The following is a 57,671-nucleotide window of genomic DNA, read 5'->3' as shown; positions in this document are numbered from 1 at the left end:
ACGCTCAACATAAGCGCTTTCTTTTAGCTCTACTTCCACCAGTTTTACACCACGTAACGCAGTATAGATACGCTCTAGTGATGAGCGCGCTTGCTCAAGGTTTTCTTGTGAGTAGTTTAACTGGCTACGGTAATGACCATTAATTAAGAAATAACGTACCGTTTCTCTGTCAAAAGCTTTTAGTACTTCACGTACAGTAAAGAAGTTACCAAGAGACTTTGACATCTTCTCTTTATTAACTTGCACCATACCGGTGTGGATCCACGTATTCACGTAGCGGCCATTATTTGCGCAGCACGATTGCGCAATTTCATTTTCATGGTGAGGGAATTGTAAATCTGAACCACCACCATGAATATCAAAAAATTCACCTAAGTGCTTTGAACTCATTGCGCTACACTCGATGTGCCAACCTGGACGACCTTCTCCCCAAGGTGACTGCCATGCTGGCTCTCCTGCTTTAGCCTTTTTCCATAATACAAAATCAAGCGGGTCGTCTTTACCTTCAGCCACTTCAACACGCGCCCCAGCCTGAAGCATGTCTAAGTCTTGTTGCGAAAGTTGACCATATTGCTCAAATGTTGATACGTCAAATAATACGTCACCATTTTGCGCGACATAAGCATGACCTTTTTCTATTAAACGAGCGATCATATCGATGATTTCATCCATGTGACCCGTCACTGTCGGTTCTATGTCTGCCGGTAACATATTCAATGCGTCAAAATCTTCGTGCATTGCTTTGGTCATGCGGACAGTTAACTCATTAATCGACTCGTTATTTTCAGCGGCACGTTTAATAATTTTATCATCGACATCGGTAATATTGCGTACGTATGTGACGTCATACCCAAGGTAGCGTAGATAGCGATTCATCACATCAAATGAAACGTATGTTCGCGCGTGTCCTACATGACAGAAATCATAGATGGTGATACCACACACGTACATATCAACCTTGCCTTCTTTGAGCGGTTTAAAAGGGGCTTTTTGACGCGTGAGTGTGTTGAAAATCTGCAACATGTAGTTTTCTTCCTAAATACGTTCATTTTTTAACAAAAGAGTTACCAATCATATCACCTACGTTGCAACGCCTCTAGATTTTAATAGTGTTTTAAGGCTGTTTTTTTTATTTTTTATACTGATTATTAAGGAATGCTTTTTCACACCAGCTTAGTTGTTATAAAATAGAGTTTTAACATTCAACACAATGGACACTAACATGGTTGTTTTAGAAACAAATCACGGCGAAATCCGCATTAATCTTTTCGCTGACAAAGCACCAGAAACGGTTGCAAACTTCTTAAACTACGTCAACAACGACTTTTATAACGGCACTATTTTCCACCGCGTTATTGATGGTTTTATGGTTCAAGGTGGTGGATTTGCACCAGGCATGGAACAAAAGCCTGTTGAAGCACCAATTAAAAATGAAGCAAACAATGGTGTTGCGAACAAAGTTGGTACACTTGCGATGGCACGTACCCCAGATCCACACTCAGCTACTGCACAATTCTTTATCAATGTGAATGACAATGACTTCCTCAACTTCTCGAGCGAAACGTCGCAAGGTTGGGGCTACTGTGTATTTGGCGAAGTCGTTGAAGGCATGGACGTAGTGAATAAAATTAAAGGGGTTGCGACTGGCTCTGCTGGCTTCCACCAAGACGTACCGCTGGAAGATGTAATCATCGAAAAAGCATACGTTGCTGAGTAATATCTGTTCGCTTAAACAAATACTCTACTTTGAAGCGAGAAAATCTTGTCGATAATACCGCAACTTCGCCCTGCTGTCGGCAAGATCCTTACATCTATGTAGAGAAAGAAAGAATTTTTAACGCAGTTAGCGTCAGATTTACTTCTTCAAATTGAACATGTATTAAGACTAATCGATATAACATCACCACTTTTTGTTCAAGGCCAGTGTGTATGCTGGCCTGCTTAGTTTTGAGGTCACATGGGTAAAACCTACTTTATCGCCGACTTACATTTAACTGAACACCGCACAGATATCACCGAAGCGTTTTATGCGTTTCTTGACCACCATATGACGGTGGGCGTCGACGCACTGTACATTCTGGGGGATTTTTTTGAAGTGTGGATTGGAGACGATGAAAAGGATCCATACGCCCTAAGGATTGCACAAAAACTAAGTGCACTAAGCGACTTAGGTATTAAAGTATTTTTTATTCATGGCAATCGTGACTTTTTAATCAAGCAAGATTTTGCCAAAGCCTGCAATATGACTTTATTGCCTGAGCAAGCAGTCATTAACCTATATGGTACGCCAACGGTTATTTTACATGGAGATGAGATGTGTACGCAGGATGAAGTGTACCAGCAATTTCGCAAAAAAAGCCGTGGCTGGTGGTGGCCTAGGCTAATGCTTGCGATGCCGCTTTGGTATCGCCGCCGCGTTGCTGCCAATGCAAGACGAAAAAGCATCGAAAACCAAAAAGGAAAGCCGCCTGAAATCCTCGATGTTACCGAAGAAGCGGTAGCGCAAATGTTTGTTCGGTATGGTGTAAAAAACATGATCCATGGCCATACCCACAGGCCAAAAGTACATGAATATAATGATGGAAATGTTCGTACAGTGCTAGGAGATTGGTACTCGCAAAGCTCCTACATTGTTGCTGATGAACATGGTCAACGGCTTATGTGTCACCCATTCAATGGGTCTTAAAAGGCCTACTGCCGGCGTAGTAGACCATTTAATTAAGAAAATGGGTATAACAACGGTCTTACGCTGGTCGTAAATCTTTTACACAAGAGTAACAAGCAGAGTTATGTGAGTATGGGCAATCCCCCTGCGGGTTTGTAGGTGGTAAGCCAGCTCCGCCGATTTGAGGTGTTTGCTCTTTAGGAATAGATTTACCTTCTAAGCTAAGTAGTTTGATTTTCTTTTTCTTAAGTTTCATTTCAATTCCTTAAATTATTATTCTTAATAACAGCTGTTTTGTTACCAGCTGTTACAAAACACTATCAACAACAAAATCAACTGTCAACATATCAGGAACTCAAAATTAACAAAAAAGATAAAGTTATATTTAACTAGAAAAGGTTGATGTACTTTTACTCACAAATTTCTCATGTGATTACTCATGCTGCCAACTGAGATGGATTCAGGCTAAATCACTATGCTGATCAGAAACGACATGCTAGGTCGCGCCATATTCAAACCTTAGTGTGAATAATAGGCATAGAGGACAAGTCAAGCTAGCAGAATTTCTAGAATGCAATCAAACAAAACTAGGAAGTAAGTAAGCCGTAATAAAGCACACTTACTTCATTTTGTTATTGTGCGGCTGGAGCGCCAGAATGAAATTTAAAATCAGGATCGACTGAGCTTATCAGCTCATTTTCTACTTGACGGAATAACTGGATCCGCCCGCTCACGTCACAGCGCTTAGGATCAGTAGCATTGGCTACTTGATGTGCAAGATCGATGTAATCTTGATAGTGTCTGGCTTCGGAACGTAATAAAGATATATAAAACTTAGCTATTTCTTCATCTAAACACGGAGCCAACTTTGCGAAACGTTCACATGAGCGCGCTTCGATATAAGCACCTATAATCAATTTATCTACCAAGGCCGCAGGTTCAAAAGTACGTATGTGTTTAATCATACCGGAAGCATAACGTGATGCTTGAACATACTCAATTGGTATATTCCGAGCTCGTATGATGTCTAATACTTGTTCAAAATGATGAAGCTCCTCTTTTATAAGCCTGACCATTTTGCTGAGAATATCTTGATTGTAAGCATATTCGGGTCTTGCAGTAAGCTCCCCTATCAGTTCATTTTTACTGCCTGAGAAGTCTCCTTCACCAATACCACGATAAATAAAGTCCTCGTAGGGCTGCAACCAGCTCAATAGCGTCTTTGCAGAAGCATCGTCTATTGCATATTTACGGATCAAAAAAGCTGCGCTTTGTGCCGCTTTTAGCTCACAATGCATGTGATCGATAAGCAACAAAGGTAAATGTTCGCTTTGGCTCGCTTTTTGTATCCAAGTGTGTGGTGTTTCACAACCCAAAAACTGGTTTATTGGTGTCAGTAAATCTGTGTACTTTTCTAGCATAACAACAAAGGACTAATGTGTTTGCGCTATTTTATCATAACTTCTCGCGACAAGGTGCACCATAGAGGGACTCGCTGATAAGTTTTAGATAATTCTGAAAATAGTAATATTGCTATTCCGCTACATTTTCTTGACAAAAATTATCTCATCTCCCATAACTAGATTGAGTTGTACAAAAATAGTACAAACCGATTCATTGAGGGGCTAACTATGATCTTTAATCATCTATGGGGCTTATACGCTCACCCACAAGAAGAATGGCAAACAATCGACAATCGTCACGAAAGCATCTTTTACAGTTTGTCACATATCGCGCTCGTCGCGCTAATTCCCAGTATTATGGGGTACTATTCATCTGTTTATCTTGGTTGGAGCGTAGGCACCGGTGAGCCTGTTTACTTAACCCATGGCTCCGCACTACTGATTGGTGTAGCGATGTATTGCGCACTCATTGTCGGGGTGTTTATTTTGGCCTATCTTGCCCACTGGATGGCTATTACTTTCGGTGCCAACCCTACTTATACACAAACGTTGGAATTGTCAGCATATACTGCAACGCCCATGTTTATGTCAGCATTTGCAGCATTTTATCCAGAGCTTTGGTTTGTGGTCTCTGTTGGTATGGTAGCACTGGCCTACTCAGTATATTTGCTCTATACAGGCGTTCCGATTCTGATGCACATCCCTGAAGAGCGTGGGTTTATCTATGCAAGCTCTGTGGTAACTTGCGGGTTAGTGTTATTAGTAATTATTCTAGCCGCAACGGCTATTCTATGGACAAATGGTATTATTAGCCCTACCTTTACGTAGCGTCTTCTTATTTTAAAGTTGATGCGAAAGCAGTCTATAAGACCGCTTTGCTTTTATCCTAAATTATGAGTAAAACGGCGCTAATTTGCGCCGTTTTTTTATGCTGCCGCTATTATGTAGCTGTTGCATATAAATGAAAAAGGAGAACTTAGTGTCTCCTTTTTTGCAAATTTTTGTATATGCAACTACATGGAAGAGCTATCAACAAGCCTCTGTGTTACATATACGATTTCTTAAGAACATAAGACTAGTTGAGTAGAAGTAATGAACTATCCAGTCTTAGGCTTCTGACCAGAATGTTACGATGCTTCTCTTGCTAAACGTTGCATGTTAAGCGAGTTTGTAGTTAATCCAGCCCGATTAAAGCGGTAGCGCATGTAAGCAGAAATGTCCTCTTCATGAGAAGATAAAATAAGCTGACAATGTTTGAGTTCACAACGAAGTAAGTCTGTCAGTGAAGCAATGTTCACCTCGTCTAGTGATTGAGAAGGGTCGTCAATTAAAATAATTGGAATATTTGCATAGACTTTGTTGAGCGATAGAAAGAAGGCTAGGCCAAGTGCCGATACTTGCCCTGTACTCATTGACATCACTGCATCATGCTCAGATTTTTCTGCTGTCAAAAACCTTAATTGCTTACCATCACGACTCTCGATGAACAGGCCTAATCCACGTTGATAGTTCTGAATGAGTCTGCCGCTGTATATGTGGAAAATGAGTTCAATTTCTGAGATGGTTTGATCTGCATACTTTCGCTCGGCTTTTTTTAAAGTAGTTTGTAGCCTGTTAATTTTTTCTTTGGCTTTCACAGCGGCGTTGTTTTCGCGCTGGATTTTTTGGAGATCTCCGAGACATTTCTGGAGCTTAGTACTCTGCGCTTCATTAGCTTTGTACTTAATATAACTTTCCTTATTTTTTAAATCTTGAGGGTTGAGGATATAGAAGTCTTCTAAGTCTTTGAACACTAGTTCAATAGTTTCACGCCAGTCTTCAGGAAGCTCTGCACTCTCGCCTTTTTTCTTAGCACGCATTAAATTACTTAGCTCTTCTAAGCGGACGGCTTTTACTAAAGGATCATCGTTGAATTTAAAGTTAATCGGAATGCCTTCAGTCATTAATCGTTCAAATAATTGAATAATCGAAGGTAAACGAGTTTTAACTTCCATCAATGTATTATGCAAAGTTTCATCGTATCGAGGTTTTAGAACCGCATTACGCTCTTGGATATAGGCTTCAATGGTGGTTAGTTCAGTATTCATAGTGGTGATTAGGACAATAAGATTATTTCCCTCTTGATCCAAAATATTGTTGATCTTCTGAGCTCTTAGCTCGATCGCTTCAATCATCGACTCGTGAGCTTCCCATTCGTTACCACATAGTGGACAAACTTTATCTTCAGGGTAAAGCTTGGCGTGCTCGGCGAGTAAATGTTGCTTCAAGTTAGCAAGTTCGGCTGCCACGCTAGTATTTGATGAACTCTTTATCTGGAGGTCAATACGTTTAGTAATCTGCGATTCAAACCATTTCAACCTTTCACTTTTCCATCCAGGTAGTGAACGAGCTTGCTCCAGTGTAATATCAGAAGCCCCCTTGTTGATGATAGCTGTGGCTTTGGTAAGCTGATCAATTTCGTTCTTGGTTTTGTCCAGTTCAGCCAACTTGTTTACATCCGTTCCCAGTGTAGCCAAGATGCTTAGCGATTCTTGGTGGCGATTGATATCTGCCTCGATTTTTTCATTTTCAGCTCTGATACGAATGGATGGTTTCAGGAAAGTGAGATTATTCAGTTTACCGATGGATTCTAGAAACTGATCGTGAACGCTCTTGTCATAAGCAAGGAATGGATTCTTCTTATCCCAACTTGGGCCAGATTCTGCGGTTGAAAGCTTTTTGTACTCAATACTAGCTATGTCAGCCTGCACCATTTCACGTAAAGTGTTACACTCGGATTCGAGAGAAGCTTCCTTAGCTTTACGCTCCCCATCGCCAATGAACTTTGTAATTTTGGCTGCAACTGACTTACAGTTTTCAATTTCAGCAGCAATATCACTAATATTGAATAGATTTCCAAGTGCTTCTTTTCTTGCATCTACTCGAGTGTGTAGTAGTCTATTCTGTCCCTGTTCCAGGTAGTTTAGAAAAGAAAAGTTTTCCCTAAAGTTTTCTCCAAAGACTTTATCAAGGAACTCGTTTTCTCGTTTATTGGCTTTTGTATAAGCATTAGAATTGATGTCCGGTAGCTCATAAAGGGTAAAATGTTCGTATTTATCCGCTCGGTTATTTGCTTTAACTTTAAAAGCTTTAACAGGCGCGTGCCTAGCCAAAACCATACGACGATCACCGTTTACAAATTCGATTTTGATTGCTAGATCTTGCTCGCCTGAACGAGTATTCCAAAATAAATTGTCATCATAATTTTGTTGTTGCTTTATCATCAATGTTGAGAACAAATTATGAATTCTCTTGATCTGACCAGTAAGCACTAGCTCGATTGCGTCAAAGATACTAGTCTTTCCATAGCCATTTGGTCCGTCTAGAGTTAAAAGCGATGAAGTGTCTAAATCCAGATTTATTAGTTTGAAAGCTTTGAAGCTAGAAGCTTCAATTCTAGCTATTTTCCAGTTCATTATCTATCAGCTCCTTGAAGAGTTCATCTATATTATTCGCCGTTAACTTTTGAATGGTTGCGTAAGTATCATCTAGTCCCTCTTCTGAAACCGCTTCACTTGCTTGCAAACGCAATGAAACAAGCTTTTCTCTGGTGAAAGGGAGTTCGAGGAATGGGAGTTTAATAAATATCTTGGCCACCACACTATACTGTGTGGCTGCTAGAGGGTCGTTCTTATAGTTATTGAACTGGTTTTTGTCCTCGATTATTTCCAAAAGGTCTCTGTAGGAGCAGCCCTCAATCGCGGTTTCTTCTGTATCGCTATAGTACAAAATATACTTTTTGAAGAAATGAGGGTCTTCCTCAATAGCAAATATCTGTTCTTCATGATCTTTGAATTCAGCTAATTTGTTTAAATGATGAATACAGACCAAATCACAGTTTTTCCTGAAAGTTGGATGGCTAAGAAATGAATCAGGTGCAGACTGGTTAATTGCCGCGTTAACTTCAGTTGGGCTGGAAAGTTTGTCAAGCTTATGCAAAGCCACAAATCTGATCGCAGAACCTTTTTCGCGTCTGTAGAATTTAGTGAAAGCAGTCTCATGCTCTCGTACGAACTCATGAGCAATGAGTGCTTCATCAATAATTTGGTTTATCATTTAAGTCGAGCCTCCGCATCTTCCTTGGTCATTATGCTTAAGCAAAATGCTTTAGTGATATTACTGTTAATATGATCTTTAACTTCCTGATTGTTTAAGTCGTCGGGATGAGTATATTTGGTGTTAATAACAAATGATTCCACAGACCGACTAGCAATTAGATGACTGTATTCGAATAGCAGCTTGAGAAGGTCTTCGTTACTTTCCATTTCTCCATGCAGGTCTGAGGTACAGCCTTCGCGGTCTTCAAGTAAAGGTAAATCTAGCGCTGTAGGCAGATAAAATCTTTTTTCGTTATCCAAGTAATGAGGGAATTGTTGGAGAATCGGTTCAATATTCATAGTCTCAATAAGTTCGGAATAGCGTCTGATATCAGCCCTTTGAACACTTGAAAACCGCTCCGACGGTTTCATTAATTGACAAAGCACTTTCAATTCGCTGGCATCGGTAATGCGGATATGTTCGAAAAGTTTTCGAGCTCTCGTATAAACCTCATCACTCATTCCTGGAAGAGCCTGATCGAGTCTGCCTTCAAGGTGGCTACACAACCTTGCCTTCAAATCTACAGCAAAATACTCTTTATTGTTATATGGGTTTTTGTTCAATAGATCATCTAATAACGATTGTGCAGAAATACGGTTCTCGTAAGCGGCTCTATTTGCCTTTTCACGGTCATCCTGTACCAAGCGATGTATTTCTATGGCCTTAGAGCTTATTTTTTCGGAAAGAAGGCAGTAGTTATAATTTATTAAGTCTTCGCTAAACTGAATTGATTTGTCGTTACAAATCTGTTTAATAACTTCCTTAGTCAATCGCTCTATTTCGCCCAAACCGCAATATCTATTGCTGCCGTAGACGTAGAATTGAACAACTTCTCCGCTTGTACCTGTAAAATCGTCAGTGTTGTCTAGTTCGACGGATATATGAAAGTAACGTGAAACACCTTTAATTCTATCAAATTCAATAGCAGCAGCTTTTTCTAAAGCTTCGACGTAGCCACTGCGATAAGTGCCTATTTTAGCTTTCACTTGATGAGCACTTGTCAATGCGCCATTTTCATATATAGCAAAATCATCGCTACTGTCTAATTGGAGTTCAAACTCCATCTTGCCTTGATTTATCAACTTCAGACAGTGGTAGAGCGCAATTTTTCCCTGATAGACATACCCACTCCATGTCGAAACAGCGGTGGCTGGATAATTATTATTTGTATCTTTATTCGCCATATTAACCTTACCAAAAGCATTTCTTATTTAAATTCTTTCCGCCATTGACCTCACTAAATAAATCGAACTAAAGGTGCAAGCACAAAATGAGTGGTTGCTTCAAGTAATTGCTTCAATGTGGATTAAGCTCCCATGAACGCTATGAATTTGCGACTTTTATACTTTTTTCAGATTTAAAAAGTGCGGTTGAAGTTGCAACACACTAACAAATATACAGTGGTTAACGAAGTATCTGTAGTGTTAATGTTATGTTTTTTTGAGTGAGGGGCCAACACAAGCTTATGATAGCCCCACTAAGTTTTATGCCATCAACATTTCATCTTTTCTTCGATAGCCTTGCCAATAACCCCGCCACCACCTTGATAACCCAACATGAAATGATGACTCCAATAGTGCGAATAGCTTCTCTCTAGCTGATTTTTTACGCCAATCTTATTTCCAAGCCATTTCATTTGCATAGTCAATCATATATGTCGCTTGCATTCTGTGTGTTGTTCCATATTCACAACGCCTTAAACGACTAAAAAAAGACTCGGCTTGATTGTTATTCACCCCATCTATAGTTGAGTATTCTCTCGAGTGTTCGACTGTTTCATGGGTGAATATGCTTTTATAAGAGTCATAAGCTTTATTTTCATCAGTCCTTACTAAACTTCCGTGGACTATACAGTGTTTTGCAATGTACTTTGCAACAGCTTCATTTTCACCTGAACTCAAAAAGACTCTTGTTCTATTAGCGCCTTCGCCAGGCACTACTTGACGTACAACCATAACAATCCTTCGATTTCTTTTCTTACGTTCAAAATTAGCTTTACTAATACCTCTGCGCTTAACTCCTTGGGTTTTACCTGCTAACTTCTCTGCCGCAGCAGCATACCTCGCTTTTTGACTCGGTCTAAATTGTCCGCTTCGAGGCTTTCCACCAAAGTGCCCACCATCAACATGTATTTCACCAGAGAAAGGGGTCTGATCAACCGTTCGGATCAATACCTCTCTAAACTTATGCATAATGACCCATGCTGTTTTATGAGTAACGCCAGCTTCCTCACTCACTTTTATGGCTGAAATACCATTTGCACTCGTACAAAATTGATGTGCAATTAGAATGAATTTTGATAAAGGTAGTTTCATATCAGCCCATACTGTTCCAGAAGTCAGACTAAAGCTACGGTCGCAGTGTTTGCACTGCCAGATTTTTCGACTTTTTAAAAATGAATGTTTGTCTATTGCACCACATCTAGTGCAAGGTAACGCAGTGCTGTTACCAAACCTAATTTTTCTAATCAGATCAAACAGTTCTTCATCTGCCATACGCATAAGGCTATGCAGGCTTATATTTCTATATTCTTTAGACAATAAAAAATGCTGTGACATGTTGGTCACCCTCTCATCATATGGATAAGCAACCTTACCCAGAAAAAAGTAAGAGGTAGTCGCGACTGACTTTTACAAGTAGCCAATTTGACTTTTTTACAAGAAGAGCACACAATGAAGGTATCAAAGGCGTCCAAACTTTTGATACTACATAGGCCAGAGTTGTTGCGAGCAACTTTGGCTTTTGTGTTTCTAAACCTCGCGAATAAATTAAGCTCTCTAAACTACTCTATATTTACCTCCTCAGTTTGCTGGTGCTGTAATCGTTGTTGCGCGATCCATAATGCCACGTCTTTAGTAAGCGCATATTTGCCTCTTCGGTTTTCAATAGGAAATACAGGTACAGGAACAGACTTCCTACTAACGGCTTGTCTGAAAGCATCCCCACTACCATAACCAAGACAAACATATAGAGCTTTGCCGTATATCATTGGGCCATAGAGTTCCATCAAGTCTTCTTTCAACTCATGTGCTAATACTTTAACGGGATCAAGATTATTGCTTTGTTCCATATTAATTCTGCCTATTTACGCCCATACACAATACCTTAGCTGAAAATTAAACAAATATGATGTAAATTAAAAAGATATTTATTGGGAGTTTCGATCCGCACATTATCCTGAATGTACAATGTTTATACGTAACTGAGCGTGACTAGAACTTGATTTTGTAGATTGACACACTTTTGCAGACAACTTGCTAAATTTAATTTATGGCTAGACCATCACGCGATCCTATAGAAAAGCTCAAGACACAAATGTTTATGTACTATTTATGTGCTGAGCTAAAGCTACCTTTATTTGGTCCCGATCTTGCTGAGTTTTTTGACGGTTCACGTCGAGCTAGTAGTAAATGGAAAAGGTACATTGATGGTGAGAAAACACCTTCAGCTGGAACTATCAAAGGGCTTTTAAACAAAATTACTTATAAGTTTAATGATAAAGAAGTTGCAGAGTTGCTCACAGGTTTTTGGTTTAGCCCTTTGTGGGGGGCACTCAAAGCGGAAGCTGTTGATCGCAGTTACTGGAAAGGCTTTTATAAAAATATGCCAGTAAGATTCCACAAGTATGTTTTTGATAAAAACGCTAACTTTGGAGACTCATACAAACGCCGCTATCCGCGAGCTTCAGAAGTTACATCAATCGAGAAATATTGTGACTTCGATAGCTACGCCTTTTTGATCGCCTTGGCAAGGGATTCTTCTAAGAACTGTCTGGGACTTTATTTTTATACTCTTGATGTAGCTCTGTATAGACTTTTCTTCGCTATTTGTCAGCATRATCCCTTCAGAAGCTTTTGTCTAGAACTTTGGCAGTACATTCAAGGCTACATCCTGATTAAGGACAGAGAACTAGATGCTATTTTTAATATAACCCGTTGGCAAGAACCTGAAGAAAAAGTTTTAGGTATATTAAGACTTGATGAATATTACCTTGGCACTGCCAAACAGCTAGGATTAGTATCAACACAATTACAGGAACGCCAATTCCTTCATTATTTTCATGTGAAAGGCAGAGAAAAAGTCGCAATTGAAATGGAGGCCTTTATTGAGAATCGTAATCAAGAACACCCTCATTTGTCTGAACTCGTAAAAAAATTAAATGCTCTAAGAAAGTTACGCGATCGGATTAGGTTTGAATAGAATATTCCTTGCTTTAATCTTTATGGTGATATATTTAGTTTTCATAGAGTACTAGCTATTGAAAGCCAATAGATTAAGTTACGATTGCTGCTATTGGGAATTCAGTGAAGAGCGGTCAGTAATCATAATAAGGAATATAAGATGAAAGATATTGTTGCTAGAGAAGATGTCAACCTTCCAGCGTTACCAAATACAGTTTTACCTGCGATTACTGAGTTAACAGAAGCTCTCGGAATACCTAGAAATGTTTTAGCTAGCCAAGAAGAGATTGAGTATGCATGGAGAGATCTCCCTCGTGAGTTACGAGAAATACCGGAATACTTGAGGGGAGAACTTGTCGCTCGTATGTGCGTCGCTGTTAGCACTGGGCTTTTTGATGGTGCAATAAACTATATTTGGAATGCATCTATTTTACAGTTGCGCCAAAAAATCAGAAATTTTGGACTAGCAGTGGTTGCCCAAATCCAGCAAAGTGATTTTGAAGAAAAAAACCTCCTCGAGCTACAGGATAGTCGGTTACTAGATCTTTGCTTGAAACTTAATATTGTTGATGAAGATGGCTTTTTCTTTTTAGATCAATGCAGAGATGTTAGAAATAACTTCTCTGCTGCACACCCAACTATGGGAACAGTAAATGATCGTGAATTCACTATATTTCTTAATCGATGCGTTCGTTATGCATTAGCTGATTCAGCATCACCAAAAGGTGTAGACATAGGGGCATTTATATCTGCTGTAAAAGGCTCTAAATTCAATGACTCTCAACGTCAAATTTGGATTCAAAGGTTAACAGAAACTCACGATGCACAACGACAAATGCTTATAAATATGGCCCACGGTATCTATTGTGATCCCGTAACTGCTGAGCCTGCAAGGCTAAACTCATTAGATATTTGCGGCGGTCTTAGTGATCGTTTCACTGCGTCGATAAAGTCAGATTTAATAAATAGTCACTCTGAATATGTTGCAAAAGGCCTAGAAGATAAACATACAGCATCATTGCAATTTTTCGAAAAGCTTGGATTGCTAGGGTTGTTGAATGAATCGGAGCAGCATGTTGTTTTCTCACGTGCTATTGATCGTCTTTGGAATGCTCACAATGGTATGAATAACTTTTATAATGAACCTCCTTTTGCTGAACGACTACTAGAAGTTTCTCATCAAGGCGCCATTCCTGAAACAATACAAGATCACTTTGTTCAAACTGTTGTTGCATGCCGTATTGGCAATGGTTATGGAGTATCCAATGCTGCTGTTTCATATTATAACGAAATCATCCAAAGCTTTTCTCCTCGTGAAGTCGCAACTCTGGTAAGGTCATCTACTAACCGAAACTCTATAATAGGTCGTCGGATTGCAAATTACGGAAGTTGCCGAAAAAATTTGAAAGTCGTCCTTCAGCTTATTGACCTAGCTTCAATCCCCAGTGGAGTAAAAGCAGATTATGAACGTTTAGTTCGATAATCAGACAACTTATGGGTTATGAGCCTCTTTAATTAATGCGAAGAACCTTAACGACCTATCGCCAATAGTCCTACTTCACAGTCTGCCGTGATTGCACGCATTAGTCAGGCGGTGAAGAAAATAATTGTAACTCCCCCCCTAAGAAAAGTCCCATTGTAATTGGTCACCTTCAGCTATTAGGCGATATCTAGAAGTGAATTTTCTATTGCCTTTGATCGTTCGTACAACCTTTCTTTTGTTACACATGTTTCTTAGTTGGTGAGAAACAGAGTTACGTAACCTTAAATACTCAGCCTCTGATGTAAATTCGACTTCAAGAGATTGAATTACARCATAGAAAATTTCGGAAATTGATGCATCAGAATCTCTAGGAATGTTTCTAAGGTGGTTCAATATGGCTGAAGACAAAGAGCCATACTTTAACTTTTTTTGAGTTAAATTTTTTCTGGTTAGTTGTAATTCAGATGCATGAATAGGCACTTCATGGATATCGATTACACGCTCTAATGAAGCTACATCGGCTCTAAGCGCATCCCTTTTAACTAATAGTTTTACTATATCATTTTCAAGCTCAACAAGCTCAGACTTAGCAGAGACGTACTTTTTAGCGAGCCAAGCAATTGATGGTGGGGTTCTTGTAGTCATGTGAAGAAGCTTAACTTCTTCACACGGTCATTTCATATGCAACAGCTACATAATAGCGTATGCTGCTCACTTTGGCAAAAAGGCATGGTCGTTGTAACCACACCTTCTGCACTGTCCTTCAGAACTTAAAGCGACGCAAAAACCTCATCAGTTTTTGCTGCACAGATAAAGTCATTTTTGTGAAGACCTTTAATAGAATGACTCCACCACGTCACTGTGACTTTACCCCATTCGGTCAGCAGACCTGGGTGGTGACCTTCTTCCTCAGCCATATCACCGACTTTATTTGTAAACGCGAGTGCTTGCTTGAAGTTCTTAAACTTGTATACGCGCTCAAGCTGCATAATGCCATCGCGTACCTCAGGTACCCAATCAGGGATCTGTTTCACGAGAACGGCGAGCTCTTCATCTGATACTTTAGGCGCATCTGCACGACACGCTTCACATTTTTGTGCACTTAAATCAGACATTGATAATTCCTCAACTTGCTAGTTTTTCTTTTGGGGGAAACTTAGGTTCAAATAACCCTAGCTCTTTTGCTTTTTCAACCAACGACATAATATCCATTTTTGATATTTCAAATAAGTCGTTGATCGAGGTAATTGTGTAGTAAACCGGTTGCATAATATCGATGCGATAAGGCGTACGTAATACATCTTGTACTTGCAACGGGTTAATCTCTGGTTTGTCAGAGTATACGTATTGCGTTTCTCCAGGGCTGGATAAAATACCACCGCCGTAGATACGAAGACCTTGCTCGGTTTGCATTAGACCAAATTCAACGGTAAACCAGTACAAGCGTGCAAGATATACCCGGTCTTTTTTCTGTGCCGCGTAGCCTAACTGACCATACTTATGTGTAAACTCTGCAAACGCTGGGTTCGTTAGCATGGCACAGTGGCCAAAAATTTCATGGAAAATATCAGGTTCTTGAAGGTAATCGAACTCTTCTCGTGAGCGGATAAACGTTGCTACTGGAAATTGCTTATTCGCGAGCAATCTGAAAAATTCATCAAAATCAATCAATGCCGGCACTGGTGCTACTTGCCACCCTGTTTCTTTCTCAAGTACTGCGTTTAATTCGCTTAACTGCGGGATCCGATCGTGTGGTAGGTTAATTTTTTCAAGCCCAGCTAGGTACTCGTCACAGGCTTTCCCCTTTATACACTCTAGCTGACGCGCAACTAACTCAGACCAGATTTGATTCTCTTCATTCGTCCAAGCGATAACGCCATTTTCATCCGGCTGCTTAGAGACATATTTACTTGCTTTAGCCATTTTTCATTCTCACCTAATTCACTCCAATTAATACTTTCGCAATCTGAGTTGCAGTCCTGTTGAGTAGTTTGGAGTGCGTCAACTTGTGACTTTGATACTAAGTAAAAGTGACATAAAGTTTAATAGGCAAGGCGTTTATCAACTTTTGCACAACCCCCAAAAACGTAAATAAAAATGAACACCTGCGTAACGAATAGATTACATACATACAAAAAAGGGGCTATAACAGCCCCAAAGTAAACTTATTTATACATCTATATTTTATCAAATGCTTGCTTCAAGTCATCAATAATATCTTCGACGTCCTCAAGCCCAACAGAAATACGAATTAACCCGTCAGAGATCCCTGCTGCCAGCCTTTCCTCTTGGCTATACGGAGAGTGCGTCATAGAAGCAGGATGCTGGATCAGTGTTTCAGGGTCGCCAAGACTCACCGCTAGCGTGCATAATTCAGTTGCATTTATAAACTGCTCTCCTTGCTCAATGGAGCCATTTATTTCAAATGCAATCACCCCTCCGGCACCTTTCATTTGCTCTCCAAGATACTGATAACCCGGATGCGAGGGTAACCCTGGGTAATAAACGGTATTTACTTTTGGATGAGCGTCTAAAAACTCTGCAACGGCCTGTGCACTTTGGCAATGACGCTGCATTCGTATTGCGAGGGTTTTTAATCCACGGTTAATCAACCATGCGTCATGTGGGCTGATAGTCGCGCCAATATCTTTCAATACGGTAAGCTTGATTAATTCGATATGCTCTTTAGAGCCACAAACTAGCCCTGCTACTACGTCACCGTGTCCGTTTAGGTATTTGGTCGCACTATGGACAATAATATCCGCACCAAAATTAACAGGTTTTTGCAGTAGTGGGGTCATAAATGTATTATCAACAACAAACAACATCCCATGCTGTTTGGTGACCTCCCCCAACATTTTTAAGTCTATAACTGTCATGTTAGGGTTGATTGGAGTTTCAGCAAATAGCAGCTTTGTATTTTCCTTGACGGCATCACGCAACGCATCCTCGTCGGTCAAGTCAACAAAAGAAACCTCAATACCAAACCTTGGTAGCATATGCGCGAATAATGCAAAACTACAGCCATACAGTGCGCTTGATGCGATCATATGGTCGCCTTGCTGCAAAAAGCTCAGTACAGATGCCGAAACAGCCCCCATACCTGTAGCTGTTGCCGCAGCGTCTTCCATTCCCTCAAGTCGAGCAACTTTTTCTTCCAACTCTCTTGTTGTTGGGTTGCCTAAGCGAGTATAGATATAACCGGGCTCTTCACCGGCAAACCTTGCAGCTCCCTGCGCCGCATCTTTAAAATGGAATGTTGAAGTTTGGTACAAAGGTGCGGTTAATGCCCCATGCGGATCATCAAAATGATTAGGTCCGTGAATACACTGACTGTCATCTCTTAATTTTTTCATATTGTCCTGCTGATTTTATTATTGCTAACCAAATAAGCACGTTAGTGAATTAATTAGCGTAGTTTTTTTGTCATGGTCAATATTTAGGGTAGTTTGGAGCAATAAACAAGCATGCCAGATGGGGAGATGGCTAGTTCACTGGTTGTGACTAGCCAGTTTTACTTAAAGAGGTGTATAAAATTGTTGCCGTTTAATCTTTTTTACTACGTCTTAGTAGCACATCAACAACTGAGCTAATCGCACTTTTCAACAGGCTTTGTTTGTGCTCCAAACGTGGTAACGGACGACAAAGCTCCATTGCCTTATACCCTAGTCGAGCAGTAAATATCCCTGCGCTTAGCCCTTGTGCTGAACGAGTAGAGAGCTTACCAAGTAATTCTGCGCCTACACTGGTTGCAGCAAGGTCGCTTACCAGTTCACTCGCGCCAACAAACACCATTTGCTTGAGCAGCATTTTGTATAATGTAATGCGACTACGATAAGCCAATCGAATACCATAGTGCTTGCTGACCTTTTCTACCAGCACGACTCCACGCCAAAGCACCGCCAACATGTCCACAAGCGCAAGTGGACTTAGAGCAACTAAGAGTGCTGATGTTGTTGCATGCTCTTGAATTAGTCTTTTAGCTTCAGCATCTTGCTCCCGCAGCAAGGTTTTTTCATATAAAGTGATGATTTCTTTGTCTGTATGATGGGATTGTAATGCCTCTTCAAAAGCCGTAACCTTTTGCTCTGGATGCACTTTTAACAAGGGTGTGAGCCACGCTCTTGCTTCACCGATCTGGTCACTTTGTAACAAACGCTGCGCATCATGCTTAATTTGCTGATGTTGTTTGAGTTTGCTAAGTGCGACGACTTCCGAAAATAAGAACTTGAATAGTGCGAGTAAACCAAGAGACAACACGGTGGTGTAAAGCGCAAATAGTAGAATATTTTGCTCATAGCTCTCAATCAAAGTCAGTGCCGCTTCCACAATAATAAGTACTAATAACGCCAGAAAAAAACACTGCCTAAACCCAAACCTCCAAGGCGACTCGTAGATGCGTTCAATTTTGGGCAGTTCCGGCTCAGGCACTGTCTCAAAGCTACTAGTTACCAGCAGTTCATTGTCAAGGACTTTGCCTTCACCACCCAAATGCTGAGATTCATCTTGGCTTTGCGTGTCGATATTTAAGCGCCTACCCGAACCTTGATAGGGTTTTGTTTGATCGGTCATCTTAACTTATCTCCAATTAAGAACTGTAAAGCATGATCAAGCCTAATATGCGATAAATTTCCGTGCTTAGCAGGCAGGGGTTCAAACGCTATGAACTCAAAGCCCCCTTGAGGCCAAGCATTTGCTTTTGGGATATGGTCTGGCGGTGTCGGTGGCACATAATTGATAAACTGCTGCTCGCCGACCGGCTTACCATAAATACATTGCACATGTTGTCCCCCCTCCTTCACCGCTCTAGACTCAACACTTCTCACCGAAGAAAGCGACATGGTATCAACCGTTACCCCATTGAAGCGAAGCTCATTGGCACTGTCCACCAGCATTTCATTTAACAACCTTGTTAAATTAGATTGCTGCTCGTTCAAAACGCCATCACACTTATTGGCAGCAAATAGGACTTTGTCTATTTTTGGATTAAATAAGCGAGATAACAAACCGCTTTTACCATGAGAAAACATGGCTAAGATCTGCTTTAACGCAACTTCTTGCTCTTTCAGTGTGTCATAACCATCACTTAGACTCCCCAGTAAGTCAACTAATACAACTTGGCGGTCAAACTGGCAAAAATAATCTTTGTAAAATGGCGCGACCACTTGCTTTTTGTAGGCTTCAAAACGCTCAACAAGCTGTTGATATTGTGAATGCTCGGTAATCTCATTTGGGTGGCTTTGTACTGGGAAAAACAGCAGTATGGGTGCCCCCTCAAGATCACCTGGGATCAACGCCCTACCCGGTTGCAAATTAGATAAACGGGTGTCTCGCTGCAACTGTGCTAAAAGCGCATGGTAACTTTGTGCAAGCGTTTTTAGCTTATTCTCATCCACCGCTTGCGTACTATCAAACTGCTCAACTTGCTGTAAAAATGCTTGTGCAAATGGCTGGTATTTTGGTTTTTTTAGTAGCGCAAACTGCTGCTCACACCATTCGGAAAAAGTCATTTTTAACAGCGGTAAGTCCATTAGCCACTCACCTGGGTAGTCATATAACTCAAGATACAGGGTATGAGTTTGCGCTAAATGCTGTTTCAGACCACGCTCACTATGATACCTAAACGCCAGTGTTAAAGTATTGATGCGCTTAGTTGATGCAGGCCACGTTGGCAATTCTTCCAGTAAACAGCTTATGGCTTGCTGATAATCAAAAGTAGGTACTGCTAGCGCTTTTTGTGGCTCAGGACGACATGCCACAAGACGACCCTCACTCACCACATCTAAGAAAGGTAAATTATCTGTGCTGGTTTGGGTTGTGAGATGTTTAATAAGTGCCGTAATAAATGCGGTTTTACCACTGCCGCTGAATCCAGTCACTGCAAGTTTGATATGCTTATCAAAAGAACGGTGAAGCGTTTTTTTGGCTTGTTGTTTTAGCTTATCTAGGGAAGATGGGGTACGAAAGCGTGACGTAGTCATAAATAGAAAATTGCCCCTTTAGAAAATGCCAAGGCGGCTAAAACCGCCTTAAAGCTTGTCGATTTCTCTGCTAACCGTAAATTCAGGGGAAGTTACATAGCGTTCCATATTCTGAATGCGGCCATCAAGTCGTGATAGTCTGTCTTTCAGGTCATAAAGTGCCTGTCTTGGCGGTTCACCTTTTTGCCATACCTTAAACTTCACTGATACTTTATCTTCATCTTTCGCATCAGGTGAACGATTTGGCATCATTTCACGCTTATCTAAAATAAACCAGCAAGCCACATACACGACGATAAATAATGGACCACCAGAGAGTAGCACAGCTGTGATGAATAAAATCCGAACAAGCCACAACTCCATATTAAAGTAGTCACTAAGCCCTGCGCATACTCCGGCTACCTTTCCGCGACTCGGATCACGATATAGTTCTCGCTTTGATCTACTCATAGCTTGCGTCTCCATTGTGGCGACTCTTGATCAAGTAGAGCTTCCAGCGTTTCAACACGCTCTGCCATTTTCTCCGCCTTGTTAGCCAGCTCTATCAATTGACGATGTTCATGCTCACTCAACCCTTGACTGACCTGCTTTTTACTACGGTAATGTAAAATCAACCAAAGCGGTGCCACAATGATCATAAAAATAATCAGCGGAGCCATTAAAACTTCTGCATCAAACATAATTCTCTCCTGCCTTCAACTTGGCTGTTATTATTGTAGTTGGTTGGCACCTACCTAATAGTAGGTGCAGCTATTTTCACTTTTCAGCCATTTTCTTTTTCAGCTGCTCAAGCTCATCATCGATTTTTTCGTTCTTTTGTAAATCGGCTATCTCATCTGCAAGAGATTTTTTACCAAGATCATAAGACTCAATTTGTGACTCTAGACCATCGATTTTGCTCTCATAACGCTCAAAGCGATTCAAGGCATCATCTACTTTACTGCTGTCTAGTGCTTTTTTCACCTCTAAACGAGATTCAGCTGAACGTTGGCGCAGTACAATCGCCTTTTGACGCGCTTTAGCATCCGCTAACTTATCTTGAAGTGTACTCACTTCCTGTTGCAGCTTTTCAATGTGCGTATCGACATGTGCTAACTCTTTTTCAAGGGCAGCCACATCCTCTGCAGACTTTTGCTTCTCAAGTAAAGCGGCACGCGCTAAATCTTCACGCTCTTTGCTCAGTGCAAGTTCGGCTTTAGTTTGCCAATCATCTACTTGTGCTTTGAGCTGATCAAGACGGCGTGTTAACTCCTTTTTCTCAGCTAAAGTTTTTGCTGAGGTCGATCTTACTTCAACTAGTGTATCTTCCATTTCTTGGATGATCAGGCGAACCATTTTTTCCGGATCTTCTGCTTTATCCAAAATCGCATTAATATTAGAATTCACTATGTCTGCAAAACGAGAAAAAATTCCCATAGTGGTTACCTCTTTGGTTAATAGCTAAATTGCTTACTAACTATGTATCAAATAGCTTGCCAACTTTATCAGATTTAAAAATACAATAAAATCATGTGGTTATTTTATTTTTAAAAGTCCTTTAGTTATCCTGTTTTTTGAAATACACTAGTTATTAGCAAAAATAACTAAGAGTTAGGCAATATGAGCCGTTTCCGTCAACAGGATAATCTATTAGGCCAATCCGACAGCTTTTTAGCGGTGTTAGATAAGGTATCTCAGTTAGCCCCGTTAGAGAAACCAGTATTAATTATCGGTGAGCGCGGTACAGGTAAAGAGTTAATTGCGGCTCGCCTGCACTATCTTTCTGAGCGTTGGGACCAAGAATACGTCAAACTTAACTGTGCAGCGCTAAACGAAAACCTCTTAGAAAGTGAATTATTTGGCCATGAAAGTGGTGCTTTTACCGGTGCAAGCAAACGCCATGAAGGCCGCTTCGAACGAGCTAATGGTGGTACCTTATTTTTAGATGAGCTTGCTAATACCTCCGCTATGGTGCAAGAAAAGCTGCTTCGCGTTATCGAATATGGTGAATTTGAGCGCGTAGGTGGTAAACAAACGGTAAAAGTCGATACTAGATTAGTATGTGCAACCAATGAAGATTTGCCAACACTTGCAGATGCGGGAGAGTTTAGACACGACTTACTTGACCGCCTAGCCTTTGATGTAATAACACTACCTCCATTAAGAGCCAGAAAAGAAGATATCCTGTTACTTGCTGAACATTTTGCAATTAATATGGCGCGGGATTTGGGCTGGGAATTATTCAGTGGCTTTACTAGAAAAGCAATTGAAAAACTGTTGGACTATCCATGGCCTGGTAATATTCGCGAACTTAAAAATGTAATCGAGCGCAGCCTGTACCGCCATGGTAACGACCAGATACCGGTGCATGACATTATATTCGACCCATTTGCAAGCCCCTTTAGACCGAGTCAACGCATTAAGGCACCTTCTACTCAGTCTACCATCCCTCAAAGTCAACCTTTAGAATCGACTGTGGTAGCAGAGCCGCTTGTTAAGCAGACTGTGGAGCACGAGCTGAATTTCACTTTTCCTTGTGATTTAAAATCACTCTCTAATGAGTATGAAATCACAATGTTGCAAAAAGCACTTGAATTTAGTCAATTTAATCAAAAGAAAACTGCACAAAACCTCGGTTTGACGTATCATCAACTTAGAGGGTATTTGAAAAAATACAACCTGTTGGATCAAAACCAAAAACAAGAGGCCTAGTGGTGCGTATATGGTTTTTTGGTGTGTTGTGTACTGCGCTATTTGGCTGTACAGACCAGACACCAAATAAAGTGAATGATAAGTCGCAAGGCTTGGTATATTGTGCAGAAGCAAACCCTGTGTCATTTAATCCGCAAGTGACCACAACAGGGTCGACGATAGATATTATTGCCAATCAGCTTTTTGATACTCTGATCAGTATCGACCCAAACACAGGGGAGTTTTTACCAGAGCTTGCTAAGTCTTGGCAGGTGAGCGCAGACGGAAAGTCATTTACGTTTACGCTAAGAGATGATGTTCACTTTCACGACACTTTGTATTTTACTCCCACGCGAACAATGAACGCAGATGATGTCGTGTTTTCATTTAATCGCCTATTTGACGTATACAATCCTTACCATTTTATTGGTGATGCAAACTACCCCTATTTTCAGAGTATTGGACTAGATCAACTTATTCGCCAAGTAAAAAAAGTGGATGACTACACAGTACGCTTTGACTTGTTTAATGCCGAAAGTAGCTTCTTATCGAATATTGCTACTGATTTTGCCGTTATTTTGTCTAAAGAATACGCAGATCAACTGATCTCTTTGGAACGCAAACAAGATTTCGATCAAAAACCTATCGGCACAGGCCCATATAAATACCGTGAGTTTATGCGCGATAACTTAATTCGCTACTACCGGAATGAACAATACTGGAAACATCCTGTGTACATGAAGCAGTTGGTTTATGATATTACAACCAACGGTACGAGTAGAATTGCAAAAATGCTTACCAAAGAGTGTGATATCACCGCTCATCCGAGCGCAACACAACTCACGGTACTTGAACAACGCAAAGACATCGATGTTGAAAAAGCCGCCAATCTCAATATTGGGTACTGGGCTTTCAATACAGAAAAACCGCCATTTAACGACCCACTAGTACGAAAAGCATTAGCTCATAGCATTGATTTTGAGAAAATCATGCAAGCTGTGTTTTACAATAATGGAATTATCGCTCGTTCAATCCTCCCCCCTTCGTCATGGGCGTTTCAAGCACAAGCAAACATGCCTTCATACGACCCACAAATTGCAAAAGCATATTTAAAGCAAGCTGGGTTCGAAGATGGCTTCACGATGACTCTATGGGCAATGCCTGTGTCGAGAATTTATAATCCTAATGCTCGCAAAATGGCTGAGCTGATCCAACGAGACTTGAGAGACATTGGAGTGACGGCGAGAATTGTTGAATATGAATGGAATACGTTTATTGAACGTGTTGGTCGTCACGAGCACGACAGCGTGCTGTTAGGTTGGGCGGCAGATACTCCCGACCCTGATAACTTTTTCAGTCCGCTGTTAAGCTGCACAGCTACATTCAGCGGCAAAAATCCTGCAAATTGGTGCAATCCAGAGTTCGACTTATTATTGACACAAGCCCTCGATACCAATGACATGGAAGCACGTAAGCATTACTACCGACAAGCACAAAAGATGGTGGTTGAGCAGCTGCCTTTGGTTCCCATTGCCCATGGTTTGCGTTTTCAAGCGACTAGCTCTGATATTGAGGGGGTTTCTTTGCGGCCTTTTGGTGGTATTTCTCTAGCAAAGGCAAGGAGAGACTAAGATGTTTGCAAAATATGCTTACAGGCGTATTAGTCTCCTGTGCTTTATGCTCTTTACCCTAACAGTGTTCACCTTTTCACTCAATTACTTGTTTCCAGGGGAGCTAATTACTAACTTCAGTGGTGAGGTGAACTCAAGCTATGCCCAAACACAGGCCCTGGTCGAAAAGTACCGAATCGAAGATAATATTATTGTTCAATATGGTGCCTTTATGGTACGGATGTTTGAAGGTGACTGGGGGTTGTCACTCTCTTCAGGCCAGCCTGTACTTGGCCATGTTAAGTTATTGTTCCCTGCAACTTTAGAGTTATGCTTGTACGCATTAACTGTCGCTGTAATAATTGGTGTGCCTAGTGGTGTTATTGCCAGTGCATACCATAAAAAATGGCCTGACAAGATGATTAATTCCCTAAGCTTAATGGGCTTCTCTATCCCCGTATTCTGGCTTGCGTTGCTCTTAATTATGGTATTTTGCCTTGGCTTAGGTTTATTTCCCATGTCTGGGCGCATTGGCCTGTTATATGAAATACAGCCAGTCACACACTTTATTCTTATCGATATTTATTTAGAGGACTTTCCATACGGTGGAGCCGCGTTTTGGGATGCAATTCATCATTTAGCACTTCCAACCACCGTACTGGCTATGTACCCAACGACCGTACTTATTCGTTTTACCCGCGATTCAATGTTAGATGTACTTGATCAAAATTATATCAAGACTGCCCGAGCTAAGGGTCTAAATCGCAGTCAGCTTATCCTTCACCATGCACTTAGAAATGCCCTACTGCCTGTGATCAAGCAAATTGGCCTGCAATTTAGTACACTGATTACATTAGCCATGATAACAGAAGTCATATTTTCTTGGCCTGGTCTTGGTCGCTGGCTCATCGAGAGCATCTATCAACGTGATTATCCAGCGATACAAGGGGGCTTATTGGCTGTATCCTTTTTTGTCATTATTGCCAACATGATGTCAGACCTTGTTCACTCTTTACTCGACCCTATCGCAAGGAATCAAGCGCATGGCAAAATTTAGTTTGTTTACTGAGGAGTCTAATCGCTCTCCATTATTCAGGCTTTGGCGAAAATTTCGCTCAAACCATGTTGCGTTAGTAGGCCTTTGGTTATTTTTGGCTCTGACAGTTTTGGCACTAACTGCACCTTTAATCGCGCCATACGGCGTCAATCAACAACATGCAGATGCCTTGCTCCTTCCTCCGTCTTGGCATGATGACGGTGATGTACGATTTATTCTCGGAACTGATGACCTTGGTAGAGATATTCTATCGCGACTGATGAATGGCGCGACCTATACATTCGGTCTGTCAATTATCGCAGCACTCGTGACAACAGCGCTTGGCGTAGTGCTCGGTACACTCGCAGGAGCCAGTCGAGGACTAAAATCTAGTCTATTAAACCATTTGCTTGACATCACTCTCGCGATCCCATCCCTATTATTGGCGATTATCATTATCGCTATTCTGGGTCCGGGCCTTATGAATACCGTATGGGCAATTATCTTTGCATTGCTTCCGCAATATATTCATTCGATTCGAAATCTTGTGGTGGCTGAGCTTGGTAAAGACTACATTATCGCCTTTAAACTGGATGGTGCAAACCGTTGGAGGTTGCTGGTTCGTGGCATATTACCTAATATCTATGAGCATATTGTGGTAATATTTACCATGGCGCTGTCGACTGCGATACTGGATATTGCAGCTTTGGGCTTTTTAAAATTAGGCGCTCAGCCTCCCTCCACTGAGTGGGGAGCTATCCTTCAAGAGAATTTGAGTTTGATATATCTCGCACCGTGGACCGTAGGACTGCCAGGCGTTCTTTTATTCATCGCAGTATTATCCACCAACCTTGTTGGCGATGGTTTACGTGAAGCTTTAAAAAATCGGAAGGCCGATTAATGCAATTGTTAGACATTAAGAACCTCACTATTGAACTTCGTACCGAAGATGGCGTTATTAGAGCGGTTGATAAGGTCAATCTGAGCCTAAAAGAAGGCGAAGTACATGCGCTAGTCGGAGAGTCCGGCTCGGGTAAAAGCTTAATTGCTAAGGCCATTGTGGGTGTGCTTAATCAACGTTGGACAGTAACTGCTGACAGAATGCACTGGCGAGGTGTCGACTTAATGCGACTTTCACCGGAAAAGCGCCGTAAACTTGTGAGCCAAGATATCGCGATGATTTATCAGGAACCAAGTCGAAGCCTAGACCCTCTGGTGAGCATTTTTGATCAAATCGCTGAATCTATTCCTGACAGCGCACTTAAAGGCGGCTTTTTCGGTCGTCGCAAAGCTCGCAAAGAAAAGGTACGCGCTTTGTTACATAAAGCAGGTATTAGAGACGATAAAAAGATTTGTAGTAGTTACCCGCATGAACTGTCTGAGGGAATGTGTCAGAAAATAATGATAGCCATGGCAATTGCGAGGAGTCCAAAATTACTGATTGCTGACGAGCCTACAACAGCACTTGAAAGCACAGCCCGAGCGCAAGTATTTAGGCTATTAAAAGCTTTAAATCAGCTCAAAAACATGTCAATTTTAATGATTTCTCACGAGCTAGAGGAGATATCTGACTGGTCACATGCTATGCACGTGCTGTATTGTGGCCAGATGGTAGAGGCAGGCCCTACCCGTGCTATCTTTAAGCAACCACTGCATCCATATACGCAAGCACTGGTAAAAAGCTTGCCTGATTTTGGTCAAGGGCTCGGTCATAAAGAACCATTTTATGCGCTGAAAGGCACTATTCCACCTTTACAACACCTACCAATTGGATGTCGATTGGGACCTAGATGCCCACAAGCACAAAAAGAGTGTGTGGTAACACCAAGACAAAGTCGCTCTCACGGCCACAGTTATGCCTGCCACTTTCCACTCATTAAGGTGAAGCAAAAATGCAGCCCGTCTTAAAAGTACAATCTCTCAATAAATCTTATGTTTCGCGCCAAGGTCTGTTTAAGCGCCACTCTATGAAAGTGCTCAGGGACGTTTCATTTGCATTGGCACCCGGACAAACATTGGCAATTATCGGAGAAACAGGCTCAGGTAAAAGTACCCTAGCAAAAGTGCTTGCGGGTGCCGATATTGCAGACTCAGGGCAAATACTACTCAATGGGCAAATAGTCGAAGACAGTGGCGTACGAGAACATGATTGCCGCACTATTCGCCTTATCTTCCAAGACCCTACCCGTTCGTTGAATCCAGGACTTACAATCGGCGACATGCTTGATGACTGCTTGCAATATAATACTGAACTTACCGAGGATCAAAGGTATAAGAAAATTAGGGTAACGTTAAGTCGAGTCGGCTTGCTTGGTGAACACATTGACTACTACCCTCACATGTTTAGTGGCGGGCAATTACAGCGCGTAGCATTAGCAAGAGCGTTAATACTAGACCCAAAAGTATTGGTATTAGATGAAGCGTTATCATCTCTTGATCCATCGGTCCGAGCGCAAACCGTTAACCTTCTACTTGAACTGCAAGCCGCAACAGGTTTAGCTTATGTCCTTATTACCCATCATTTGAGCTTAGTGCGTCATATGAGCGATGAGATACTAGTATTAAATCGCGGTAAAGTAGTTGAATATGGTGAAACCGAGAGTGTATTTAGTACACCTAAGTCTAAAACGATGCAAAAACTCCTCTCAGCCTAGTGAATTAATATATTAGGCTGGATCCACTATCAATACCAATGTGTAATGGTGGATCCTGGCCTTAGATAAAACCCTAAGCTAAACCAATTGCTATATAACACCGCATAGTCTTAATATTTACTCAATTTGAAAGAGTAAATCCGATCTAATTACATTAAATTTTTTGCCTTGCCTTGCCTTGCCTATACGAAGGCAGGCACCTTGACGATAGCAGGATGCGGCAGCAGAGCTATCGACAAGGTTTTCTCGCCTCAAATGAGCAAGCTTCATTAAGATAATATGGTATCAGAGCCAATGAAGGCGAAAAATTAATTGGATGACGCTTTAAAGTTCATACATTCACTGGTGTGACAAAACTTTAACCCTTTTTCACTAGCGTATGCGAGTATAGATTCTAGATTTTCAGCTGTGATATACCATATATCACCTTGAACACCAATAGCATGTGAAGCCAAGTACAATGTTTCCCCACCACGAAGTTTATCAATAGCAGCCTTAACCTTGTCAATATCATACATATGAGAGTCTACGGATAGGCCATAGGTATATATACCATCACTGCGCTCTCCTTTATATTCCAACCCTTCCCATGCAGCAAACTTTCGAATATGCTTAAAATGTTTTTTTAGCTCGATGTCAGTCGCTAAGGAATGAGCACCATATGGATAGGCAAATGACTTAACATCAAACCCATCTTGCTCCATCAATCGTAGCTGCGAAAGCACATCATCTTCGAGCCACTGCTCAACACCATACTTAGCCGAATATAACTCTGCATTCACATGCCTTGTTCCGTGATGGCCGATTTCATGTCCTCGCGCTACTAATTTATGCATCTGATTTTTATTAAGGTCATGGTAAAAGCTCGCATAAAAAGTGAAGGTTGCATCGTATTTATCAAATAACCAAAGGTGATTATATAGAGTCGGCAAAGCCCCACCATCATCAAACGATATATTTATCTGCTTTGGCCAAACATACTTTTGATTATAATGAAACTCGTCAACCAACTGCTGAACCTTGCTAAAAGATACTGGAGCATCTGGTAGGTTTGCGATAACTTCATCAAAAGCCCATCTATTAATAGCTTTATCTTCAGTATTCAATCCAGTTATTCCAACCTGAACTAATTGTTCGATTGTTAAACGAGACTTATCTGTAACCTCGAATAACTCTGTGACGTTACATATTTTTATTTTTAAATCTGGCGCTGTAAATGCACTTTTTGATGTTTTTAAGTACTCTTGCACAGCATTGAGATTTGTTTCATTTACACAAGAAAAACCAGCACTGGCAAAAGTGCTTTTGGGTAGGGACAATGCTTTTTCAGAGCCCTGTGACGCAATAATGGTTTCTATTAACTCATCTGTCGTTACAGACTTTTCCGTGTTTTTAAAGTTTAGGCACTCTGAAGTCTTACAAAACTGAAGATTTTTAGACTTCGCATACGCTAGTACTTTCTCTAAGTTTTCTGCTGTAATGAACCAAACGTCACCTTGTACACCAATCGCATGAGAAGCTAAATAAAGCGTTTCTCCCCCTTTTAGGTTATCAATAGCATTTTTTACTTTCTCAAAGTCAAACATATGAGAGTCAATTGACAAGCCATACGTAAATACACCATCACTTCGCTCCCCTTTGTAATGTAGATTTTCCCAGGCAGCAAACTTTCTAATATGAGAAAAATGGTTATTTAACAGGTTATCTGTTGCTAGTGAATGTGCTCCGTAAGGATAAGCAAATGAAGTTATATTGAACCCGTCAGCTTTCATCTTCACAAGTTGCGAGTATACATCTTCTTGGAACCACTTATCGATACCGTGTTCAGCTGAATACAACTCGGCGTTGAGGTGCTTCGTACCGTGGTGCCCAATTTCATGTCCGCTTTTCACTAACTCGACAATTTTAGCTTTGTCTAGATCATCATAAAAACTTGCATAAAAGGTGAACTTGGCATCGTATTTTGAAAACAACCATAAGTGGTTATATAAGGTTGGTAATGCCCCACCATCATCGAATGACAAATTGATTTGTTTTGGCCAGACATATTCTTGATTATAATGAAATTGATCAACTAGTTTCTGCAGTTTTGTATATTTGAACTCTTCATCGATAATAGCTAATTTCACTTCATCTACGGCCCAATGGTTTACTTCTCCATCATCTTTGAGCAAACCTGTGATACCCGCTTTTTGCATGAGTTCAGCAGTCAACTCATTTTTGCTTTTGAGTCCATATAAATCAGCTACACTGCATAACCTCTCATCTAATTGTTCTTTAGATAGTTTTTCTTTTGTAGATGACAGGTAATCTTTAATTGCATCTAAGTTTGTAGAATTTACACAAGTGAAACCAGCACTTTCAAAGTCTTGTTGACTGGTTTCTTTAGATTCTGGGCTTCCCTGAGCGTTTAAAATCTTTTTAGTAGACGTTAGCTTTAATTTCTCGGCACCATTGTTATCGACATTGCTATTTCCATTGGAATTTTCCGCTTTGTCGCTACCACCACCACAGCCGGACAATAATAAGGCTAAGACGAGAGTACTAATTCGGATTTTCATTTTAAGTCCCTAATAAAATACAAAAGTTAGGAATTATATTGGGAACTGAAAAAAAGTCAATACAGGGACAAGAGATAATATAACTTGTACTAATTATCTTAATTAAGTGGTCTATTTTGAAGCGAGAAAATCTTGTCGATAACTCCGCTACCGCGTCCTGCTATCGCTAAGGTACCTACATCCATATAGGCAAGGCAAAAATTTTGCTATTTAGTTGTTCTAAATGAGAAATTTTTAACGCTGCTAGCGTCAGATTTACTCCTTCAAATTGAGCAAGTATTAATATTAATTAATATAAATGTACTTTGTATCAGCTTTGCTTTCTAGAATTAATAAGACGCTCCGTTAGATCACATTTATATACGCATAAAAAAAGCGCCAACGCGGCGCTTTTTTCATTATTGAGTTGCTATTGCTGCTCAGCTAATTGTAGCTGAGGCCTAATTACTTCGGCTTTAGCTTCAAGTGCTGCCAGYAGTTCTAAATAATTTTTATTAGCAAATGAGGAAGTGATTGATTGTTTCTGCTGCGGATCTATCTGTCCATCCACGTCTGGAGTGGTTACTGATTTAAGCACCACAAATGCAGCGTCACCATTTCCTAATTCAACCAACGCAGGGTAAGATTGCGCAACACCAGGTTGAGGTAGTTTAAATGCTTCAGTTGCTATCGCAGGAGGAACATCATAGCTTCTACGCTGCAGCTCATTGACACTTTTAACCTCAATGTTTTGTGCTTTGGCAATGTCTGCCAGTGTCGTGCCATTTTGCAATTGCTCAAACAGTGATTGAGCTTTCTCAGTAATCAAGCTTGATGCTTTCTCAGCAACTAGCTGTGCTTGAATTTGCTCACTGACTTCTTCTAGCGGTTTAGTGGCCGCAGCTTTATGATCCGAAACACGTACTACGACAATATGTTCTGGCGCAACCTCTAAAACTTCTGAATTCACTCTGTCTTCGATTAATTCAGGAGTAAAAATAGTATTATTTATAGCTGGCATGTTTAATGGCTCAGGAAGCGCATTACGGCTTACTAACTCGGTAGACTTAACTTCTACGCCAGCAACTTCTGCTGCATCTTGAAGGGAGTCCGCCATTTCAAAGGCCAATTCAGCAACCTGAGTTTGTTTTTGGTAGAAAGCATCTATTTTAGCTGCTTTTTCAAGCTCAGCACGCAACTCATCTTTAACATCATCAAAAGATTGGGCCTGTTGACGTAGAATATCAGTCAGCTTAATGATGTGATAACCAAACTCAGACTCAACCACCTCTGATACATCACCTACTGCTGCAAGCGAAAACGCTGCGTCTTCAAATGCAGGATCCATCATCTCTCGTTCAATCCAGTCTAAATCACCACCTAGTTCTGCACTGACAATATCATCTGATTTTTCTTCTGCAAGAGTTGCAAAATCAGCACCGCTATTTAGCTCCGCTAGCAGCATGTCTGCTTTTTCTTTTGCAGCTGCAGCATCTTCACCCAAGTCTACTAAAATGTGTGAAACGCGACGCCTTTCAGGCTCTAGATACTGGTTCTTTTGTTCTTCATAATATGTTTTAACGGCCTCTTCAGTAACCGGCTCAGCAGGCTCTAAATCTTCTGCTTTCAACTCAATATAGTTCACAGCCACCAACTCTGGTGCTTGGAACTGATTCTGATTTAGATCATAGTAGCTCTGAACCTCTTCTGGTGAAACTGAGACTTCATCTTTTACTAAATCTTTACTTAAGACGGCATAATCGATTGCACGGGTTTGCTGCTGTAACGCAAGAGAATGTTGTAATTCATTTTCTAATACAAAGTCACTGCCAGCTACCGCAGAGATAAGTTGTGCTCGTGTCATTTCATCGCGTAAATACTCACGGAAGCTGTCAGGTTGAAAATTCATCTGGCGAATAACTTGGAGGTAACGGTCATTGCTAAACTCACCACCGATTTGGAAGTAAGGCATCTCAACAATCGCTTTTTTTACCTGCTCATCACTCACTCGAAGACCAAGTTCCTTTGCCAGTTGTGACTGTAGTTCTTGCTGTACTAATTGATCTACAACACCTTGGCGGATTTGTGCCATGTAATTTGGATCTGCTGCTATTTGCGCAAAATACTCACCAAACTGCTGCTCTAAACGTGCACGCTCATTCGAGTAAGCACGTGAGAACTTTGTCTGCGAGATCTTTATTCCATTGACTTCTGCGACAGGTTGCTCAGTGGTTTGACCTAGGTAACCACCGATCCCTGCTAACGCAAAAGATAAGATGACTAAACCTAATATGATTTTAGCCGCAGGGCCCTGTGAGCCTTCTCTGATCTTTTCAAGCATTTATTGTTTCTCTTATCTAAGTCAAAGCACATAAGCACTTTGTATTGCTAGATTTGGGTTAGCATCACACCACCGCCACGAGGTTTGAGGTGGTATAAAAAAAGCGTATCTTAGCAGATACGCCTTTTATCTTGAAGCAGTTCGCGACGACTCTGCATCGCCTAATCCAAAATGAATTAGTTTACTGCGTCTTTAAGCGCTTTACCCGCTTTGAAAGATGGGATGTTAGCTGCTGCGATTTGAATAGTCTCACCAGTTTGTGGGTTACGACCAGAACGTGCAGCGCGCTCACGTACTGAGAAAGTACCAAAACCTACAAGTGCAACAGAGTCACCTTCTTTAAGTGCACCGGTTACCGACTCAATGAATGAATCTAGCGCACGACCAGCAGCCGCTTTAGAAATGTCAGCATCAGCTGCGATTTGATCGATTAATTGAGATTTATTCACAATATCATCCTCTTCCATAGTTATTATCAAAAGTTACTTCTATCTGATAACTTTTGCTATTCATTTAGAGACATCACAGCGACTCTCTAATTCTCGAAATCTTTCTCAAGCCTAGTGATTACGGGGCTTGCGAACCACCAAGCTTGAATACAGTGCCTAACTTAACACACCTTTTAGATTTGAAAAGCCTTTTCACTTAATTTTTTGGCTTTTTTCTTAGTTTTTTTGTGATTCTACACTAAAACTGTCTATTGGCTGCGCTAATGCTAATGATAGAACTTCGTCAATCCAAGACACAGCATGAATATCAAGTCCTTCAAGGACATTTTCAGGAATTTCTTTTAAGTCACGCTCGTTCTTTTTCGGTATTAAAACTCGTTTAATTCCACCACGATGCGCTGCAAGTAACTTTTCCTTTAAACCACCAATTGGCAGCACTTCACCACGTAATGTGATTTCACCGGTCATCGCGACATCTGCACGCACTGGGTTGCCAGTTAAACTTGACACTAAGCCTGTTACCATGGCGATACCCGCACTTGGTCCATCTTTAGGAGTCGCGCCTTCAGGAACATGCACATGAATATCACGCTTCTCATAAAAGTCGTCGTTAATACGAAGCTTTTCAGCACGATTGCGTACCACCGTCATCGCAGCCTGAATAGATTCCTGCATCACATCACCCAAAGAGCCAGTGTACGTCAGTTTGCCTTTGCCTGGCACAGCAGCACATTCAATGGTTAATAGATCACCACCAACTTCTGTCCACGCTAGACCCGTAACTTGACCAACACGATCACCATCTTCAGCTTTACCGTAATCATGGCGCTGAACACCTAAAAATTCTTCTAGGTTTGTTTGGTTAATCACAACTTGCTTTACATCTTTGTCTAGCAAAATGTTTTTCACCGCTTTGCGACAGAGTTTAGAAACTTCGCGCTCTAGGTTCCGTACCCCAGCCTCTCGAGTGTAATACCGGATAATACCAATAATCGCACTGTCTTCGATGTTAATTTCAGATTCTTTCAGACCATTACGCTTGATCTGTTTAGGAATTAAGTGCTGTTTCGCAATATTAAGCTTTTCATCTTCGGTATAACCCGACAAACGGATCACTTCCATACGATCAAGCAGTGGGCCTGGTATATTGAAGCTATTTGATGTCGCAACAAACATCACGTCCGATAAATCGTAGTCTACTTCTAAATAGTGATCTGCAAAGTTGCTATTTTGCTCAGGATCTAACACCTCTAATAGAGCAGATGCAGGGTCGCCACGCATGTCCGATGACATCTTGTCGATTTCATCTAATAAGAAAAGCGGGTTCTTCACGCCAACTTTCGACATACTTTGAATAAGCTTACCCGGCATTGAGCCAATATAGGTTCTTCTGTGACCACGAATTTCAGCCTCGTCGCGCACGCCACCGAGCGCCATACGCACATACTTACGACCTGTAGAACGCGCGATAGATTGGCCTAAACTGGTTTTACCAACTCCAGGAGGGCCAACTAGGCACAGGATAGGGCCTTTGAGCTTATTGGTGCGTTGTTGTACGGCAAGGTACTCGATAATGCGATCTTTTACTTTTTCTAAGCCATAATGGTCTGAGTCTAGAATCTTTTGCGCACCTGCTAAGTCCTTTTTCACCTTAGAGCGTTTTTTCCATGGGACATTTATCATCGTCTCTATGTAAGAACGCACCACAGTCGCTTCTGCAGACATCGGTGACATCATCTTCAGTTTGTTCAGCTCCGCCAGTGCTTTTTCTTCCGCTTCTTGCGGCATTTTTGCTTCGCTAATGCGTTTTTTCAGCGCTTCAAATTCATCTGGTACGTCGTCTAACTCACCAAGTTCTTTCTGAATTGCTTTCATTTGCTCATTCAGATAATACTCACGTTGTGACTTCTCCATTTGCTTTTTCACGCGAGAACGGATTTTCTTTTCTACTTGAAGTAAATCGATCTCACCTTCCATCAGCGCCATCAAGTACTCAAGACGTTCTGTTACATCATGAATTTCCAGTACCTTTTGCTTTTCAGGCACTTTAATTGGCATATGCGCAGCCATTGTATCAGCAAGGCGTGCGGCCTCATCAATACCTGAAACTGACGTCAGTACTTCAGGTGGAATTTTCTTATTAAGCTTTACATAGCCTTCAAACTGGCTAATTGCACTACGCACTAATATATCTTGCTCTTGCTCATCAGCATCCTGTGAAAGGATGTACTGTGCTTGCGCTAAGAAATATTCGTCTGTAACTAAAAATTCGTCTATTTTGGCGCGCTGCGTGCCTTCAACAAGTACTTTTACCGTACCATCAGGCAGTTTTAATAGTTGTAACACCGTCGCAATAGTGCCTGTTTGGTAGACATCATCAGTGCTAGGGTCATCAACTGAAGCGTCTTTTTGCGCAACCAAAAAGATTTGCTTGTCGTTGTCCATCGCTGCTTCTAGGCATTTTATTGATTTTTCTCGACCTACAAACAGCGGGATCACCATGTGCGGATACACGACTACGTCGCGCAGCGCTAACACAGGAATTTCTACTCGATCCGTTCTTTCAAGCGTCATTATGTTCTCTTCGCACTTAAATTAATTTTGGGAATACTGAGCTATATGGGGATAACGCAGATAAAGTTCAATAGTTTATAGTAATCCACATCAACTAGGGATCAATTTAAGGCATAAAGCAATCAAATATCAGTAAACTAATGCTCCAGCTTATTTGCAACGATAAGGGACTATATCGACTTCTTTCATAGCGTCGTATGTCTAGAAGCGACTTTTCCACTTAAAAAAATAAACGGTTTGTTAGCCCTGAGGGTTGAACAAGTATTTAGCTAACTCATTGCTTCTCAATAACATTGAATTACTCTCTTATCTAGCCAAAACGTTTCAGGGATAGCGTTGCCCTTGCCGGTTTCCAGAAAAGTATGAGTTATCCAAAGCTCAGGGTTTTTAGTTCAACTGGTATCATATTGGGGCAATACCTATTCGCATAATTAAGCTTACTATTTTGAGGCGAGAAAACTCTGTCTATTACTAAGCGAAAACTCTCCATTTATTTGTTCTACATAGAAGATGTTTAGCGCAGTTAGCGTCAGATTTACGCCTTCAAATTGAGCAAGTATTAAGCATAATTGGTATAAGCTCTGGTGAGGGAAAATACTGATTTAGCTTACCAACCATGAGCTAGCCTCGCAGTTTACCTTATACTTTTTGTTAGCTCCTAACTTAGATGTAAAAAGGAGCACTAGGCTCCTTTATACTTTAATCCTGAGCTACTCAGATGCCGCTTTTTCTTTACCATTGTTTTCGTAAATCATAATCGGATCTGACTCTCCTTTGATAACGGTTTCGTCAATAACTACTTTACTGACTTCTTCCAATGAAGGTAACTCATACATAGTGTCGAGCAATACGCCTTCAACAATCGAGCGCAATCCTCGTGCACCAGTCTTTCGCTCCATCGCTTTATGCGCAATCGCTCGCAAAGCGTCTTCACGGAACTCAAGATCCACGCCTTCCATCTTAAACAACGCTGCATATTGCTTTGTTAAGGCATTTTTTGGTTCGTTTAAGATCTCAATAAGCGCATCTTCATCAAGTTCGGTCAAAGTTGCAACAACCGGTAAACGACCAATAAATTCAGGAATTAAACCGTATTTGACCAAATCTTCAGGCTCAACATCTTTAAATGTTTCGCTCAGTGAACGCTCTGAGTCTTTTGACTTAACTTCAGCACCGAAACCGATACCTGTATTTTTAGAACTACGTTGTTCAATCACCTTATCAAGGCCAGCAAATGCACCACCGCAGATGAATAAGATTTTCGATGTATCAACTTGCAAAAACTCTTGTTGCGGATGTTTTCGACCACCTTGAGGCGGAACAGATGCAACTGTACCTTCAATCAGTTTAAGTAATGCTTGTTGTACACCCTCACCCGATACATCACGGGTAATAGATGGATTGTCTGATTTTCTTGAAATCTTATCGATTTCGTCGATATAGACAATGCCACGTTGTGCCTTTTCTACGTCGTAGTCACATTTTTGTAGCAGCTTTTGAATGATGTTCTCAACATCTTCACCAACATAACCAGCTTCAGTTAACGTTGTTGCATCTGCCATCGTAAATGGTACATCAAGAAGTCTTGCAAGCGTCTCGGCCAATAGTGTTTTACCACTACCTGTTGGACCAATTAGCAAGATATTACTTTTACCTAATTCTACATCACCCTTACCACCTTGGTTGCGTAAGCGCTTGTAGTGATTGTATACAGCAACGGACAGCACTTTTTTCGCATGTTCCTGACCGATAACATAATCATCAAGGTGATTTCTGATCTCTTTTGGCACAGGTAATTTATCAGACGCGTCATGCTTAGGCGCAATATCTTTGATTTCTTCCCTGATAATATCGTTACAAAGTTCAACGCACTCGTCACATATATAGACAGATGGACCGGCAATTAACTTACGAACTTCATGCTGGCTCTTGCCGCAAAATGAGCAATACAGCAGCTTGCTATTCTTATCGCCGTCTGTTGGAGTGTCTGACATTCAGCTACCTCATTCTTTTGTTGTTATCTGTCGATAACATCGTATTTCTTTTAACTATACCAAAGAATAAAAGCTTTGGCATAGCAGTAACCAATGATTTGTGCTCATTGATTACCGACTAATCACTTCAGTTCGCGACGTGAATGAACCGCGTCAATTAAGCCATATTCTAGGGCTTGGTCGGCAGTCATAAAATTATCTCTATCGGTGTCACGTGCAACTACATCGTATGGTTGTCCAGTATGATCAGCCATCAGACGATTTAACTTTTCTTTAATAGACAAGATTTCTCTTGCATGAATTTCAAAATCTGATGCCTGACCTTGGAAGCCACCTAAAGGCTGGTGGATCATCACTCGAGAGTTTGGCAAGCAATAACGTTTACCTTTAGCGCCGCCTGAAAGCAAAAATGCTCCCATACTCGCTGCCTGACCAACACAAACCGTACTAACATCAGGCTTAATAAAGTTCATTGTATCGTAGATAGACATTCCAGCAGTCACGGAACCACCAGGTGAATTGATATACAAGAAAATATCTTTGTCTGGGCTTTCCGACTCCAAGAACAACATCTGTGCCACGATCAAGTTGGCCATATGGTCCTCTACTTGACCTGTCAAAAAAATGATGCGGTCTTTAAGTAGTCTAGAGTAAATGTCATAAGAACGCTCGCCTTTAGCCGTTTGCTCCACGACCATAGGTACTAACGCATTGATTGGATCGATCATACCATCATTCATGTTTTTTATTCCTTACTAGCACAGAATTTGTTGCCTTATTGTAATAGGTAACTTAAATCGCTTGCGACTCAAGAGACATTCTGTCATTCGGTTTTAGGCTAATACTTTTTTGAGCGAAATAGAACGAGCATTTCTAACAGCTCGTTGTGATAAGCACATTTTGTCTTATACCATCAAGTATAGCTAATAAAATAAGCCATGCCTCAAGATATAAGTACTTTATGCTTCAATATCAAGGTGTAAAAACAAAAATGGCCCGAATTCTCTCACCGAGTAACTCGAGCCATTTAAACTTCAGCTTAGCTGGAAGTCAATGATTTCTTCAAAGACTTATTGAGCAGCCTGTGGGTTCATGATGTCATCGAATGATTTTTCAACATCAGAAACAGTTGCAGCTGCAAGTACAGCTTCAACAGCAAGCTCTTCCATTGCTACGTTACGCATCTGCTGCATAAGTTGATCGTTTGTYTTGTAGTATGAAACTACTTCACTTGGATCTTCGTATGCAGAAGCAACAGTCTCGATTAATTCTTCAACCTTTGCATCGTCAGCTTTGATGTCATTCGCTTTGATTACTTCACCTAAAAGCAAGCCAGTTTTTACGCGAGTAACAGCTTGCTCATGGAAAAGCTCAGCTGGTAGCTCAGGCATGTTTTGCGCGTTGCCGCCAAAACGCTGTGCAGCCTGTTGACGAAGTGCGTCGATTTCTTGATCAACTAGTGCTTTAGGCACTTCAACTTCGTTAGTGTCAAGAAGGCCTTTGATCGCTTGATCTTTTACGTTTGCTTTAACCGCTTGGCTAAGCTCACGTTCCATGTTCTTCTTCACTTCTTCTTTAAGTGCGTCAACACCACCTTCAGCAACACCAAACTTAGTTGCGAACTCGTCAGTTAGTTCAGGAAGCTCTTGAACTTCAACTTTCTTCACAGTAATTGTAAATTGAGCTGCTTTACCTTTTAAGTTTTCAGCGTGGTAGTCTTCAGGGAAAGTCACATCAGAAACGACTTCGTCACCTGCTTTCTTACCAACGATACCATCTTCGAAACCTGGGATCATACGACCTTGACCAAGCTCTAGAGGGAAGTCTTCAGCTTTTCCGCCTTCAAACTCTTCACCGTCAATTGTACCAACGAAGTCAACCGTTACACGGTCTTTTTCGCCAGCAGCTGCGTCGCTTTCAGTCCAAGTAGCGTGTTGCTTACGAAGTGTTTCAAGCATGTTAGCAAGATCTTCGTCAGTTACTGAAACAGCAGGCTTCTCAACTGCAATTTTATCTAAGTCTTTAAGCTCAACTTCAGGGTATACTTCAAAAGTTGCATCGAACTCTAAATCTTTACCAGCTTCTAGTGACTTAGGAGCAAATGTAGGTGCGCCCGCTGGGTTGATTTTCTCAGCAATGATTGCTTCGATGTAATTACGCTGCATAATATCGCCAGCAACTTCTTGACGAACAGCTGCGCCGTAACGCTTAGTGATGATTGACACTGGTACTTTACCAGGGCGGAAGCCATCGATACGCTGTGTTTTTGACAGTTGTTGTAGGCGTTTTTTAACTTCAGTCTCAACGTTCTCTGCAGGAACGGTGATGGTCAGACGGCGCTCAAGGCCTTGAGTCGTCTCAACAGAAACTTGCATGATTTACCTCAATCTTCATTTTTGGGCGACAAAGCGCCTTCCTTACTAACAAGACAACCATCATGCTTTTGTGGGCCTTCGGCTAAACTGCCAAACTCTCCGTTGCATGTGACGCTTGTTGCCTGCCCTACGGGCACTACGTTAATTAATAGACGCGGCATTATAACCTATTCAACGACGGAGTCGAGCAATCAGGTTAAATAATTAGGCATATTGGTGCTAATTGATTAAAAGTTAGTAAATTTGAAATAAATGACTGAGATACTGATAGAGAGAAAGTGGTCGGCGATGCAGGATTTGAACCTGCGACCCCTTGGACCCAAACCAAGTGCGCTACCAAGCTGCGCTAATCGCCGAACATAAGTATTTTGTAGAAGTGGTCGGCGATGCAGGATTTGAACCTGCGACCCCTTGGACCCAAACCAAGTGCGCTACCAAGCTGCGCTAATCGCCGACTAATTTTGGCATGTAGATGGGGCGACTGATGGGACTTGAACCCACGACAACCGGAATCACAATCCAGGGCTCTACCAACTGAGCTACAGCCGCCGCTACATGTGGATTAAAATAAGATGGCGCACCCTGAAGGATTCGAACCTTCGACCGACGCCTTAGAAGGGCGTTGCTCTATCCAGCTGAGCTAAGGGCGCAAACTCGAGTAAACATCTTCATGCTACTATCTTATTTTAAAAGTGGTCGGCGATGCAGGATTTGAACCTGCGACCCCTTGGACCCAAACCAAGTGCGCTACCAAGCTGCGCTAATCGCCGACTGTGACCTTGGAGAACTAAGAACCTTTTTATCGGTGAGTCCTCGTTGGCAACGGGGYGCATAATAGTGATTTGCCCCCAGCAGGTCAAATATTTTTTTTAGTTTTTGTTTCAACTGCCTAATTTTACCACAAATTGTTGATAAAACAGCTGACTTAATCAAATTTTATACGCTCTTACCTAGGCAAGTTGTGAAAACCTCCGGTTTTACGCAATGCTAACTTGGCGGGCTGGCTGTTTTTTGCGAAAATAGCGGGCAAATGTCCTCTATCAAACTAATTAGCAGGACATATAAATAGAGCAACCCCATTATTTTTCTTTACAAGCAGAGTCATCACTCAATAAAAGTACTTGTATAGGAGAATTTAAAGGCTCTATCATCGTTCAAGTTTTTTAACCCTTAATATAGGTCAATCATGACGGCAAACATCATTGATGGCAAAGCTATCGCGAAACAAGTTCGTTCTACTGTTGCACAACGAGTTCAAGAGAGACTGGCACAAGGTCTGAGAGCACCAGGCTTGGCAGTTGTGTTAGTAGGTCAGGATCCTGCGAGTCAAGTTTATGTTGGTTCAAAGCGTAAAGCCTGTGAAGAAGTTGGATTTGTTTCTAAATCTTTCGACTTACCAGGTGACACGAGCGAAGCGCAACTGCTCACGCTAGTTGACGAGCTTAATGCAGACCCTGAAGTTGATGGGATCTTAGTACAATTGCCGCTACCTGAAGGCCTAGACGCGGAAAAAGTGTTAGAGCGTATCGATCCTCACAAAGACGTCGACGGCTTCCATCCTTATAATGTGGGTCGTCTTGCTCAACGAATGCCAGCACTAAGACCTTGTACGCCAAAAGGGATCATTACCCTACTCGACTCTACCGGTGTGCGTTATAAAGGGATGCACGCTGTTGTGGTTGGTGCTTCAAACATTGTAGGTCGTCCAATGTCACTTGAACTGCTACTGGCAGGATGTACCACAACCGTTTGCCATAAATTTACTCAAGACTTGGAAGCCCACGTTCGTCGTGCAGATCTACTCGTCGTCGCAGTCGGTAAACCTGAGTTTATTCCGGGCGACTGGGTTAAAGAAGGTGCCATTGTCATTGATGTAGGTATTAACCGATTGGAATCAGGTAAGTTAGTCGGTGACGTGCAATATGACATCGCGGAACAAAACGCGAGCTTTATCACTCCAGTGCCTGGTGGCGTAGGCCCGATGACAGTAGCTAGCTTGATTGAAAACACCCTTGAAGCGTGTGAAAACTATCACAGCTAAATAGTATTGAGTTATAACACTGATAAGGCCTCTGATGAGGCCTTTATCATTTTGAGCCTCACTAACTCAGTAGCGTGTCCTTGTTCGCTTTGTTTTCTTCTTGAGTTACCGCATCTCTCATTGCTTCTTCTAATGCAGCCATACGCTCTTCTAATTCTTCGGGTGAAATTTTTCCCTCGGCTGCGAGCTTTTCAAGCTCTGCCATTTTCTCTTTTAATTCATCAATTTTCTCTTTATTTGCCCCTAAGCGGCTAAACATTACCGCTTCTCTCATTTTTTCGAGAAATGTTTCATTACGCTCCACTACTTCATATTTAAATGGCTCGTCTACTTTATGGTCGAGTGCACGAGAAGATTGTGCAGCTATATCCGCAGCCGCGACATACGCTTGCTCTTGAGCACTTGATTTAGCTCGATTAGTTTGGGTAGGGCTGTGCTGCTGCGAAGCAGACTCTACCGTACGAGTTGCAAAGTGAGATTGATAAGTGATCATGATTGCTCTCCTTGATTTGTTCAAGAAGAGCAAACACTGTGCCAGAACAACCTGAAGTCAAATAACCTCAGGACGCCGAATAAAATCAGAGATGGCCTGAAATGGGCTTGTGCGGCAAATTGACGTCTTGGTTTTGACCGCGGTGACGTAATAGATGATCCATAAGTGTTATGGCTAACATCGCTTCCGCTATAGGGATGGCACGAATGCCCACACACGGGTCATGGCGGCCTTTGGTAACCACCTCTTGCGGTTGATTTTGGGTATCAATGCTCTGCCCTGGGACTGAGATACTTGAGGTAGGTTTTAGCGCAATTGACGCGATAATGTCCTGCCCTGTTGAAATACCTGCTAATACGCCACCTGCATGGTTTGAGGTGAAGCCCTGCGGCGTCAGCTCATCTCTATGCTCAGAACCTTTTTGTTCAACCACATCAAAGCCGTCACCAATTTCTACACCTTTTACCGCATTAATGCTCATTAGGGAGTGCGCAATTTCGGCATCCAGACGGTCAAAAACAGGCTCACCTAGACCTACCGGCACGTTTTTCGCCACAACTTTAACTTTCGCGCCAACTGAATCACCTTCTTTTTTTAGCGTACGCATATATTCATCTAACGCTTCAAGCTTAGACTCATCAGGAAAGAAAAAGGGGTTGTTTTCCACAACTGACCAATCATACGTTTGAGCTTTAATAGGGCCTAATTGGGAAAGGCAAGCATTGATCTCAATGCCATGAGCTTGTTTTAGATATTTTTTCGCTATCGCACCAGCCGCAACTCGGATCGCTGTTTCACGGGCAGACGAACGTCCACCACCACGGTAATCTCTGTGGCCATATTTGTGCCAATAGGTGTAGTCGCCATGACCCGGACGAAATAAATCTTTGATGTTAGAATAATCTTTGGAACGTTGATCGGTATTTTCAATTAACAGTCCAATACTAGTTCCGGTCGTCTTACCTTCGAATACACCCGAAAGGATTTTTATCTCATCACCTTCGCGTCGCTGTGTTGTGTATCGGCTTTGACCCGGTTTACGTCTATCCAAATCAATTTGTAAGTCAGCTTCAGTTATCTCAAGCCCAGGTGGTACACCATCCACCACGCCACCAAGCGCAGCGCCATGGCTTTCACCAAAGGTCGACACCTTAAATAATTGGCCAATGCTATTGCCTGCCATCGTTTTTCCTCATTCCAAAATAGACGATAGAGAGCATTGGCTCCCTATCAGTTTTTAAAGTATTCCAACAATTGCTGTTTGGATACCACAAAGACCCCCAGACCACCGTGGTCAAACTCTAACCAAGTGAAAGGTGCTTCAGGGAATTGCTGTTCCATATGTACCATAGAATTGCCGACTTCGACAAATAACAAACCGTCATCATTTAGATGATCCGCAGCTTCTGCTAACAAAGTACGGGTTACGTCAAGGCCATCCTCTCCTGACGCCAAACCAAGCTCTGGCTCATGATGAAACTCTTCAGGCAAGTCAGACATGTCTTCAGCATCAACGTAAGGTGGGTTTGCTACGATTAAGTCATATTTTTGGCCCGGTACACCACTGAATACATCAGACTGGATGGCAAACACTCTGTCGTGCATCATATGCTGATTGATATTGTGATCAGCCACTTCTAAAGCTTCAAAAGAGATGTCTACTGCATCTACTTGTGCACGCTCAAATGCTTTGGCAAGTGCAATCGCAATACAACCAGAGCCCGTACACATATCTAAAATACGGTTTATTTTGTTAGGCGATGCCACCCAAGGAGAAAAATGTTTTGCAATTAATTCTGCAAATGGAGAGCGTGGTACTAATACGCGCTCATCAACATAAAACGGCATACCAGCAAACCAAGCTTGATTGGTCAAATAAGCCACGGGAATACGCTGTTCAATACGTGCTTTAATGTAGCCTATCAAGTGAGATTTTTCACTTTGCGTCACACGGGCGTGCATAATTTCTTTAGGTGCATCAATAGGCATATGGAGCACAGGCAGCACCAAACTTACCGCTTCATCCCACGGGTTATCTGTTCCGTGACCAAAAAAGACCTCATTGCTGACAAACTGAGTTGCAGTCCATCGTACCCAGTCTTGGATGGTATGGAGGTCTTGAAACGCTTCATTTGCCATTTCGTCGGTGATTAGTGGTTGTGACATTTCCGTCATGAAGATTCTCTAAGATCAAACTATATGGCGACATTGTAGCGGTTTTTAAGCTAGGTTTTTATGCTTTTTTTATTTAAAATGTCACCATGAACAAAGAATCTAACACTAATGCTGACCTAAATGATGATTTCGCGATGTTTCGCGAGTCCTTGAATGGTGTAAAACCACTTAAGCAAGATCAGGTGCAGCTCAAACAAACGAAAAAAATTCAGAGTGTAGAGCTGAAACAACAAGTGAAGCAGCAACAGTCAGAGTTTTACTTTTCGGACGAGTATATTCCTGATATCGATACTTCGGGAACTATTAATTATGTTAAGGCTGGCGCTGACCGCTATCTCGCTAAACAGCTTAGGCGTGGTGATTATGCACCAGAGCTGATATTAGATTTACACGGTTTGAACAAAGAGACCGTCAAACAAGAGCTTGCTGCGTTAATTCATGCTTGTAAAAAACAGCATATTGCTTGTGCCTGCATTGTTCACGGCATTGGCGAGCGAATACTCAAACATAAAGTGCCGCAATACCTTGTACAACACCCTGATGTCTTAGCGATACACCAAGCACCGTTAGAGTACGGTGGTAAAGGTGCTGTATTGATCCTTGTCGACCTACCAGACGATCCAAGTTTTGGCCGTTAATTCGGCCTCATTACGAGCTCAACCTCCTCTTTATATATTTGACTAAAACTTCGTTATTTTTGTTATGTCACCTTCGTCAAATTCACCAACGTCTTACGTTAACTTCTTCATAGATAACTAAATTTATTTAAAAATCAAAGTTTTAAAAAATAAATTCACGTTGGCACAACCTTTGTAATAGTTATTGCGACTAACAAATTACAAGGAAACTTATTATGACTACTTTAGCGAAACTAACCATGACTACGTTACTACTAACAGCTAGCATGACAACTACTGCTACAGAAATAGACGACTCCATCCTACAGGATGTGAAAAGCAAAATAACACAAGCGATCAGTGAATCAATAAAGGCCAACATCGAAGAGCTGAGAATCGAAACCAAACAATCATTGCAAGCAGCATTTCAAGCTGAAAATACTAACAAGAAAGACGAAAAGGAAAAGCGTAATGATTAATGAACTTACATTTTTGAGTTTACTAGCAACTCCAGTGATAAGCTTATTTGCAGCGTACCTAAGCATTCAACTAATAAAGTCGCTCGGTCAGTACATTAATTTTAACTAGCATGGCACTTGCTAAAGAGGCAGGGCTGCCGAATAGTCAACGTATTACCCTGAGAAAGCCGCCGAGAAATCGAAAGCAATTAAAAAAAACCCGCTAACTAGCGGGTTTCTTTTTAATATCTTATAGGTATTACGTAGCAGACACTAAATTATAGTGCGCCTTCGTTCTCAGATAGGAACTTCGCAACACCTTCAGGGCTTGCGTCCATACCTGCTTTACCTTCAGTCCAACCAGCTGGACATACTTCACCGTGCTCTTCGTGGAATGCAAGTGCATCAACCATGCGCAGCATTTCGTCGATGTTACGGCCAAGTGGTAGATCGTTCACTACTTGGTGACGTACGTTACCTTCAGCGTCAATTAGGAAAGAACCACGGAAAGCAACACCAGCCTCTGGGTGCTCAACGTCGTATGCTTGACAGATTTCGTGTTTAACGTCAGCAACTAGATCGTATTTAACTGGACCAATACCACCTTCGTTTACTGGAGTGTTACGCCATGCGTTGTGTGAGAATTGAGAGTCGATAGAAACACCGATAACTTCAACACCACGCTTTTGGAACTCTTCGTAACGCTTGTCAAATGCGATTAGCTCTGAAGGACAAACAAAAGTGAAGTCTAGTGGGTAAAAGAAAACAACCGCTTTTTTACCTTTAATACGCTCGTGCAGGTTGTAGCTATCTACGATCTCACCGTTACCTAGTACTGCTGCTGCTGTAAAGTCTGGTGCCTTGCGGCCTACTAATACACCCATTTTTATCTCCAATAGTTAGGTTTATTTCCAATCTTGTTTTGTCTCTCTATCGAGTTCAAAACATCTGGTACTTAATATTGTGGCATGCTTATAAAAAAACAACCTTTGCATTTAGCGTTCACTAAAGTGCCTTGTGCTTTTTTACTACCAAAAACTTTGACTAGTGTATTGGCGTAGGAACAGAAATAACAATCGAATTAACCGATAGCATCAATCTATAAATTCGATTGCCGGAAAAAGTAGCAAATATCTTGCAAACCAACACCTGAGATCAAAAAAGGCTTCACTATGAAGCCTTTAATGTATAATTCTGTGACTAATTTAGTCCATGATATTTTCAGGCATATCACCACGGATCTGCTGCCAAATTTCGCCAGACTGATGACCATATTTACGCATCAGAGAGATTGCACCATCATGTTCTTGGTTTTCTGCCAACGTGGTAAGGTCTGCGTAAAACTGTCTAGCGAGATCTCGCGTTCTTGAATCAGAGAAATAATGACAGCCAATCTTAGAATACAACCCTTTGAATCCATTTAAGATAAGTACATAAATTTTGTTCTGACCTGCGCCTGCCAGTTCATGGTGCACCTGATAGTCATAATCGGCAAATGCTTCGGCGGTRTCCGCTAATTCTGCATGTTTGGATAAGATATCAATAACACGTTGAGGGTTAAACTTGATAGCAGCACGAGTATAGATGGCGCTGATATTGGTTCTAGCAGACAACAACTGATCGGTTAGTTCAGGCATTTTATCTTCATCAAGACGCGCTAGTGTCTCGAGAATATTTAGCCCTGACGTTTCCCAAAAGTTATTGACTCGAGTTGGCTTACCATGCTGGATAGTCAACCAACCATCGCGTGCCAGCCTTTGCAATACTTCGCGTAGTGTTGTTCTAGTTACACCAATGAGTTCAGAAAGCTCACGCTCAGCAGGTAGGATTGATCCCGGAGGGAATTCGCCGTTCCAAATTGACTCAACAATATATTCTTCAGCAAATCCAGCTGGGCTCTTGGCTTTGAAAATTCTCATCTCACACCACTTTATTATTACATCAATGCCTATATTGGCAGGTTGTGCTCGTTAATCTACTGATTGTACCAGATGAAGCTCAACTAACAAGCAACAAATCACCCAAGCCAGAAATTGATGCTACATAGCAAAGATAATCTCCGGAAGTAGCAGCGCAAGGCTTGCTGTATTTATTGCCTTTTTTGATATGGGTGACACGTCGCGTACCTCAACGGATAGCCACGATTTAAGTTCATCCATAACTTTGTTGGAGGTAGGTTATTCTACCCGCTCCTCCAGTTGGGCTTGTATACGCTTGAGACGTCGTTGCCATTGACGTTTAAACTCATGATCAGTAAAGCGAGAAAAATAGAGCTCAATTGCAAAGAAGCTATCGTTATAATCTGGAAGCCAACCATCATTGAGTAAATCAGTGAGTGCTTGTTTAGCACGGAGCTCTTCGTTATTAATAGTAAACCACAGCGCTAGCAAGGAGGTGTCAAGCACCTTATCTTGGGCGAGGTGATTCGAAATTAATGTGTTTACTCTCTCATACTTATTTTGTTGTTCCGTGAGCTTTAGCATTAAGGCATAGATGAGGTACTGCCCAGTATGCTCTGAAATAGGTGCCAGCAAAGAGCTAACTTCACTAAAATGACGCTCAAAAAGCTCCTTTGCTAATTCAGATTTGCGGTTCGCAATTAGTGCCATCACATAGGGCATCACGTAGTGCTTAGCGTTTGAGCCTAGCGTATAACGTTGCTTTAAAAGCGTTTCGGCTTTTTCTGCATTACCTTGTTGCCAAGCCAGCCCTGCTTCAACATATAGTCTGAAGGATGCTGAAGTGGTCGTGAACTGTGTGGCTTGCTGATACAACGTATTAGCCTCTTGTGTACGTCCTAAGCTGAGCAACATCAATATATGGCTTAGCTGTTGTGCGGGGTAGAGCTTATTGTGATCAACATGATTTTCACGATACCACTGTAGGTACTGGAGCGCCCGCTTTTGACTCAAAGGATAGAAGTCTAACTGGTAAAGTGGGTTATTCTTGGTGTGGGGTGCGATGGCAACACTGCGTTCAAAATATTTCCTCGCTAAGCTCATGTCTCTAAAGTTTAGATAGGCGTAGGCTAAACCGCGAACGATAACGGCATCATTTGGCGCTAATCGATACGCTTTTTGGTGTGCTACTACGGCACCTTCTATGTCATTGCTCTTGCGAAGAAATCGTCCATACCAATGCCATAACCTCGGATTGTCTATTGATATTTCAAAACCACGAGTAAAATATTTCTGTGCTTGTATATCGTTATTTTCTATTACAGCGAATCGAGCCAAGGAGGTGATAACTTCAATATTTTTCTCTTCCAATGCGCGTGCTTTTTCCAGTAAAGGACGGCATAGCGCCAATAACTCATATTCTGATATTTCACCAAATAAGCTAAGCCCCATATAGGCATTACATAACCCACTTAGCGCGTCTATATTTTCTCCTTGCTTAGACAGCACCTGTTGATAAAGGCTTTTTGCTTGCTCTAATTCTGCAATATTAGTGCTTTTAGATAAGTGCTTTGCAAGCGTAACCTCATCAAAGTAAGGGTCATCCTCTGCGCTATTGCGAGTACTTTCGTTAAAAATAGATGGCAAAATCGCAAGCAGTAGCGCTAACGTAAAGCCGACACTTGCAAACCAGATCCAACGACTGCTTTTTACCGAAGTGTTTATACTATTTTGAGTGACGAGTACATTCGGAGCTATCCTGTAACCATGACCTGATATTCTCTCTATATACTCTTTATGTTGTGGGTCTGAGTTTAGGATTTTTCTTAACTGTGCTACGGCTTGGTAAACTGAGCTGTCAGACACTACTTTTGGTTTCCATACCAATTCAATGATCTCGTCAATGCTAAGCGGCTGTGCATCCGCCTCGATCAAAACAAGTAACAGCTGCATCATTTTTGGCGTTACTGTGTACTCTTGCCCGTTGGGATACTCAATAATTTGATTCAACTTAGGCATAACTAACCAATTACCTAATAACAAATCTTTCAACTCAAAAACACCTTATATTATTGATTATTATAGTTTTAATTAAATTTAGAAAAATTTAAGAGTTTATTTATATGAAAATTAGTTCAACAACTGTAAACCAATTTATGCTCGGTAACTCCTATTACAACACAAACAAATTTTTATTATGAAAAAACAAATATTATTTGCCGCGACATACTGCATGCTATTTTCTAATGCGTTATTTGCAGCTGTCGACCTTAGAATTGACAATGCTATCATTTTAAACCCTGTTGATAAGCACCAAGTGAATATCATTTCAAATCATTGGATAGCGATACAAAATGGTAAAATCATTAAGGTATCCAATGCACGTAAAAAACCGCGTGCAAAAACTGTCGTTGATGCGAAAGATAAATACCTTATTCCGGGGCTCACCGACAGCCACGTACACCTTAAAACTATGCCTGGGTTACTCGCTTCAGATCCAAACGCCAAACAGATGCAAAAGGCGTTTTTGCAAAGGCAAGGAAGAAACTATCTATATTATGGCGTAACGCAAGTAATCGATCCGTCAAATACAGCAAGTGGCATCGCTGATTTTATGGCTAATGCGCCTGCACCAAATGCTTTTTTTTGCGGTGCAATGCCAGTTTATCAAGGTTATAACGCCGAAGGCTTAAGCTACGCTAAGCTACATCATCATAAACCTTATTTTATTGCACAGCATAATGACCCAACACATGAACTCACGCCATCACAGGTACATTCACATCAAGGTAGTCAACCGCTTGAGCGCATGAGGTCAGATGGCGCAACTTGTGCCAAACTTTACTTTGAAGATGGCTTTGGAGAAAACAGTAATATACCGCTTATCTATCAAGGTGATGCAAGGCGCTTGACCGAGTCTGCCAAGGCAATAGGATTACCTTCCATGGCTCATGCCAATGCCGTTGATATGCAGCAACTTGCCGTAGATGCCAATGTTGACATAATGGCTCATGGTCTTTGGAACTGGTTAACGCCTAATATCAATCAAGCTACAAACGTTCTGCCACCAACAGTAAAAGCGGTACTTGATAGCATCATTGAAAAAGACATTGCATATCAGCCGACGTTGACTGTAATGGACTCATTGGCAAAAGTAACTGACAGCACATTCTCTTTCACTGAAGAATATCAAACTGTACTCCCTTCACCTGTGATTGATTGGTATCAAAGTGAACCTGGTCGTTGGTTTTTTAAAGAAATGAACCAAGGTTGGGGCAGCATGAGTAATCAGAAAAAAGTCGCTAAGCTGAAACGCATTTTTTCCCAAGGGCAGTTAGCACTTAACTACTTATATAAAAATGATGCCACATTGCTACTTGGTTCGGATACACCGCCAGCACCAACCTATACATCACAACCTGGTTTATCTACATATAAAGAATTGACCATGATGCACCAAGCTGGCGTAGGCTTGGCTAGCTTGCTCAGTGCAGCGACCATAAACAATGCCAAAGCCTTCTCAATAGATGATAGATATGGCAGTGTAGCTGTAAATAAAATTGCCAATTTACTACTTTTAAACAGCGACCCTTTAAAGTCAGTAAGCGCTTACAACGATATTGATTCTGTAATTGTAAATGGCACTATGATTAAGCGCGCTACACTACATATCAATGCCTTAGGAGCGCGGTGAAACAGATACTAGTGCTGCTGAGCGCTTAGTTGACCTTTGGCAGGCTCTTTTCAACCCGATATATTGAGAGTTGAGCGCAAAAGTGCTCAAAGGTAGCGCCCACTCACGATGTAAGGTTGCTCTGATAGGGCCTGATAAAGCATAATAAAACAAAAAGAGGTTCTTCATAATGAGCATTGCATCTTTTCACCTTTCAAAGCAGTCTTGGGGATTGCTTGCGCTCTCAGCTACTATTTTTGAGGCTGTGGCGCTTTACTTCCAATATGGTATGGGGTTAGAGCCTTGTATCATGTGTATTTATCAACGTTTTGCGATGCTCGGGTTACTCGCTGCTGGTTTAATCGGTATGATAGCACCGCGTAATTTTGCCGTGCGAAGCCTAGCATTTACTTCGTGGGGAGTCGGAAGCATTTGGGGGTTCTTGATTGCACGCGAACATATAGAGATGCAAACAACCACAGACCCATTTGCCTTCACCTGTGACTTTATACCTAATTTCCCATCTTTTATGCCCCTTCATGAATGGCTGCCAAGCTTCTTTGCTGCAACAGGTGATTGCGGTAATATAGATTGGTCTTTTGCAGGACTGTCTATGCCTGGTTGGATGGAAATCATTTTCGCATTTTACAGCGCGGCATTTATCTTGTTTTTATTCTTCCATTTCACAAAAAGAAGTTGAGATAGCAAATTCATGTATTTTAGGTTAAGCCAAATAGCACAACTTGATGAATTTAAGCTCCGTGAAAAACAGATGATTTTACGTATCGCGTTGAGTCATCTTGATGCCAAAACTAAGGTGCTATTACGGATCGCTAAATTAATACTATTAACTCCATTTTTTGCATCGTTAGTAGTATTTGAAGGGTGGCTCCTATTGCCTGTCTTATTCGTTGCAGGATTGATCTACCCATTACTTACTACACCGCTAGAAATTTATTTTGGACAACCCAAACTGACACAAGCAATAACAGAGTTTACTTCAGCACAAAAAGTAGACTAAACAGTTAAATTAGTATGCGGACAACTAAAATTAGCCCGCATACTCCTGTTCTATCAAACTTTTATCTTGCCCTCCAGTTTGGCCAGTATTCTATTCCCGATACCTTTTACCTCAAGCAGCTCTTGAATGGATTTAAAGCGGCCGAGCTTTTCGCGATATTCAATAATAGCTTCAGCTTTATGTATACCAATCCCTGGTAAAGTTGACAGTGCATCCGCATCAGCTGTGTTAATGTCTAATACACTGTGGTTTTGTGATTGCACTGTGATGACTTGCTCTGGAGGTTTAGCAACGGTCACAGAGTGACTAAGGCCTAGCGCAAGTAAAATGGATAGTGAGATGGTTTTTATCAACATAAATAACACTCCTTGTGTGAAAAGATCCAATTCCTCATTTATCACCTGCATTCTCACTGGTGATTAATAAGGCCATATAACTAAAGTCAGTGTTCTATGATTTGTCAAAGCCACTCATTGTTCAATAAATAAAAATTATTGATAACCTCCTGTTTTAATTTAAGTTATTAAAACAAACTAGACTCATCCGAACTTGAAAAATTTTCAAAATAACTTGCGTATTATGGAGTTTAGGATTACTGTATATAAAAACAGTGACAAGGGGAATAACCATGGCAGTTATCATCAAATATGTTGTTGAAAGAAATGGAGTCGAGCGTATGACTTTCACATCTAAAAAAGAGGCTGATGCTTACGATAAAATGTTAGATGTCGCAGAGGCACTAGAAGATATGCTGACTAAGGTAGACGTACCACTAAGTGAACAACAAGTCGAATCCCTAGCACTTGAAATTGCAAAACAAAAAGATGACTTTGTTTCCGTATTAAAAGGTGGCAAGGTATCAACAAAAGCCAGTGCAAAAAGTAAAGTTGAGACTGAAAATCCCTCAGATAAAGTAACTAAAATTAAACAAGCTTAAAAGGATAACATTTAGTCTCCGGTAGCATCTATTCCATGTGAAATTTGCGTAAAGTAAATTCGGTTCATGCTGACTTAATACTTGCTCAATTTGAAGGAGTAAATCTGACGCTAACAGCGTTAAAAATTTCTTATTTAGAACAACTAAATAGCAAAATTTTTGCCTGGTTATCGACAAGATTTTCTCGCCTCAAAATAGACCACTTAATTAAGAAAATTGATATAAAGCTTATTTAATTACACTCGCTACAGCATCTGCAAAATAATCGATATTATCTTTGCTTACACCAGCGACGTTAACACGGCTAGAACCTACAATATATATAGCATACTCATTACGAAGCCTGTCGATTTGCTCTTTGTTTATTCCTAGGAATGAGAACATACCATGCTGGCGATCAATAAATGAGAAGTCTTGATCAACGCCTTTCGCCGCTAAGCTTTCCTTTATCAATGTACGCAAGCCATTGATGCGACCACGCATCTCATCCAACTCATCATGCCACATCTGCGTCAGCTCAGTACTACTTAAAATTGTATTTACAATATCTGCGCCATGCGCTGGTGGCATTGAATAGATACTACGTACCACGCTTAGCATTACCGAATTCGACACGTCAGCGACATTGCTGTCTTTGGCAATAATAGAGCACGCACCAACTCGCTCACGATACAGGCCAAAGTTCTTCGAGCATGAAGAACAGATAATCATTTCATCGACCTGAGCAGCAACCGCTCTTAACCCTTGTGCATCGGCCTCCAAACTAGTGCCAAAGCCCTGATAAGCAATATCAATAAGAGGCGTAAAGCCCTGCTCTTTTGCAAGTTCTGCCACGGTTTGCCACTGCTGTTGATTCAGGTCCATACCGCTTGGGTTATGACAACAAGCATGAAGAAGTACTACATCACCTTTGGGCACTTGTTTTAGCGCATTGATCATTTCATCAAATAGTAGCCCTTTATTTTCATAGTCATAATAAGGGTACTCTTTTACCGTCAAGCCAGCGGCTTCAAATAAGCTAATGTGATTTGCCCAAGTCGGGGTAGTCACCCACACAGTTGCATTAGTATTGCAACGTTTAATAAACTCAGCTGCGACACGTAAAGCACCGGTGCCACCAGGTGCCTGTGCTGTACGTACACGGTTTGCCAACAGCGCGCTATGCTCCCCAAGTAATAAAGACTCTATTTTCTGACAAAAGTCTAAATTACCAGCTAAACCAATGTAGCTTTTCGTTGTTTCGTTTTCTAGACGAAACGCTTCCGCCTTTTTAACCGCTTTGAGAACAGGTGTATTTCCCTGTTCATCTTTATAAACGCCGACACCAAGATCTATTTTTTGTGGGTTGTTATCCTGCTTATAAGCGGCCATCAGGCCTAAAATAGGATCTGTTGGGAGTGGTTTTAGCTCTGAGAACATAGCTTATCTCTTTTATTTTAATTAATTCCAATTCGGATGATTGACATCCGATTCCAATAGCGTTGATGGTAACATACAGATTTGTTACCAGTTACCATATTTATCTAGAATTTTATTCATTTTTGTAAACTTGGCCGCACCTAAGCAGAGGCAAGTTTACAGACTAAAATATCAAGTGGTGCTAGTTATCTTAGGGCTGCTACGCTACCAATTGAATAAAGAAATAGACTGGTTATTTTGGTAAATACTGTGGGATGCGAATACATGCTGCGGCCAATAACGCGAGTATTTCCTCATCAAAAAAAGCCTCTGTAAATGCTTCAGCATCAATAATACCAATACATTGCTCGTGCTCATTAAATAAAGGCAAACACACCTCAGCTTTAACTTTAGGGTCGCACGTATAATACTCTCCTCCCCTAGCAACATACGCCGGTATATCGTTAATTACCCGTGCCTTTGCACTTAGTACCGTTTGAATATTATTTGACGTTGCTGCAAAAGCCTCTGTTATTGGAAATAATGGTCTGCTCGGCGCACCATGGTAAGCCAGTTTAAGCAGCTGCTTACCCTCTTGAGTTTCCCTAGCTTGATAGATCCCAAACCAGTCTACTGCGCTATGCGCAACCACAGCAGATACTATTGTTTGCAACTTGCTCAACGCATACTCATTAGATTCAGCTTTTTCTATATATTCCTCTAATAAAAAAGGCGTGTCTTGTAGGTTGCCAAATAAACTACAACTACCTCCCTCACCAAGCTCAGGGATTTGATAAGACCACATCGCCGAACTTGTGTTTTGCTCAAGAAATGTATCTACTTTGAGTAGTTGCTGCTGTAAAAGCTCAGGTTGGATTGATAACCCACTTAAAGAAATATAACGTGACATTTTAGCCATCTAAACATCCAAATTGAAATTAATGCAAGACTAACACGCTGGTGTCACATTGCCAACTCAAAAGTAGTAGTTTTATAGCGGTTTTCAAGCTTTGGTATGAGTATAATAAAAGAGCGCCTGAGTTTGCTTTAAATAGATTCGGAGGTAAGTGAATACACCATCTCTAACTCATTCCCAGCGCTGTTATAGCTGACACTTTGTGCTATTTCCCCCAGCAAACTTACGCCCCGACCATGACTATACTCCTGCTTAACTTGATTACGTGTGCCCGCTTTAAAACCATTTCCAGAGTCACAAATAGAAAAATACAACTTAAGCTCTTCAGGGCTATAACGTACAGAAATAATGATCAATGCTTCTTTTAGCTCTTTTAAAACGCGCTCTCTKAGACAGTAGTACTCAAAAAAGCCATCTTCTTTATTTTTTATTTCTGAATCAAGACCCAATACACCATGATCAAGTGAGTTATTATATGCCTCTGATAGTAGTAAGAAAATATTGGAGCGATGTGCTGAAATACCATCTACTTCGCTTAACAAATCAACCAACTCAAGCACGGGATCGGTTGTTTTCATCTGCTGTGCATCCAAGGAGAGTGATATATTGAATGGAAGGCTTGAATAATGAGATGGGACTGATGCCACAGATTCACTCGCCACACAGTTGATGATTGCAATGCTTAAATCATCTTGCTGCTCCCCACTTCCTGTAAACTCCCTCACTTCAGAAATGATTTGCTCGGTTGAAATAACAGGTCGGCTTGCTAGCAAACGTTTTAGTCTTCTCTCTCCATACATATCCCCCCTATCAGATTCTGACTCTATAATACCATCCGTTGCCATGACCAAACGTTGTTCAGGGTTTACTTCAAAGTGCAATAAGTTTCGCTCAAATTCCTCTGTGTCCAATATCCCCAATGCCATATGCTGGCTTTCTATTGTTTTAATCAGCTTGCCGTTTCTGTCAATAAGATAAAGATCTGGTAACCCACCGATCCAAGCAGAAATACTCTTACCTGAACTACTTAATTCAATGATGGCTGCGGCGCAAAACATATGCCCAGGTAATAATTCATTCAGAGCTGTATTCAATTCAACGGCAATATCACTTACCGCCATCCCTTTTTGAACCATGGTATAAAAGATCCTTGAAGCGGGTAATGCCCCCACTGCCGCAGCAAGTCCATGCCCAGTAAAATCGCCTAGTAGACAATAAAATCCTCCCATCGGACTTTTTGCCATTAAAAACATATCACCGTTAAACATAGAGGCTGGTGATAAATGATACTCGCATATCTCAGGATACGTTGTCTGTTGGGCTAGAGCATTACTGAATATATGCTCGACAATTTCATGCTCTCGTTCGATTTGATTGTAGTGATACTCAAGCTGTCGTTTTTGTTCGTTACTTTGTTGACTAAGCCTTCGAGTTCTCGCATGTGCTTTTATTTTCGCCGACAAAATGACTTTATCAAACGGTTTGTGAATGAAATCATCCCCACCTACAGCGAGACACTTTTCAAAACTACTTTGATCTTCCAATGCGGTAATAAAAATGATTGGTAAGTACACATTTCCGGCATGCTGTTTTATTTTTGGCGCGGTTTCAAAGCCATCCATCACTGGCATCAACACATCCAACAAGACAATATCGATGTCATGAAGCGCGAGAATTTTTAGCGCCTCAGAACCATTATGAGCACAAAAAACAGTGTAAAATTGCTGCTCAAGCATTGTCGTGAGAAGTCTGCAATTCAGTATTTGATCATCAACAACCAAGATATTCATGAGGGTTTAATCTTGCTGTGATCAGTCAATATCGAACTTTTTATCAAATCTTGATATTTGAAGGATTTTTTTGAGTTGAGGGCGACAGTTACTTATATGAATACTAGAAACGGAAGTACCGAGTGTTTTCTTCATGTTCAGCAGCATACCCAGTGCAGAGC

The 57,671-nt window shown here is 41.3% G+C and carries 52 protein-coding genes, 5 tRNA genes and 1 pseudogene (1 of these 58 running past the window's edge); 18 read left to right on the top strand and 40 right to left on the bottom strand.

Translation table 11 applies throughout. The features are described 5' to 3' along the window. Positions 1–1,023: the 5' portion of a cysteine--tRNA ligase gene (cysS, locus tag EAG18_RS17020; protein WP_125253562.1), read on the bottom strand. Its footprint begins 357 nt before the window's first position; only the first 1,023 of its 1,380 coding nucleotides appear in the window; the start codon lies at positions 1,021–1,023; its stop codon lies off the left edge, out of view. Positions 1,024–1,222: 199 nt separating this feature from the next. Here cysS and EAG18_RS17015 point away from each other — a divergent pair, with 199 nt between their 5' ends. Further along, complete coding sequence (locus EAG18_RS17015) at positions 1,223–1,717, top strand: peptidylprolyl isomerase (protein WP_125253561.1); 495 nt, start codon at positions 1,223–1,225, stop codon at positions 1,715–1,717. Positions 1,718–1,957: 240 nt separating this feature from the next. Then, a complete protein-coding gene (locus tag EAG18_RS17010; protein WP_125253560.1) occupies positions 1,958–2,686 on the top strand; it encodes a UDP-2,3-diacylglucosamine diphosphatase in 729 nt (242 codons plus the stop codon). A 58-nt stretch (positions 2,687–2,744) separates the two neighbouring features. On the opposite strand, the gene EAG18_RS22205 is transcribed toward EAG18_RS17010, so the two are convergent. After that, a complete protein-coding gene (locus EAG18_RS22205) occupies positions 2,745–2,921 on the bottom strand; it encodes a hypothetical protein (RefSeq protein ID WP_185745611.1) in 177 nt (58 codons plus the stop codon). A 376-nt stretch (positions 2,922–3,297) separates the two neighbouring features. Next, a complete protein-coding gene (miaE, locus tag EAG18_RS17005) occupies positions 3,298–4,086 on the bottom strand; it encodes a tRNA isopentenyl-2-thiomethyl-A-37 hydroxylase MiaE (RefSeq protein WP_125253559.1) in 789 nt (262 codons plus the stop codon). Between the two features lie 210 nt (positions 4,087–4,296). On the opposite strand from miaE, the gene EAG18_RS17000 reads away from it, so the two are divergent. Beyond that, positions 4,297–4,896 (top strand): Yip1 family protein, encoded by a 600-nt coding sequence (locus tag EAG18_RS17000; protein WP_125253558.1) that lies wholly within the window; start codon positions 4,297–4,299, stop codon positions 4,894–4,896. A 299-nt stretch (positions 4,897–5,195) separates the two neighbouring features. Here the strand turns inward: EAG18_RS17000 and EAG18_RS16995 are convergent, their stop codons facing one another. The 5 genes from EAG18_RS16995 to EAG18_RS16975 all read right to left on the bottom strand — a co-directional run bounded on the left by EAG18_RS16995 (position 5,196) and on the right by EAG18_RS16975 (position 11,275). After that, positions 5,196–7,523: an AAA family ATPase gene (locus tag EAG18_RS16995; RefSeq protein WP_125253557.1), complete on the bottom strand. Its 2,328-nt coding sequence runs from the start codon at positions 7,521–7,523 to the stop codon at positions 5,196–5,198. Continuing rightward, positions 7,504–8,163, bottom strand: a complete 660-nt coding sequence (locus EAG18_RS16990) for an ABC-three component system middle component 1 (RefSeq protein WP_125253556.1) — start codon at positions 8,161–8,163, stop codon at positions 7,504–7,506. The genes EAG18_RS16995 and EAG18_RS16990 overlap by 20 nt, the downstream gene beginning before the upstream one ends. Then, positions 8,160–9,389: an ABC-three component system protein gene (locus EAG18_RS16985; protein WP_125253555.1), complete on the bottom strand. Its 1,230-nt coding sequence runs from the start codon at positions 9,387–9,389 to the stop codon at positions 8,160–8,162. Before EAG18_RS16985 ends, EAG18_RS16990 begins: the two co-directional genes overlap by 4 nt. A 432-nt stretch (positions 9,390–9,821) precedes the next feature. Continuing rightward, positions 9,822–10,763, bottom strand: a complete 942-nt coding sequence (locus EAG18_RS16980) for an IS1595 family transposase (RefSeq protein ID WP_125253554.1) — start codon at positions 10,761–10,763, stop codon at positions 9,822–9,824. Positions 10,764–10,987: 224 nt separating this feature from the next. Next, a complete protein-coding gene (locus tag EAG18_RS16975; RefSeq protein WP_125253553.1) occupies positions 10,988–11,275 on the bottom strand; it encodes a hypothetical protein in 288 nt (95 codons plus the stop codon). Between the two features lie 200 nt (positions 11,276–11,475). On the opposite strand from EAG18_RS16975, the gene EAG18_RS16970 reads away from it, so the two are divergent. Together EAG18_RS16970 and EAG18_RS16965 are read left to right on the top strand one after the other, a co-directional pair. Next, entirely contained in the window at positions 11,476–12,405 is a 930-nt protein-coding gene (locus tag EAG18_RS16970) for a hypothetical protein (protein ID WP_125253552.1), read from the top strand. Between the two features lie 141 nt (positions 12,406–12,546). Continuing rightward, on the top strand, positions 12,547–13,869 hold the full coding sequence (locus EAG18_RS16965; protein WP_125253551.1) for a hypothetical protein: 1,323 nt from the start codon (positions 12,547–12,549) through the stop codon (positions 13,867–13,869). A 138-nt stretch (positions 13,870–14,007) separates the two neighbouring features. Here EAG18_RS16965 and EAG18_RS16960 read toward each other — a convergent pair whose 3' ends face one another. The 9 genes from EAG18_RS16960 to pspA all read right to left on the bottom strand — a co-directional run bounded on the left by EAG18_RS16960 (position 14,008) and on the right by pspA (position 21,266). Continuing rightward, a complete protein-coding gene (locus EAG18_RS16960; RefSeq protein WP_125253550.1) occupies positions 14,008–14,514 on the bottom strand; it encodes a hypothetical protein in 507 nt (168 codons plus the stop codon). Between the two features lie 125 nt (positions 14,515–14,639). Continuing rightward, complete coding sequence (locus tag EAG18_RS16955; RefSeq protein ID WP_125253549.1) at positions 14,640–14,984, bottom strand: 4a-hydroxytetrahydrobiopterin dehydratase; 345 nt, start codon at positions 14,982–14,984, stop codon at positions 14,640–14,642. A 10-nt stretch (positions 14,985–14,994) separates the two neighbouring features. Next, positions 14,995–15,792, bottom strand: coding sequence for a phenylalanine 4-monooxygenase (gene phhA / locus EAG18_RS16950; RefSeq protein ID WP_125253548.1), 798 nt, complete (start codon positions 15,790–15,792; stop codon positions 14,995–14,997). 254 nt (positions 15,793–16,046) lie between these two features. Beyond that, positions 16,047–17,225, bottom strand: a complete 1,179-nt coding sequence (locus tag EAG18_RS16945) for an aminotransferase class I/II-fold pyridoxal phosphate-dependent enzyme (RefSeq protein WP_125253547.1) — start codon at positions 17,223–17,225, stop codon at positions 16,047–16,049. 190 nt (positions 17,226–17,415) lie between these two features. Further along, positions 17,416–18,441 carry a TIGR01620 family protein gene (locus EAG18_RS16940; protein ID WP_125253546.1) on the bottom strand — a complete coding sequence of 342 codons (1,026 nt, stop codon included), beginning with the start codon at positions 18,439–18,441 and terminating at the stop codon, positions 17,416–17,418. Continuing rightward, positions 18,438–19,850 carry a YcjX family protein gene (locus EAG18_RS16935; protein WP_125253545.1) on the bottom strand — a complete coding sequence of 471 codons (1,413 nt, stop codon included), beginning with the start codon at positions 19,848–19,850 and terminating at the stop codon, positions 18,438–18,440. The genes EAG18_RS16940 and EAG18_RS16935 overlap by 4 nt, the downstream gene beginning before the upstream one ends. A gap of 48 nt (positions 19,851–19,898) precedes the next feature. Next, positions 19,899–20,300 carry an envelope stress response membrane protein PspC gene (gene pspC / locus EAG18_RS16930; protein WP_125253544.1) on the bottom strand — a complete coding sequence of 134 codons (402 nt, stop codon included), beginning with the start codon at positions 20,298–20,300 and terminating at the stop codon, positions 19,899–19,901. Beyond that, entirely contained in the window at positions 20,297–20,530 is a 234-nt protein-coding gene (gene pspB / locus EAG18_RS16925; protein WP_125253543.1) for an envelope stress response membrane protein PspB, read from the bottom strand. Before pspB ends, pspC begins: the two co-directional genes overlap by 4 nt. Positions 20,531–20,606: 76 nt before the next feature. Further along, positions 20,607–21,266, bottom strand: a complete 660-nt coding sequence (gene pspA, locus EAG18_RS16920; protein WP_125253542.1) for a phage shock protein PspA — start codon at positions 21,264–21,266, stop codon at positions 20,607–20,609. 183 nt (positions 21,267–21,449) lie between these two features. Between pspA and pspF the strand changes: the two genes are divergently transcribed. The 6 genes from pspF to EAG18_RS16890 are packed head-to-tail and all read left to right on the top strand — an operon-like array spanning position 21,450 to position 27,820. Then, complete coding sequence (gene pspF, locus EAG18_RS16915) at positions 21,450–22,541, top strand: phage shock protein operon transcriptional activator (protein ID WP_125253541.1); 1,092 nt, start codon at positions 21,450–21,452, stop codon at positions 22,539–22,541. A 26-nt stretch (positions 22,542–22,567) separates the two neighbouring features. Continuing rightward, complete coding sequence (locus tag EAG18_RS16910) at positions 22,568–24,151, top strand: ABC transporter substrate-binding protein (RefSeq protein ID WP_275557332.1); 1,584 nt, start codon at positions 22,568–22,570, stop codon at positions 24,149–24,151. A gap of 1 nt (position 24,152) precedes the next feature. Then, on the top strand, positions 24,153–25,187 hold the full coding sequence (locus EAG18_RS16905; RefSeq protein ID WP_125253539.1) for an ABC transporter permease subunit: 1,035 nt from the start codon (positions 24,153–24,155) through the stop codon (positions 25,185–25,187). After that, positions 25,174–26,067: an ABC transporter permease subunit gene (locus tag EAG18_RS16900; RefSeq protein WP_125253538.1), complete on the top strand. Its 894-nt coding sequence runs from the start codon at positions 25,174–25,176 to the stop codon at positions 26,065–26,067. The genes EAG18_RS16905 and EAG18_RS16900 overlap by 14 nt, the downstream gene beginning before the upstream one ends. Beyond that, on the top strand, positions 26,067–27,074 hold the full coding sequence (locus EAG18_RS16895; protein WP_125253537.1) for an oligopeptide/dipeptide ABC transporter ATP-binding protein: 1,008 nt from the start codon (positions 26,067–26,069) through the stop codon (positions 27,072–27,074). The genes EAG18_RS16900 and EAG18_RS16895 overlap by 1 nt, the downstream gene beginning before the upstream one ends. Then, entirely contained in the window at positions 27,059–27,820 is a 762-nt protein-coding gene (locus EAG18_RS16890) for an ATP-binding cassette domain-containing protein (protein ID WP_125253536.1), read from the top strand. The genes EAG18_RS16895 and EAG18_RS16890 overlap by 16 nt, the downstream gene beginning before the upstream one ends. A gap of 308 nt (positions 27,821–28,128) precedes the next feature. Here EAG18_RS16890 and EAG18_RS16885 read toward each other — a convergent pair whose 3' ends face one another. The 12 genes from EAG18_RS16885 to EAG18_RS16830 all read right to left on the bottom strand — a co-directional run bounded on the left by EAG18_RS16885 (position 28,129) and on the right by EAG18_RS16830 (position 40,863). Next, positions 28,129–30,381, bottom strand: a complete 2,253-nt coding sequence (locus EAG18_RS16885) for a polysaccharide deacetylase family protein (protein WP_125253535.1) — start codon at positions 30,379–30,381, stop codon at positions 28,129–28,131. A 409-nt stretch (positions 30,382–30,790) separates the two neighbouring features. Further along, positions 30,791–32,701, bottom strand: a complete 1,911-nt coding sequence (locus tag EAG18_RS16880; RefSeq protein WP_125253534.1) for a SurA N-terminal domain-containing protein — start codon at positions 32,699–32,701, stop codon at positions 30,791–30,793. Positions 32,702–32,877: 176 nt separating this feature from the next. Then, on the bottom strand, positions 32,878–33,150 hold the full coding sequence (hupB, locus tag EAG18_RS16875; RefSeq protein WP_125253533.1) for a nucleoid-associated protein HU-beta: 273 nt from the start codon (positions 33,148–33,150) through the stop codon (positions 32,878–32,880). A gap of 216 nt (positions 33,151–33,366) precedes the next feature. After that, positions 33,367–35,724 carry an endopeptidase La gene (lon, locus tag EAG18_RS16870; RefSeq protein WP_125253532.1) on the bottom strand — a complete coding sequence of 786 codons (2,358 nt, stop codon included), beginning with the start codon at positions 35,722–35,724 and terminating at the stop codon, positions 33,367–33,369. A gap of 710 nt (positions 35,725–36,434) precedes the next feature. Continuing rightward, entirely contained in the window at positions 36,435–37,718 is a 1,284-nt protein-coding gene (gene clpX, locus EAG18_RS16865) for an ATP-dependent protease ATP-binding subunit ClpX (protein ID WP_125253531.1), read from the bottom strand. Positions 37,719–37,840: 122 nt separating this feature from the next. Next, entirely contained in the window at positions 37,841–38,458 is a 618-nt protein-coding gene (gene clpP / locus EAG18_RS16860) for an ATP-dependent Clp endopeptidase proteolytic subunit ClpP (RefSeq protein ID WP_125253530.1), read from the bottom strand. A 330-nt stretch (positions 38,459–38,788) separates the two neighbouring features. Beyond that, positions 38,789–40,093: a trigger factor gene (gene tig, locus EAG18_RS16855; RefSeq protein ID WP_125253529.1), complete on the bottom strand. Its 1,305-nt coding sequence runs from the start codon at positions 40,091–40,093 to the stop codon at positions 38,789–38,791. A gap of 279 nt (positions 40,094–40,372) precedes the next feature. Then, positions 40,373–40,449 (bottom strand) — tRNA-Pro (locus EAG18_RS16850). 21 nt (positions 40,450–40,470) lie between these two features. Beyond that, a tRNA-Pro gene (locus EAG18_RS16845) sits at positions 40,471–40,547 on the bottom strand. A 19-nt stretch (positions 40,548–40,566) separates the two neighbouring features. Continuing rightward, positions 40,567–40,642: transfer RNA gene (locus EAG18_RS16840), tRNA-His, on the bottom strand. Positions 40,643–40,666: 24 nt separating this feature from the next. After that, positions 40,667–40,743 (bottom strand) — tRNA-Arg (locus EAG18_RS16835). A 43-nt stretch (positions 40,744–40,786) separates the two neighbouring features. Next, a tRNA-Pro gene (locus EAG18_RS16830) sits at positions 40,787–40,863 on the bottom strand. Positions 40,864–41,279: 416 nt separating this feature from the next. Here EAG18_RS16830 and folD point away from each other — a divergent pair. Continuing rightward, positions 41,280–42,134 (top strand): bifunctional methylenetetrahydrofolate dehydrogenase/methenyltetrahydrofolate cyclohydrolase FolD, encoded by an 855-nt coding sequence (gene folD / locus EAG18_RS16825; RefSeq protein ID WP_125253528.1) that lies wholly within the window; start codon positions 41,280–41,282, stop codon positions 42,132–42,134. Between the two features lie 61 nt (positions 42,135–42,195). Here folD and EAG18_RS16820 read toward each other — a convergent pair whose 3' ends face one another. The 3 genes from EAG18_RS16820 to prmB form a co-directional block, all read right to left on the bottom strand. After that, positions 42,196–42,627, bottom strand: a complete 432-nt coding sequence (locus EAG18_RS16820; RefSeq protein ID WP_125253527.1) for a hypothetical protein — start codon at positions 42,625–42,627, stop codon at positions 42,196–42,198. 85 nt (positions 42,628–42,712) lie between these two features. After that, positions 42,713–43,810: a chorismate synthase gene (gene aroC, locus EAG18_RS16815; protein ID WP_125253526.1), complete on the bottom strand. Its 1,098-nt coding sequence runs from the start codon at positions 43,808–43,810 to the stop codon at positions 42,713–42,715. 47 nt (positions 43,811–43,857) lie between these two features. Then, positions 43,858–44,793, bottom strand: coding sequence for a 50S ribosomal protein L3 N(5)-glutamine methyltransferase (gene prmB / locus EAG18_RS16810; protein WP_147391151.1), 936 nt, complete (start codon positions 44,791–44,793; stop codon positions 43,858–43,860). Positions 44,794–44,888: 95 nt separating this feature from the next. On the opposite strand from prmB, the gene smrB reads away from it, so the two are divergent. Continuing rightward, positions 44,889–45,440, top strand: coding sequence for an endonuclease SmrB (gene smrB, locus EAG18_RS16805; RefSeq protein WP_125253524.1), 552 nt, complete (start codon positions 44,889–44,891; stop codon positions 45,438–45,440). Positions 45,441–45,655: 215 nt separating this feature from the next. After that, positions 45,656–45,898 carry a hypothetical protein gene (locus EAG18_RS16800; RefSeq protein ID WP_125253523.1) on the top strand — a complete coding sequence of 81 codons (243 nt, stop codon included), beginning with the start codon at positions 45,656–45,658 and terminating at the stop codon, positions 45,896–45,898. A 257-nt stretch (positions 45,899–46,155) separates the two neighbouring features. On the opposite strand, the gene EAG18_RS16795 is transcribed toward EAG18_RS16800, so the two are convergent. From EAG18_RS16795 to EAG18_RS16785, 3 genes are all read right to left on the bottom strand, one after another. Beyond that, a complete protein-coding gene (locus EAG18_RS16795) occupies positions 46,156–46,761 on the bottom strand; it encodes a peroxiredoxin C (protein ID WP_099641288.1) in 606 nt (201 codons plus the stop codon). Positions 46,762–47,082: 321 nt separating this feature from the next. Beyond that, entirely contained in the window at positions 47,083–47,796 is a 714-nt protein-coding gene (fadR, locus tag EAG18_RS16790; protein ID WP_125253522.1) for a fatty acid metabolism transcriptional regulator FadR, read from the bottom strand. A 258-nt stretch (positions 47,797–48,054) separates the two neighbouring features. Beyond that, the gene (locus tag EAG18_RS16785; RefSeq protein ID WP_125253521.1) at positions 48,055–49,827 is read right to left on the bottom strand and encodes a winged helix-turn-helix domain-containing protein; all 1,773 of its coding nucleotides are present in this window, start codon (positions 49,825–49,827) and stop codon (positions 48,055–48,057) included. 145 nt (positions 49,828–49,972) lie between these two features. Between EAG18_RS16785 and EAG18_RS16780 the strand changes: the two genes are divergently transcribed. From EAG18_RS16780 to EAG18_RS16770, 3 genes are all read left to right on the top strand, one after another. Further along, positions 49,973–51,469, top strand: a complete 1,497-nt coding sequence (locus tag EAG18_RS16780; RefSeq protein WP_125253520.1) for an amidohydrolase family protein — start codon at positions 49,973–49,975, stop codon at positions 51,467–51,469. Positions 51,470–51,638: 169 nt separating this feature from the next. Next, the gene (gene dsbB, locus EAG18_RS16775; protein WP_125253519.1) at positions 51,639–52,148 is read left to right on the top strand and encodes a disulfide bond formation protein DsbB; all 510 of its coding nucleotides are present in this window, start codon (positions 51,639–51,641) and stop codon (positions 52,146–52,148) included. Positions 52,149–52,160: 12 nt separating this feature from the next. After that, positions 52,161–52,469: a hypothetical protein gene (locus EAG18_RS16770; RefSeq protein ID WP_125253518.1), complete on the top strand. Its 309-nt coding sequence runs from the start codon at positions 52,161–52,163 to the stop codon at positions 52,467–52,469. 53 nt (positions 52,470–52,522) lie between these two features. Here the strand turns inward: EAG18_RS16770 and EAG18_RS16765 are convergent, their stop codons facing one another. Then, positions 52,523–52,825, bottom strand: a complete 303-nt coding sequence (locus EAG18_RS16765; RefSeq protein WP_125253517.1) for a helix-hairpin-helix domain-containing protein — start codon at positions 52,823–52,825, stop codon at positions 52,523–52,525. 272 nt (positions 52,826–53,097) lie between these two features. On the opposite strand from EAG18_RS16765, the gene EAG18_RS16760 reads away from it, so the two are divergent. Further along, a complete protein-coding gene (locus EAG18_RS16760) occupies positions 53,098–53,406 on the top strand; it encodes a YebG family protein (RefSeq protein WP_125253516.1) in 309 nt (102 codons plus the stop codon). A 228-nt stretch (positions 53,407–53,634) separates the two neighbouring features. On the opposite strand, the gene EAG18_RS16750 is transcribed toward EAG18_RS16760, so the two are convergent. The 4 genes and pseudogenes from EAG18_RS16750 to EAG18_RS22440 all read right to left on the bottom strand — a co-directional run. Further along, positions 53,635–54,825, bottom strand: a complete 1,191-nt coding sequence (locus tag EAG18_RS16750; RefSeq protein WP_125253514.1) for an amino acid aminotransferase — start codon at positions 54,823–54,825, stop codon at positions 53,635–53,637. A 232-nt stretch (positions 54,826–55,057) separates the two neighbouring features. Then, the gene (locus EAG18_RS16745) at positions 55,058–55,723 is read right to left on the bottom strand and encodes a GAF domain-containing protein (protein WP_125253513.1); all 666 of its coding nucleotides are present in this window, start codon (positions 55,721–55,723) and stop codon (positions 55,058–55,060) included. Positions 55,724–55,851: 128 nt separating this feature from the next. Then, positions 55,852–57,510: a fused response regulator/phosphatase gene (locus tag EAG18_RS16740; RefSeq protein WP_125253512.1), complete on the bottom strand. Its 1,659-nt coding sequence runs from the start codon at positions 57,508–57,510 to the stop codon at positions 55,852–55,854. Positions 57,511–57,531: 21 nt separating this feature from the next. Next, a pseudogene (locus EAG18_RS22440) lies at positions 57,532–57,671 on the bottom strand (anti-sigma factor antagonist); the annotation flags it as partial.

Source organism: Pseudoalteromonas sp. J010 (assembly GCF_003934235.1).
GTDB lineage: Bacteria > Pseudomonadota > Gammaproteobacteria > Enterobacterales > Alteromonadaceae > Pseudoalteromonas > Pseudoalteromonas peptidolytica.
This window is presented reverse-complemented; position numbering and strand designations above follow the sequence as displayed.

Excerpts from the sequence above, each read along its gene's own strand:
- EAG18_RS17015 (WP_125253561.1), top strand. The coding sequence starts at position 1,223 with ATGGTTGTTTTAGAAACAAATCACGGCGAAATCCGCATTAATCTTTTC.
- EAG18_RS17010 (WP_125253560.1), top strand. The coding sequence starts at position 1,958 with ATGGGTAAAACCTACTTTATCGCCGACTTACATTTAACTGAACACCGC.
- EAG18_RS22205 (WP_185745611.1), bottom strand. The coding sequence starts at position 2,921 with ATGAAACTTAAGAAAAAGAAAATCAAACTACTTAGCTTAGAAGGTAAA.
- miaE (WP_125253559.1), bottom strand. The coding sequence starts at position 4,086 with ATGCTAGAAAAGTACACAGATTTACTGACACCAATAAACCAGTTTTTG.
- EAG18_RS17000 (WP_125253558.1), top strand. The coding sequence starts at position 4,297 with ATGATCTTTAATCATCTATGGGGCTTATACGCTCACCCACAAGAAGAA.
- EAG18_RS16995 (WP_125253557.1), bottom strand. The coding sequence starts at position 7,523 with ATGAACTGGAAAATAGCTAGAATTGAAGCTTCTAGCTTCAAAGCTTTC.
- EAG18_RS16990 (WP_125253556.1), bottom strand. The coding sequence starts at position 8,163 with ATGATAAACCAAATTATTGATGAAGCACTCATTGCTCATGAGTTCGTA.
- EAG18_RS16985 (WP_125253555.1), bottom strand. The coding sequence starts at position 9,389 with ATGGCGAATAAAGATACAAATAATAATTATCCAGCCACCGCTGTTTCG.
- EAG18_RS16980 (WP_125253554.1), bottom strand. The coding sequence starts at position 10,763 with ATGTCACAGCATTTTTTATTGTCTAAAGAATATAGAAATATAAGCCTG.
- EAG18_RS16975 (WP_125253553.1), bottom strand. The coding sequence starts at position 11,275 with ATGGAACAAAGCAATAATCTTGATCCCGTTAAAGTATTAGCACATGAG.
- EAG18_RS16965 (WP_125253551.1), top strand. The coding sequence starts at position 12,547 with ATGAAAGATATTGTTGCTAGAGAAGATGTCAACCTTCCAGCGTTACCA.
- EAG18_RS16955 (WP_125253549.1), bottom strand. The coding sequence starts at position 14,984 with ATGTCTGATTTAAGTGCACAAAAATGTGAAGCGTGTCGTGCAGATGCG.
- phhA (WP_125253548.1), bottom strand. The coding sequence starts at position 15,792 with ATGGCTAAAGCAAGTAAATATGTCTCTAAGCAGCCGGATGAAAATGGC.
- EAG18_RS16945 (WP_125253547.1), bottom strand. The coding sequence starts at position 17,225 with ATGAAAAAATTAAGAGATGACAGTCAGTGTATTCACGGACCTAATCAT.
- EAG18_RS16940 (WP_125253546.1), bottom strand. The coding sequence starts at position 18,441 with ATGACCGATCAAACAAAACCCTATCAAGGTTCGGGTAGGCGCTTAAAT.
- EAG18_RS16935 (WP_125253545.1), bottom strand. The coding sequence starts at position 19,850 with ATGACTACGTCACGCTTTCGTACCCCATCTTCCCTAGATAAGCTAAAA.
- pspC (WP_125253544.1), bottom strand. The coding sequence starts at position 20,300 with ATGAGTAGATCAAAGCGAGAACTATATCGTGATCCGAGTCGCGGAAAG.
- pspB (WP_125253543.1), bottom strand. The coding sequence starts at position 20,530 with ATGTTTGATGCAGAAGTTTTAATGGCTCCGCTGATTATTTTTATGATC.
- pspA (WP_125253542.1), bottom strand. The coding sequence starts at position 21,266 with ATGGGAATTTTTTCTCGTTTTGCAGACATAGTGAATTCTAATATTAAT.
- pspF (WP_125253541.1), top strand. The coding sequence starts at position 21,450 with ATGAGCCGTTTCCGTCAACAGGATAATCTATTAGGCCAATCCGACAGC.
- EAG18_RS16905 (WP_125253539.1), top strand. The coding sequence starts at position 24,153 with ATGTTTGCAAAATATGCTTACAGGCGTATTAGTCTCCTGTGCTTTATG.
- EAG18_RS16900 (WP_125253538.1), top strand. The coding sequence starts at position 25,174 with ATGGCAAAATTTAGTTTGTTTACTGAGGAGTCTAATCGCTCTCCATTA.
- EAG18_RS16895 (WP_125253537.1), top strand. The coding sequence starts at position 26,067 with ATGCAATTGTTAGACATTAAGAACCTCACTATTGAACTTCGTACCGAA.
- EAG18_RS16890 (WP_125253536.1), top strand. The coding sequence starts at position 27,059 with ATGCAGCCCGTCTTAAAAGTACAATCTCTCAATAAATCTTATGTTTCG.
- EAG18_RS16885 (WP_125253535.1), bottom strand. The coding sequence starts at position 30,381 with ATGAAAATCCGAATTAGTACTCTCGTCTTAGCCTTATTATTGTCCGGC.
- lon (WP_125253532.1), bottom strand. The coding sequence starts at position 35,724 with ATGACGCTTGAAAGAACGGATCGAGTAGAAATTCCTGTGTTAGCGCTG.
- clpX (WP_125253531.1), bottom strand. The coding sequence starts at position 37,718 with ATGTCAGACACTCCAACAGACGGCGATAAGAATAGCAAGCTGCTGTAT.
- clpP (WP_125253530.1), bottom strand. The coding sequence starts at position 38,458 with ATGAATGATGGTATGATCGATCCAATCAATGCGTTAGTACCTATGGTC.
- folD (WP_125253528.1), top strand. The coding sequence starts at position 41,280 with ATGACGGCAAACATCATTGATGGCAAAGCTATCGCGAAACAAGTTCGT.
- EAG18_RS16820 (WP_125253527.1), bottom strand. The coding sequence starts at position 42,627 with ATGATCACTTATCAATCTCACTTTGCAACTCGTACGGTAGAGTCTGCT.
- aroC (WP_125253526.1), bottom strand. The coding sequence starts at position 43,810 with ATGGCAGGCAATAGCATTGGCCAATTATTTAAGGTGTCGACCTTTGGT.
- prmB (WP_147391151.1), bottom strand. The coding sequence starts at position 44,793 with ATGTCACAACCACTAATCACCGACGAAATGGCAAATGAAGCGTTTCAA.
- smrB (WP_125253524.1), top strand. The coding sequence starts at position 44,889 with ATGAACAAAGAATCTAACACTAATGCTGACCTAAATGATGATTTCGCG.
- EAG18_RS16800 (WP_125253523.1), top strand. The coding sequence starts at position 45,656 with ATGACTACTTTAGCGAAACTAACCATGACTACGTTACTACTAACAGCT.
- EAG18_RS16795 (WP_099641288.1), bottom strand. The coding sequence starts at position 46,761 with ATGGGTGTATTAGTAGGCCGCAAGGCACCAGACTTTACAGCAGCAGCA.
- EAG18_RS16780 (WP_125253520.1), top strand. The coding sequence starts at position 49,973 with ATGAAAAAACAAATATTATTTGCCGCGACATACTGCATGCTATTTTCT.
- dsbB (WP_125253519.1), top strand. The coding sequence starts at position 51,639 with ATGAGCATTGCATCTTTTCACCTTTCAAAGCAGTCTTGGGGATTGCTT.
- EAG18_RS16770 (WP_125253518.1), top strand. The coding sequence starts at position 52,161 with ATGTATTTTAGGTTAAGCCAAATAGCACAACTTGATGAATTTAAGCTC.
- EAG18_RS16765 (WP_125253517.1), bottom strand. The coding sequence starts at position 52,825 with ATGTTGATAAAAACCATCTCACTATCCATTTTACTTGCGCTAGGCCTT.
- EAG18_RS16760 (WP_125253516.1), top strand. The coding sequence starts at position 53,098 with ATGGCAGTTATCATCAAATATGTTGTTGAAAGAAATGGAGTCGAGCGT.
- EAG18_RS16750 (WP_125253514.1), bottom strand. The coding sequence starts at position 54,825 with ATGTTCTCAGAGCTAAAACCACTCCCAACAGATCCTATTTTAGGCCTG.
- EAG18_RS16745 (WP_125253513.1), bottom strand. The coding sequence starts at position 55,723 with ATGGCTAAAATGTCACGTTATATTTCTTTAAGTGGGTTATCAATCCAA.